At 71.3% G+C, this 57078-nt stretch carries 55 protein-coding genes, 1 tRNA gene and 2 pseudogenes (1 of these 58 running past the window's edge); 29 read left to right on the forward strand and 29 right to left on the reverse strand.

Going from position 1 to position 57078, the window contains the following annotated elements:
- Nucleotides 1–42: 42 nt before the first annotated feature.
- From IE257_RS22095 to rsmI, 6 genes are all read right to left on the reverse strand, one after another.
- Nucleotides 43–954 carry a 4-(cytidine 5'-diphospho)-2-C-methyl-D-erythritol kinase gene (locus IE257_RS22095; RefSeq protein ID WP_189971225.1) on the reverse strand — a complete coding sequence of 304 codons (912 nt, stop codon included), beginning with the start codon at nt 952–954 and terminating at the stop codon, nt 43–45.
- Entirely contained in the window at nt 951–1871 is a 921-nt protein-coding gene (gene rsmA / locus IE257_RS22100) for a 16S rRNA (adenine(1518)-N(6)/adenine(1519)-N(6))-dimethyltransferase RsmA (protein WP_189971227.1), read from the reverse strand. The genes IE257_RS22095 and rsmA overlap by 4 nt, the downstream gene beginning before the upstream one ends.
- Nucleotides 1872–1933: 62 nt before the next feature.
- Nucleotides 1934–3235 (reverse strand): resuscitation-promoting factor, encoded by a 1302-nt coding sequence (locus IE257_RS22105; RefSeq protein ID WP_189971556.1) that lies wholly within the window; start codon nt 3233–3235, stop codon nt 1934–1936.
- A 334-nt stretch (nt 3236–3569) separates the two neighbouring features.
- Complete coding sequence (locus IE257_RS22110; RefSeq protein ID WP_189971229.1) at nt 3570–4460, reverse strand: TatD family hydrolase; 891 nt, start codon at nt 4458–4460, stop codon at nt 3570–3572.
- Between the two features lie 10 nt (nt 4461–4470).
- Nucleotides 4471–4971: a hypothetical protein gene (locus tag IE257_RS22115; RefSeq protein WP_372453084.1), complete on the reverse strand. Its 501-nt coding sequence runs from the start codon at nt 4969–4971 to the stop codon at nt 4471–4473.
- A gap of 160 nt (nt 4972–5131) precedes the next feature.
- Complete coding sequence (gene rsmI / locus IE257_RS22120; protein ID WP_209468399.1) at nt 5132–6028, reverse strand: 16S rRNA (cytidine(1402)-2'-O)-methyltransferase; 897 nt, start codon at nt 6026–6028, stop codon at nt 5132–5134.
- A gap of 79 nt (nt 6029–6107) precedes the next feature.
- Here rsmI and IE257_RS22125 point away from each other — a divergent pair, with 79 nt between their 5' ends.
- Together IE257_RS22125 and IE257_RS22130 are read left to right on the forward strand one after the other, a co-directional pair.
- Nucleotides 6108–7877 (forward strand): dolichyl-phosphate-mannose--protein mannosyltransferase, encoded by a 1770-nt coding sequence (locus IE257_RS22125; protein ID WP_189971231.1) that lies wholly within the window; start codon nt 6108–6110, stop codon nt 7875–7877.
- A gap of 209 nt (nt 7878–8086) precedes the next feature.
- Nucleotides 8087–8779: a pentapeptide repeat-containing protein gene (locus IE257_RS22130; RefSeq protein WP_209468400.1), complete on the forward strand. Its 693-nt coding sequence runs from the start codon at nt 8087–8089 to the stop codon at nt 8777–8779.
- A gap of 178 nt (nt 8780–8957) precedes the next feature.
- Here the strand turns inward: IE257_RS22130 and IE257_RS22135 are convergent, their stop codons facing one another.
- The 3 genes from IE257_RS22135 to IE257_RS22145 form a co-directional block, all read right to left on the reverse strand.
- Nucleotides 8958–9173: a DUF6243 family protein gene (locus IE257_RS22135; RefSeq protein WP_189971233.1), complete on the reverse strand. Its 216-nt coding sequence runs from the start codon at nt 9171–9173 to the stop codon at nt 8958–8960.
- 180 nt (nt 9174–9353) lie between these two features.
- Nucleotides 9354–9617 (reverse strand): hypothetical protein, encoded by a 264-nt coding sequence (locus IE257_RS22140; protein ID WP_189971235.1) that lies wholly within the window; start codon nt 9615–9617, stop codon nt 9354–9356.
- A gap of 172 nt (nt 9618–9789) precedes the next feature.
- A complete protein-coding gene (locus IE257_RS22145; RefSeq protein ID WP_189971237.1) occupies nt 9790–10344 on the reverse strand; it encodes a GNAT family N-acetyltransferase in 555 nt (184 codons plus the stop codon).
- Nucleotides 10345–10489: 145 nt separating this feature from the next.
- Here IE257_RS22145 and IE257_RS22150 point away from each other — a divergent pair, with 145 nt between their 5' ends.
- Both IE257_RS22150 and IE257_RS22155 read left to right on the forward strand, forming a co-directional pair.
- Nucleotides 10490–12142, forward strand: coding sequence for a penicillin-binding transpeptidase domain-containing protein (locus IE257_RS22150; RefSeq protein ID WP_189971239.1), 1653 nt, complete (start codon nt 10490–10492; stop codon nt 12140–12142).
- 75 nt (nt 12143–12217) lie between these two features.
- Nucleotides 12218–12712: a YbaK/EbsC family protein gene (locus IE257_RS22155; RefSeq protein ID WP_189971241.1), complete on the forward strand. Its 495-nt coding sequence runs from the start codon at nt 12218–12220 to the stop codon at nt 12710–12712.
- Here IE257_RS22155 and IE257_RS22160 read toward each other — a convergent pair.
- The 4 genes from IE257_RS22160 to IE257_RS22175 form a co-directional block, all read right to left on the reverse strand.
- Entirely contained in the window at nt 12701–13858 is a 1158-nt protein-coding gene (locus IE257_RS22160; protein ID WP_189971243.1) for a serine hydrolase domain-containing protein, read from the reverse strand. The two genes, IE257_RS22155 and IE257_RS22160, sit on opposite strands and share 12 nt — an antisense overlap.
- Before the next feature lie 137 nt (nt 13859–13995).
- On the reverse strand, nt 13996–14769 hold the full coding sequence (locus IE257_RS22165; RefSeq protein ID WP_189971245.1) for an energy-coupling factor ABC transporter ATP-binding protein: 774 nt from the start codon (nt 14767–14769) through the stop codon (nt 13996–13998).
- Nucleotides 14757–15518, reverse strand: coding sequence for a cobalt ECF transporter T component CbiQ (cbiQ, locus tag IE257_RS22170; RefSeq protein ID WP_189971247.1), 762 nt, complete (start codon nt 15516–15518; stop codon nt 14757–14759). The genes IE257_RS22165 and cbiQ overlap by 13 nt, the downstream gene beginning before the upstream one ends.
- Before the next feature lies 1 nt (nt 15519).
- Nucleotides 15520–16584: an energy-coupling factor ABC transporter permease gene (locus IE257_RS22175; RefSeq protein ID WP_189971249.1), complete on the reverse strand. Its 1065-nt coding sequence runs from the start codon at nt 16582–16584 to the stop codon at nt 15520–15522.
- Between the two features lie 170 nt (nt 16585–16754).
- On the opposite strand from IE257_RS22175, the gene IE257_RS22180 reads away from it, so the two are divergent.
- Nucleotides 16755–17156, forward strand: a complete 402-nt coding sequence (locus IE257_RS22180; RefSeq protein ID WP_189971251.1) for an SsgA family sporulation/cell division regulator — start codon at nt 16755–16757, stop codon at nt 17154–17156.
- A gap of 96 nt (nt 17157–17252) precedes the next feature.
- On the opposite strand, the gene IE257_RS22185 is transcribed toward IE257_RS22180, so the two are convergent.
- Nucleotides 17253–19451, reverse strand: coding sequence for an MMPL family transporter (locus IE257_RS22185; protein WP_189971253.1), 2199 nt, complete (start codon nt 19449–19451; stop codon nt 17253–17255).
- 131 nt (nt 19452–19582) lie between these two features.
- A complete protein-coding gene (locus tag IE257_RS22190; protein WP_189971255.1) occupies nt 19583–20173 on the reverse strand; it encodes a TetR/AcrR family transcriptional regulator in 591 nt (196 codons plus the stop codon).
- Between the two features lie 150 nt (nt 20174–20323).
- Between IE257_RS22190 and IE257_RS22195 the strand changes: the two genes are divergently transcribed.
- Nucleotides 20324–23605 (forward strand): S41 family peptidase, encoded by a 3282-nt coding sequence (locus IE257_RS22195; protein WP_189971257.1) that lies wholly within the window; start codon nt 20324–20326, stop codon nt 23603–23605.
- Between the two features lie 144 nt (nt 23606–23749).
- Here the strand turns inward: IE257_RS22195 and IE257_RS22200 are convergent, their stop codons facing one another.
- The 4 genes from IE257_RS22200 to IE257_RS22215 form a co-directional block, all read right to left on the reverse strand.
- The gene (locus IE257_RS22200; RefSeq protein ID WP_189971260.1) at nt 23750–23926 is read right to left on the reverse strand and encodes a hypothetical protein; all 177 of its coding nucleotides are present in this window, start codon (nt 23924–23926) and stop codon (nt 23750–23752) included.
- 89 nt (nt 23927–24015) lie between these two features.
- Nucleotides 24016–24900: an SDR family oxidoreductase gene (locus IE257_RS22205; RefSeq protein WP_189971262.1), complete on the reverse strand. Its 885-nt coding sequence runs from the start codon at nt 24898–24900 to the stop codon at nt 24016–24018.
- A complete protein-coding gene (locus tag IE257_RS22210) occupies nt 24897–25823 on the reverse strand; it encodes an alpha/beta fold hydrolase (protein WP_189971264.1) in 927 nt (308 codons plus the stop codon). Before IE257_RS22210 ends, IE257_RS22205 begins: the two co-directional genes overlap by 4 nt.
- A complete protein-coding gene (locus tag IE257_RS22215) occupies nt 25820–27463 on the reverse strand; it encodes a flavin-containing monooxygenase (RefSeq protein WP_189971564.1) in 1644 nt (547 codons plus the stop codon). The genes IE257_RS22210 and IE257_RS22215 overlap by 4 nt, the downstream gene beginning before the upstream one ends.
- Nucleotides 27464–27643: 180 nt before the next feature.
- On the opposite strand from IE257_RS22215, the gene IE257_RS22220 reads away from it, so the two are divergent.
- Nucleotides 27644–28339 (forward strand): MerR family transcriptional regulator, encoded by a 696-nt coding sequence (locus IE257_RS22220; protein ID WP_189971266.1) that lies wholly within the window; start codon nt 27644–27646, stop codon nt 28337–28339.
- Here IE257_RS22220 and IE257_RS22225 read toward each other — a convergent pair.
- Nucleotides 28321–29124, reverse strand: a complete 804-nt coding sequence (locus IE257_RS22225; protein WP_189971268.1) for an exodeoxyribonuclease III — start codon at nt 29122–29124, stop codon at nt 28321–28323. The two genes, IE257_RS22220 and IE257_RS22225, sit on opposite strands and share 19 nt — an antisense overlap.
- 38 nt (nt 29125–29162) lie before the next feature.
- Here IE257_RS22225 and IE257_RS22230 point away from each other — a divergent pair, with 38 nt between their 5' ends.
- Nucleotides 29163–29705, forward strand: a complete 543-nt coding sequence (locus tag IE257_RS22230; protein WP_189971270.1) for a GNAT family N-acetyltransferase — start codon at nt 29163–29165, stop codon at nt 29703–29705.
- Between the two features lie 80 nt (nt 29706–29785).
- On the opposite strand, the gene IE257_RS22235 is transcribed toward IE257_RS22230, so the two are convergent.
- Nucleotides 29786–31162 (reverse strand): CoA transferase, encoded by a 1377-nt coding sequence (locus IE257_RS22235; RefSeq protein WP_189971271.1) that lies wholly within the window; start codon nt 31160–31162, stop codon nt 29786–29788.
- Between the two features lie 134 nt (nt 31163–31296).
- Here IE257_RS22235 and IE257_RS22240 point away from each other — a divergent pair, with 134 nt between their 5' ends.
- From IE257_RS22240 to IE257_RS22295, 13 genes and pseudogenes are all read left to right on the forward strand, one after another.
- Complete coding sequence (locus IE257_RS22240) at nt 31297–32301, forward strand: helix-turn-helix domain-containing protein (RefSeq protein ID WP_189971273.1); 1005 nt, start codon at nt 31297–31299, stop codon at nt 32299–32301.
- A gap of 102 nt (nt 32302–32403) precedes the next feature.
- Nucleotides 32404–32877: a linear amide C-N hydrolase gene (locus IE257_RS22245; protein ID WP_308278774.1), complete on the forward strand. Its 474-nt coding sequence runs from the start codon at nt 32404–32406 to the stop codon at nt 32875–32877.
- 316 nt (nt 32878–33193) lie between these two features.
- Nucleotides 33194–33754 carry a DUF6461 domain-containing protein gene (locus tag IE257_RS39625; RefSeq protein ID WP_443728825.1) on the forward strand — a complete coding sequence of 187 codons (561 nt, stop codon included), beginning with the start codon at nt 33194–33196 and terminating at the stop codon, nt 33752–33754.
- Nucleotides 33751–34239, forward strand: coding sequence for a DUF4265 domain-containing protein (locus IE257_RS22255; RefSeq protein ID WP_229920573.1), 489 nt, complete (start codon nt 33751–33753; stop codon nt 34237–34239). The genes IE257_RS39625 and IE257_RS22255 overlap by 4 nt, the downstream gene beginning before the upstream one ends.
- Nucleotides 34240–34362: 123 nt before the next feature.
- On the forward strand, nt 34363–34818 hold the full coding sequence (locus IE257_RS22260; protein WP_229920574.1) for a DUF5958 family protein: 456 nt from the start codon (nt 34363–34365) through the stop codon (nt 34816–34818).
- 181 nt (nt 34819–34999) lie between these two features.
- Nucleotides 35000–35407: a hypothetical protein gene (locus IE257_RS22265; protein WP_189971275.1), complete on the forward strand. Its 408-nt coding sequence runs from the start codon at nt 35000–35002 to the stop codon at nt 35405–35407.
- 167 nt (nt 35408–35574) lie between these two features.
- Nucleotides 35575–36273, forward strand: a complete 699-nt coding sequence (locus IE257_RS22270; RefSeq protein WP_189971277.1) for a polymorphic toxin type 44 domain-containing protein — start codon at nt 35575–35577, stop codon at nt 36271–36273.
- A complete protein-coding gene (locus tag IE257_RS22275; protein WP_189971278.1) occupies nt 36270–36581 on the forward strand; it encodes a hypothetical protein in 312 nt (103 codons plus the stop codon). The genes IE257_RS22270 and IE257_RS22275 overlap by 4 nt, the downstream gene beginning before the upstream one ends.
- Before the next feature lie 51 nt (nt 36582–36632).
- Nucleotides 36633–36914 (forward strand): annotated as a pseudogene (locus tag IE257_RS22280) (DUF4265 domain-containing protein); the annotation flags it as partial.
- A gap of 66 nt (nt 36915–36980) precedes the next feature.
- Nucleotides 36981–37181, forward strand: a pseudogene (locus IE257_RS39490) (YwqG family protein); the annotation flags it as partial.
- Between the two features lie 107 nt (nt 37182–37288).
- The gene (locus IE257_RS39495; RefSeq protein WP_372453085.1) at nt 37289–37846 is read left to right on the forward strand and encodes a DUF1963 domain-containing protein; all 558 of its coding nucleotides are present in this window, start codon (nt 37289–37291) and stop codon (nt 37844–37846) included.
- A gap of 173 nt (nt 37847–38019) precedes the next feature.
- The gene (locus IE257_RS22290; protein ID WP_229920576.1) at nt 38020–39069 is read left to right on the forward strand and encodes a hypothetical protein; all 1050 of its coding nucleotides are present in this window, start codon (nt 38020–38022) and stop codon (nt 39067–39069) included.
- A gap of 816 nt (nt 39070–39885) precedes the next feature.
- Nucleotides 39886–41316, forward strand: coding sequence for a hypothetical protein (locus IE257_RS22295; RefSeq protein WP_229920577.1), 1431 nt, complete (start codon nt 39886–39888; stop codon nt 41314–41316).
- A gap of 235 nt (nt 41317–41551) precedes the next feature.
- Here IE257_RS22295 and IE257_RS22300 read toward each other — a convergent pair.
- The 7 genes from IE257_RS22300 to galU form a co-directional block, all read right to left on the reverse strand.
- Nucleotides 41552–41625 (reverse strand) — tRNA-Ala (locus IE257_RS22300).
- Between the two features lie 78 nt (nt 41626–41703).
- Entirely contained in the window at nt 41704–42735 is a 1032-nt protein-coding gene (gene sepX, locus IE257_RS22305; RefSeq protein WP_189971280.1) for a divisome protein SepX/GlpR, read from the reverse strand.
- Nucleotides 42736–42914: 179 nt separating this feature from the next.
- Nucleotides 42915–43535, reverse strand: coding sequence for a GNAT family N-acetyltransferase (locus IE257_RS22310; RefSeq protein ID WP_189971282.1), 621 nt, complete (start codon nt 43533–43535; stop codon nt 42915–42917).
- A gap of 17 nt (nt 43536–43552) precedes the next feature.
- Nucleotides 43553–44065, reverse strand: coding sequence for a MogA/MoaB family molybdenum cofactor biosynthesis protein (locus IE257_RS22315; protein ID WP_189971574.1), 513 nt, complete (start codon nt 44063–44065; stop codon nt 43553–43555).
- Nucleotides 44066–44148: 83 nt separating this feature from the next.
- Nucleotides 44149–44628, reverse strand: a complete 480-nt coding sequence (gene moaC, locus IE257_RS22320) for a cyclic pyranopterin monophosphate synthase MoaC (RefSeq protein ID WP_030012065.1) — start codon at nt 44626–44628, stop codon at nt 44149–44151.
- A 73-nt stretch (nt 44629–44701) separates the two neighbouring features.
- Nucleotides 44702–46045: a molybdotransferase-like divisome protein Glp gene (glp, locus tag IE257_RS22325; RefSeq protein WP_189971284.1), complete on the reverse strand. Its 1344-nt coding sequence runs from the start codon at nt 46043–46045 to the stop codon at nt 44702–44704.
- Nucleotides 46046–46049: 4 nt separating this feature from the next.
- Entirely contained in the window at nt 46050–46952 is a 903-nt protein-coding gene (gene galU / locus IE257_RS22330) for a UTP--glucose-1-phosphate uridylyltransferase GalU (protein ID WP_189971286.1), read from the reverse strand.
- A 94-nt stretch (nt 46953–47046) separates the two neighbouring features.
- On the opposite strand from galU, the gene IE257_RS22335 reads away from it, so the two are divergent.
- Nucleotides 47047–47664, forward strand: coding sequence for a 5-formyltetrahydrofolate cyclo-ligase (locus IE257_RS22335; protein WP_229920579.1), 618 nt, complete (start codon nt 47047–47049; stop codon nt 47662–47664).
- Here IE257_RS22335 and IE257_RS22340 read toward each other — a convergent pair.
- Complete coding sequence (locus IE257_RS22340) at nt 47661–50531, reverse strand: penicillin acylase family protein (RefSeq protein WP_189971289.1); 2871 nt, start codon at nt 50529–50531, stop codon at nt 47661–47663. The genes IE257_RS22335 and IE257_RS22340 overlap by 4 nt on opposite strands.
- Before the next feature lie 279 nt (nt 50532–50810).
- Between IE257_RS22340 and IE257_RS22345 the strand changes: the two genes are divergently transcribed.
- The 7 genes from IE257_RS22345 to pyrF form a co-directional block, all read left to right on the forward strand.
- A complete protein-coding gene (locus tag IE257_RS22345; protein WP_372453086.1) occupies nt 50811–52271 on the forward strand; it encodes a potassium/proton antiporter in 1461 nt (486 codons plus the stop codon).
- A 357-nt stretch (nt 52272–52628) separates the two neighbouring features.
- A complete protein-coding gene (locus tag IE257_RS22350; RefSeq protein WP_189971291.1) occupies nt 52629–54035 on the forward strand; it encodes an MFS transporter in 1407 nt (468 codons plus the stop codon).
- 68 nt (nt 54036–54103) lie between these two features.
- Entirely contained in the window at nt 54104–54424 is a 321-nt protein-coding gene (locus IE257_RS22355; RefSeq protein ID WP_189735399.1) for an FmdB family zinc ribbon protein, read from the forward strand.
- An 81-nt stretch (nt 54425–54505) separates the two neighbouring features.
- Nucleotides 54506–55339, forward strand: coding sequence for an S-methyl-5'-thioadenosine phosphorylase (locus IE257_RS22360; protein ID WP_189971293.1), 834 nt, complete (start codon nt 54506–54508; stop codon nt 55337–55339).
- Between the two features lie 35 nt (nt 55340–55374).
- The gene (locus IE257_RS22365) at nt 55375–55860 is read left to right on the forward strand and encodes a hypothetical protein (protein WP_189971295.1); all 486 of its coding nucleotides are present in this window, start codon (nt 55375–55377) and stop codon (nt 55858–55860) included.
- Nucleotides 55861–55987: 127 nt separating this feature from the next.
- Nucleotides 55988–56545: a carboxymuconolactone decarboxylase family protein gene (locus IE257_RS22370; protein ID WP_189971297.1), complete on the forward strand. Its 558-nt coding sequence runs from the start codon at nt 55988–55990 to the stop codon at nt 56543–56545.
- A gap of 16 nt (nt 56546–56561) precedes the next feature.
- Nucleotides 56562–57078, forward strand: the 5' portion of a protein-coding gene (gene pyrF, locus IE257_RS22375) for an orotidine-5'-phosphate decarboxylase (RefSeq protein ID WP_229920580.1). 317 nt of this gene lie beyond the right edge of the window; only the first 517 of its 834 coding nucleotides appear in the window; it begins with the start codon at nt 56562–56564; its stop codon lies off the right edge, out of view.

Genomic DNA, 57078 nt, shown 5'->3' on the forward strand with positions numbered 1-57078 from the left:
GGCGCGGGGTCTGGGGCGGAGCCCCAGCAGCGGCCCGCGGGGTCAGGACAGCAGGACAGTGGCGCCCTGGGCCGGGCTGGAGGCGATCCGGGTAGCGCGGCACGTGCCGGACGCTTCCAGGGCCGCCGCCACCTTCTCGGCCGACTCCTGGTCCGCGACGAGGAACGCCGTCGTCGGCCCGGAGCCGGAGACCAGTGCGGCGAGGGCGCCACCCTCCACGCCCGCGGCCAGCGTCCGCGCCAGTTGCGGCCGGAGCGAAAGCGCCGCCGCCTGGAGGTCGTTGGCCAGCTCGGCGCCCAGCGCGTCCGCGTCGCCCGAGGCCAGGGCCGCCAGGAGCGCCGGGGAGGCCTCGGGCTCGGGAATCCGCCGGCCCTCGGCGAGGCGGTCGAACTCGCGGAACACCGCCGGGGTGGACAGGCCCCCGTCGGCCACCGCGAAGACCCAGTGGAACGTCCCGGCTTCCACCGGGGTCAGCAGCTCACCGCGGCCGGTGCCGAGCGCGGCCCCGCCGACCAGGCTGAAGGGGACGTCGCTGCCGAGCTCCGCGCAGATGTCGAGCAGTTCGGCGCGCGGGGTGTTCAGGCCCCACAGGGCGTCGCAGGCCAGCAGGGCCGCCGCGCCGTCCGCGCTGCCGCCCGCCATGCCGCCGGCCACCGGGATGTTCTTCGCGATGTGGAGGTGGACGGCGGGCTCGATGCCGGCCCGGGCCGCGAGGATCTCGGCGGCGCGCGCCGCGAGGTTGGTGCGGTCCAGCGGGACCTGGTCGGCGTCGGGGCCGGTGCAGGTGATGGTCAGGGTGTCGGCCGCGGTGGCGGTGACCTCGTCGTGGAGGGAGACGGCGAGGAAGACGTTGGCCAGGTCGTGGAATCCGTCGGGGCGGGCCGCGCCCACCGCCAGCTGCACGTTGACCTTCGCGGGGACCCGTACGGTCACGGCCGCCGGCTGCGCGCTCACAGTGCAGGCCTCTGCGCGGCGGGCTTGTGCTCGGCGATCGCCGCGAACTCCTCGACCGTCAGGGATTCCCCGCGGGCCTGCGGGGAGACACCGGCGGCGACCAGCGCGGCCTCCGCGCCCGCCGCCGATCCGGCCCATCCGGCCAGCGCGGCGCGCAGCGTCTTGCGGCGCTGGGCGAAGGCGGCGTCCACGACCGCGAAGACCTCCGCCTTGGTGGCGCTGGTCTTGATCGGCTCGGTGCGGCGCACCAGGGAGACGAGACCGGAGTCGACGTTCGGGGCGGGCCAGAAGACCTTGCGGCCGATGGAACCGGCGCGCTTGACGTGCGCGTACCAGTTGGCCTTGACCGAGGGCACCCCGTAGACCTTGTTGCCCGGCTCGGCGGCCAGCCGGTCGGCCACCTCGGCCTGCACCATCACCAGGGTGCGCTCGATCGTCGGGAAGCGGTCGAGCATCGTCAGCAGGACGGGCACGGCGACGTTGTAGGGCAGGTTCGCGACGAGCGCGGTCGGCGGCGGGCCGGGCAGTTCGGTCACGAGCATCGCGTCGGAGTGGACCAGCGCGAAGCGGTCCTTCTTCGCGGGCATCCGGGCCTCGATGGTGGCGGGCAGCGCCGCGGCCAGAATGTCGTCGATCTCGACGGCGACGACCCGGTCCGCGGCCTCCAGCAGCGCGAGCGTCAGCGAGCCGAGCCCCGGGCCGACCTCGACGACGACGTCGTCCGGGCGGACCTCGGCGGTGCGCACGATCCGGCGCACCGTGTTGGCGTCGATGACGAAGTTCTGGCCCTTCTGCTTCGTCGGGCGTACGCCGAGGGCGGCGGCCAGCTCCCTGATGTCGGCCGGCCCGAGGAGGGCGTCGGAGGTGCCGGGGGAGGTCTTCTCGGGGTTCTCGGGCTGCTGCTCTGCGGTGCTCACCGGTAAAGCGTCTCAGATCGGCCGGGCGATCCCGAGCCGGACCGGCGCTCCGGTTCCCGGATCTACGACGTGAGCCTGCGGCCGCAGTGCGGCCATGGGCTCGCCCCCCGCTGCATGTAGAGCTTCTTCGCCCGGTACGTCTGCTCCGTGCCCGAGGCGTCCTGGGGGCGGCCGCTGCCGCCGAGGCCCTGCCAGGTGCGGACGTCGAACTGGTACAGGCCGCCGTAGGTGCCCGAGGCGTCGGTGGCGGAGGGGCGTCCGCCGGACTCGCACTGGGCGAGGGCCGCCCAGTTGAGGCCGTCGGCGCCGGCGACCGAGCTCGGCAGGGCCCTGGTGCCGACCCGCACGAGCTGGGCGACGGGTTCGCGGACGACCTCGTCGGCGATGGGCCGCGGCTTCTGCCGGACCCCGTTGACGGTGCGCATGCTGTACGTGACCCTGCGCGCCCCGGGGCGGCCGACGCGCTCGACGACCTCGGTGCCGGCGAACAGCTCGGCGTCCTTGACCTTCTCGGTCTCGAACGGGATGCGTTCCTCGCGGACCTCGCGGGTGCCGGTGATGCGCAGCACGGTGACGGTCTGGCCGTCGCGCGGGAAGTCGGTGGGGGGTACGGAGGTGGTGTCCTGACCCTGGAGGGTGATGCCCGCCTGGTCGAGGGCCTCCTGGACGGTGGCGGCGTTGGTGCGGATGGTGCGTTCGCGGCCGTCGGCCATGAAGGTGACGCTGCGTTCGGTGCGGACGCCGAGGGTGAGCCCGGAGCGCGGGACGGGGGCGGTGCGGGGGGCGGAGAGGTAGGCCCCCTCGGCGCGGATGCCGAACTGGCGCAGCGCGCCCTCGACGGTGCGGGCGGTGGTCCACACCTGGCGCTGCTGCCCGTCGAGGGTCAGGCGCAGGGGGCGGCCGTAGCGGACGACGATCTCCTCGCCGTCTTCGAGAGGTTCGCCGGCGGCGGGGGCAACGAGGTCGTGGGGGCCGACGCCGAGGCCTTCGGCGGCGAGCAGTTCGCCGATGTCGTCGGCGAAGGTATGCAGGTTGCGCGGGACTCCGTCCACGGTGAGCCGGACCGCCTTGTCGGCGGCCACGAAGGCCGTGGTGCCGCCCGCGAGGAAGGCGACGACGAGGGCCTGCGGAACGATTCGCCGCCAGTTCGTGCCGGGGGGCCGGTCGGGGGTGCCGCGGCCCCGGGCGCGGCGGCGGCCGGGGCCGGCGGCCTGGCCCGGTACCGCGGGGGCCAGGGGCAGGGCGGGTGCGGTGGCGGGGCCCGGCACGGCGCCCGCCGGGGTGGCGGCCCGGCGGCGGCCCGGGCCGGGTGCCGGCGGCACGGCGGCCAGGGTGTCGGCCAAGGCGAGCTCGGCCGGTGACATGGTGGGCCGGCGGCGGCGCCCGCCGCGCGGGGCGGGCACCGCGGGCTCGAGGTCCCGCACCTCTGGCTCGCGGTCCCGCACGGCGGGCTCGGGGTCCCGCACGGCGGGGCCGGGATCGCCCGTACCGACCGGCCAGGCCATGGGCTGGGCCTCGTACGCCTCGGGGACGGGACCGCCACGGCGGTGACTGCCCTGCGTATCGCTCACGACGCTCGCTCCACTGGTGATCCGGCACCCTCTGAGTGCGGGCACGGCACCCTAGCGGAGGAGCCGTCACGCTCCAAAGCGGGACGGCTACTCAGCGTGTCGGAGCGGGCGGGGTGTCAGGGGCGGGTCAGTAGCCGAAGGCACGGGCGGTGTTGGCCGCCAGCGCGGTGGCCATCGCGTCCTCGTCGATGCCGCGGACCGCGGCCATCGCCCGGACCGTCAGCGGAATGAGGTACGGCGCGTTGGGCCGTCCGCGGTACGGCGCGGGGGTCAGGTACGGCGCGTCCGTCTCGACGAGCACCAGTTCCAGCGGGGCCACGGCCAGCGCCTCGCGCAGCGGGGCCGCGTTCTTGAAGGTGACGGTCCCGGCGAAGGACAGGTAGTAGCCGGCGGCGGCGCACTCGCGGGCCATGTCGGCGTCTCCGGAGTAGCAGTGGAAGACGGTCCGTTCGGGGGCGCCCTCCTCGCGCAGGACGCGCAGCACGTCCGCGTGGGCCTCCCGGTCGTGGATGACCAGCGCCTTGCCCTGCCGCTTGGCGATCTCGATGTGCGCGCGGAAGGAACGCTCCTGCGCGGCCATGCCCTCCGGCCCGGTGCGGAAGTAGTCCAGCCCGGTCTCGCCGACCGCCTTGACGTGGTCGAGCGCGGCCAGCGCCTCGATCTCGGCCAGGGCCTCGTCCAGCGCGGCCTCGCCGCCACCGGCCCGGGCACCCTGCCGCGACCATCCGTCCGGATCACCGTGGACGATGCGCGGGGCTTCGTTCGGGTGGAGGGCCACGGCCGCGTGGACGTTCTCGTACGCGGCCGCGGTCTCGGCGGCCCACCGGGAGCCCTTCACGTCGCAGCCCACCTGGACGACGGTGGTGACGCCCACCGAGGCGGCCTTCGCGAGGCCCTCCTCGACGGTGCCCGACTGCATGTCCAGGTGGGTGTGCGAGTCGGCGACCGCCACCCGGAGCGGCTCGGGCAGCGGCGGCGGTGCGTCCTTGGGCTGCGTCTTCTCCACGCGTGTGCTCATACGGCCGATCTTATGACCGGCGGAAGAGGCCCTTCAGACGGGAGAGCAGGCCACGGCTCTCCCCGGCCGACCCGACGGCCACGGGCCCCGGGGCGGCGTGCGAGCGGGGCGCCCCGGGCTGCCTCGCCGGCCGGGGGACGTTCACACCGGCCGGCACCGGTCCGGCGGTCCCGGGCGCTGTCCGGTGGGGGTGGAGGTGGTCGATCATGCCCAGCACCGAGGAGACCTGCCCGGCCCGCATGATCCGTACGACGTGTCCGCCGCAGTTCAGGCAGGTCGGGTTGGACAGCGGGGAGGGCACCCGCTCGCCGTCGACCTTGTACATGATGAACGGCTCGCCCTTGGCGTCGACGTGGTGCTCGATCGCGTACGCCTGCTCCCAGCCGTACCCGCACCTCATGCACGCGAAGGAGTAGGCCTCGTGCACGGTGTGCACGTCGGAGGCGGTCACAGCGACAGGGACTGCGACGGGGGCGGATGCGGGTACCGGGGTGTCTGCGATCTCACTCATGCCAGCTCCTCTTGTTCCACTGGTGCCATTGCCAGTGGACGCCTCAACGGGCGGGAGCGCATCAGGCCCTGTCTACTGTTGGACGGTCCTTGGGCGACTCATTCCGAAAGTGCCCGGTGCGCGGTCTGAGCTTTGCCTTTCAGGTTAGCTCTTTACCTGCTCACGGCATCTTTTGTGCCGCGTTCTTTGCCGCGACCACCGCGTCGAACACCTCGCGCTTGGGTACGCCGGCCTCGGCCGCGACCGCCGCGATGGCCTCCTTGCGCCGCTCACCGGCCTCCTCGCGCACCCGCACCCGGCGCACCAGCTCCTCGGCGTCCACATCGCCGGGCGCGGCCGCCGGAGCGCCCTCGACCACGACCGTGATCTCCCCGCGCACGCCCTCGGCGGCCCAGGCCGCGAGTTCGCCGAGCCCGCCGCGCTTGACCTCCTCGTACGTCTTGGTCAGCTCACGGCACACCGCGGCCCGCCGGTCGGCCCCGAAGACCTCGGCCATCGCGGCCAGGGTGTCGTCGAGCCGGTGCGGGGCCTCGAAGTAGACGAGCGTGCGCCGCTCACCCTCGACCTCGCGAAGCCGGCCCAGGCGCTCCCCCGCCTTGCGGGGCAGGAACCCCTCGAAGCAGAACCGGTCCACCGGCAGCCCGGACATGGCGAGCGCGGTGAGCACCGCGGACGGCCCGGGAACGGCGGTGACCTTGATGTCCTTCTCCACGGCGGCGGCGACCAGCCGGTAGCCGGGGTCCGACACCGAGGGCATGCCCGCGTCCGTCACCAGCAGTACGCGCGCGCCGCCGGCCAGGGCCTCGACCAGCTCCGGGGTGCGCGCCGACTCGTTGCCCTCGAAGTACGACAGGACGCGCCCGGTGGTGTGGACGCCCAGCCCCTGGGTCAGCCGGCGCAGCCGCCGGGTGTCCTCGGCGGCGATCACGTCGGCCCGCTCCAGCTCGGCCGCCAGACGCGGCGGGGCGTCCGCGAGATCGCCGATGGGGGTGCCGGCGAGCACAAGGACGCCGTCGGTCGTGGTGGGCTCGGTACCGCGGGGCTGGTCAGTTGTCACCCGCCCATCCTCTCAGCCTCGTACCCCGCCTCCCCCCGCCACTGGTGGCGCACACAGATCTCTTCCCTACGATGTGCCGGTGACCAGTACCGCGACGCCGCCGCCCAGCCCCGCGGGGGCCCCGCCCGCCTCACCGGTGGGACGCGAAGACGATCCGAGCACCTGGCTGCGCCGGCTGCGCGGCTTCGGCTACGTGCCGCCCGCCGGGCCGTCCGCGCGCGCGGACGTCCGTACCCGGCTGGTGCCCCCGTACGCCAGGCCGTCCAAGCAGCTGTGGATGACCTTCGGGCTGGCGCACGAGGTGTGGGGGACCTGGCAGCGGATCGTCTCGTGGGCCGGGCCGGTGCTGGTGGCGCTGGTCGCCGGGGTGCTGCGGTTCGTGCACCTGGGCAGCCCGAAGGCGGTGATATTCGACGAGACGTACTACGCCAAGGACGCCTGGGCCACGATCAAGCAGGGCTACGAGGCGAGCTGGCCCAAGGACATCGACAAGTCGATCCTCGCCAACCCGTCCGGGGTCGCCCTCCCGACGGATCCGGGCTATGTCGTGCACCCGCCCGTCGGCAAATGGGTGATCGGGCTCGGCGAGTGGATGTTCGGCTTCACGCCCTTCGGCTGGCGGTTCATGACCGCCGTGCTCGGCACGTTGTCGGTGCTGATGCTGTGCCGGATCGGGCGGCGCCTGTTCCGCTCGACCTTCCTCGGCTGCCTGGCGGGCGCGCTGCTGGCGGTGGACGGCCTGCACCTGGTGATGAGCCGCACGGCGCTGCTGGACCTGGTGCTGATGTTCTTCGTCCTCGCCGCCTTCGGGGCACTGCTCATCGACCGCGACCGGGCCAGAGCCCGGCTCGCGGACGCGCTGCCGGTGGACGAGGAGGGACGGACCCGGCCCGACGCGAAGATCGCCGAGACGCTGCGGCTGGGCTGGCGGCCGTACCGGATCCTGGCCGGCGTCTGCCTGGGCCTGGCCGCGGGCACCAAGTGGAACGGCTTCGTCATCCTGGCCTTCTTCGGCATCCTGACCGTCCTGTGGGACGCGGCCGCGCGCCGCACCGCGGGCGCGGGAGCCCCGTACGTCTCGATGCTGCGGCGCGACGCGCTGCCCGCCTTCGTCTCCACCGTCCCGGTGGCGATCGTGACGTACCTGGCCTCGTGGTCGGGCTGGATCCTCAGCCCGGACAACGGCAAGGGCGGCTATCTGCGCGACTGGGCGGCCAAGTACGACCGGGACAGCTCGCTGGGGTTCCTGCCGGAGTGGCTGCGCAGCCTGTGGCACTACGAGACCGAGGTGTACAAGTTCCACGTCGGCCTGACCTCGGGGCACACCTACGAGTCCAATCCGTGGAGCTGGCTGGTCCTGGGCCGGCCCGTCTCCTACTTCTACGAGTCCCCGGAACCGGGCACCGACGGCTGCCCGGCGACGGCGGCGGGCAAGTGCGCCCGCGAGGTGCTGGCCCTCGGAACCCCGCTGCTGTGGTGGGCGGGCTGCTTCGCGCTGCTGTACGTGCTGTGGCGGTGGTTCTTCCGCCGTGACTGGCGGGCGGGCGCGATCGTGTGCGCGCTGGCGGCGGGCCTGTTGCCCTGGTTCAACTACCAGGAGCGGACGATCTTCTACTTCTACGCGGTGGTCTTCGTCCCGTACCTGTGCCTGGCGGTGGCGATGATGATCGGCGCCCTGCTGGGCCCGGCCGGCTCCAGCGAACGCAGGCGGGCGCTGGGCGCGATCGGCGCGGGAGTCCTGGTCCTGCTGATCGCCTGGAACTTCATCTACTTCTGGCCGATCTACACGGGCCAGACTTTGCCGATGGACTCCTGGCGCGGCCGCATGTGGCTGGACACCTGGGTCTAGCAGCGCAAACGACGGGCCCGGCACCTGATGGTGCCGGGCCCGTCGTGGTTGTTGCCGGTGGGCCGGCCGTCGTGGGCCGCCCCGCGACGGCCCACGGACGCGGTCATGCCGGATCTTCACCTGACGCGGCGTTTGCGATCACATGGGGGCAGGCGTAGAGAGGAAGTGAGGCAATTTCTACCCGAACCGCGCATATTGGGGATGACCCCATGCCCAACAAAGGGTGGATTCTGCTCGGGGTTTTGATTGTGCTCGGTATCCTCGGAGCGATGGGTGCAGTCTTCGCATGGTGGATGGCCACCAAAGAGCCGGAGCGTGAGCCGAAGATTGAAGTACTGGCCGGAATCGGGGGCGGGTTGATCACCGGTATCGCCGTAGGAGTGTCGGCCCTATTTCTGGAACAGGCACTCTCGGAATCCCAGAAATATGCGGCGTGGCGCGCGAATGTTGAAATCGCCGAAAGCATTCCGGGGTTCTCACCCGGCGATCGCGACATCGCAGGGATCAACTTCAGCGGCAAGTCCCTCCACAACGCGGACCTCAGAGGAGCCGATCTGCGGGGGGCTCAGCTTCGGGACACCGACCTGACAGGGGCGAACCTCAGCGGGGCCAAGTTGCAGGGTGCGCACCTGATCGGGGCCAACTTCTACGAAGCAGACCTGAGTGGCGCTCACCTCGACGGGGCCGAGCTGCAGAGTGCGAACCTCACGCACGCGCAGATCAACGTTGAAGCCACCACCTTCCACGGAGCGATGGTCGACTCGCACACCTGCTGGCCGGAAGGCGCTCAACAGGAGAAAGTCGACTCGACCATCCCCAACAACGAGGGGCCCGATGGATTTACCGGGGGCGAGAAGGTTCCCCATTGCATGCTGTGGAAGGACGGGGAGCGAACCAGGTGAATTGACGCAAGCGACCTCCTGGCTCAATCCCATTGATCAGAAAGCTCCCGGGGCAAAAGCCCGCCCTCACGGTTGCGGCTTTCCGGTGCCCGGCCCGCCCGGTACGGCAGCAGGGCCCGGACCGCGCGTCGCGGTCCGGGCCCTGCCCCGTGCGGCGCCGCCCTGCGGCGGCGGTGCGTCAGCTCTGTGCGGTGTCGTCGCCGGCCTGCCCGGCGCCCTCGGTGGCGCTGGCCTTCTCGCGCATCTTGCGCACCAGCTCCGCCTTCTGGTCGGCTGCGCCCTTGCGGTCGAGGTTGCGGTGCGGACCGTTGTTCTGCCGCTCGGCGCGGGACAGCCTCTTGCGCTGGCCGCCACCCTGGCCCACAGGGTTGTTGATGTTCTTGCTCACGGTCACGCGTTCTCCCGGCAATGAAAGTTTGAAGTGATTTACGGATTCATCGGTGGGGGACGGGCGGCGACGTCGAAGGACGTCGGCCCGTCACGCTCTCACTCGTAAATCGGCGTCTGGAAGAACATGACAACGACGGTACCCGCTTCCGTCGCCCCCGCACACCAACTTTTCGCCGTCGCGCTGCTAGCGGGACGCCTCGCAGGCCGAGGCCGCGACGTCCTTGCTCGCACCGGCCGCGACGAGGCTGGCGTCACAGCTGGTCTGGTTGCCGATCTGTCCCTGGTAGCACGCCTCCGCGACGCCCTCGGTCACCTTCGCGGCGTGCTTGGCGACGTACTGCTCGCAGGCCTTCACGTCCGCCTGGGCGGACGGGGCGGCGATGACGGCGCCGCCCAGGGCGAGGGCCAGTCCTGCGAGGATGCTGGGGATACGAGCCGACGGACGCATGCGGATGCACCTGCTCTCTCGGTCGGTCACGCGATCCTCGGATGCGCCGGACCGCGGGCGGGGGCGGCGGCGCGGAGCAGGCGCTCCGGGGGGCGACGGGCTCTGCCCGTCGGACACCCCCGCCCTTCCGACGCTAGAACACGGCACCGGCGCACGCACTTTCGGACCGGCGTCAGCGGGCCGGCGGGTACTCGTCGTTCCAGGCGGGGGGCGTCGTCGTGCCGCTGGCCCAGTCCCGGCGCAGGATCGCGTACCCGACGGCGTCGTGGACCGTGCCGTCGTCCGAGGGCCACGCCTCCCGGTAGTGCGCCTCCTTGACGTACCCGCACCGCAGGAAGGTGCGGCGCATCGCCCCGTTGTCCTGGCGCGTCGTGCCCTCGATCCGCCGGATCAGCGGGAGCTCGGTGAACAGGTACCGGGTCAGCCAGGTCAGCGCCCGGGGGCCGATCCCCCGCCCGCGGTACCGGGACCGGATCCGCAGGTCGAAGACGGGCGTGCCGTCGCCCAGGTCCATCAGCCGGACCAGGCCGAGGGTCTCGCCTGCGCCTGCGCCTGCGATCCAGAACGACCTGGTCTCCTCGTTGTCGAACCGGCCGTCCGCGGCCCACTGCCGGGCGCGGTCCGGGTCGACCACGGCCGAGCCGTGGAACGGCCAGGTGTCCCCGGTGAGGAAGGCGACCAGGTCATCGACCTCCGAGGGGACGTAACGGCGGTAGGCGAGATCCACGGCGGCACTCCAGGGGCGGGGGCGACCGGCCCCGAACGCCTTTCGTTCGGAGGTTCCGGTCCGGTAACAACGACATACGAGAGCTCAACACAGCGTAATGTCCGCACCAAGGGTTCTTTGAACATGTTCAGAGAACCGTCGGTTCATGGGGGAAGGTACGCAGGTGAACGGGGCGACGAAGGGTGCCATCGTCGGCGGGGTGTTCCTCGCGATGCTCGGCGGCGCAGGGTACGGGGTGTACACGCTCGTCGGGGACGACGGCGGAGACGGCAAGGGCGGAGAGACCACCACCCAGGCCGGGACGGGCACCGGGCCGGTCGGCGAGAAGGACGCGGCCAAGACCGCCAAGGCCTTCCTGACCGCGTGGGCGGCCGGGGACGAGCGGGGGGCGGCCGACCTGACGAACAACGCCGCGGCCGCACAGGCCGCGGTCGGGGGCTTCAGGACGAAGGCGTACGTGTCCAAGGCGGTGATCACCCCCGGCACTCCCAACGGCGCCACCGTGCCCTTCAAGGTCGAGGCGGAGATCACCTACGAGGGCACCACCAAGCCGCTGGTCTACGACTCGCAGCTGACCGTGGTCCGCGGGCTCACCAGCGGGAAGCCGCTCGTGGACTGGCAGCCCTCGGTGATCCACCCGCAGCTCCAGAAGGACGAGGCGCTGCGCGCCGGCGCCCCGGCGAGCCCGCCGGTCAAGGCCGTGGACCGCAACGGCGAGGAGCTGACCGCGGAGAAGTACCCCTCGCTGCGCCAGGTCCTGGACGAGCTGCGCCAGACCTACGGCGGCAAGGCGGGCGGCAGGGCGGGGGCGGAGGTCTGGATCGAGCCCGCCGCCAAGGAGGCTCCCAGGCGGACCCTGCTGACCCTGGTCGAGGGCGAGCCGAGCACCCTCAAGACGTACCTGGACGCGAAGGCGCAGGCCGCGGCCGAGCAGGCGGTCACCAAGTTCCCGGAGGCCTCGGTGGTCGCCGTCCAGCCCAGCAGCGGACACATCCTGGCCGTCGCGAACAACCGCAAGGACGGCTTCAACGCGGCGATGCGGGGCACCCGCGCACCCGGATCCACGATGAAGATCGTGACGGCCGCGATGCTGCTGGACCGCGGCCTGGTCGCCGCGGACAGGCCGGCGGAGTGCGCGAAGACGGTGACCTGGGGCCGTGAGTTCCACAACCTGAAGAACTTCGAACTGCCGCCCGGGACCAGCTTCGCGACCTCGTTCGCCCGCTCCTGCAACACCGCCTTCATCAAGCAGATCAAGCCGGTCGACGACGACTCCGCGCTGCCGAAGGAGGCCACGGAGGTCTTCGGCATCGACCTGGACTGGAAGACCGGCATCAAGTCCACCGACGGCAAGGTCCCGCCGGCCACCGGCGCGGCGGCCGCCGCCGAGTACATCGGGCAGGGCCAGATCACGATGAACCCGCTGAACGTCGCGTCCATCACCGCGACGGCCCGCACCGGCGTGTTCCGCCAGCCGCTGCTGGTCTCGCCGGAGCTCGACGGCCGGACGATCGCGAAGGCCGAGCGCCGGATGAAGTCCTCGGTGCAGCAGCAGCTGGTCTCCATGATGAAGCTGACGGCCTCCAGCGGCACGGCAAAGGAAGCAATGGCCCCGGTCCGCGGCTCGGACAAGGGCGCGAAGACCGGCTCGGCGGAGGTCGGCGGCGCCGGGGACAGCCCGGACAGCTGGTTCACCGGCTTCAGCGGCGACGTGGCCGCGGCGGCCATGGTCGAGGGCGGCGGCCACGGCGGCGAGGCGGCGGGCCCGATCGTCGCCCAGGTACTGAACGCGGGCTGACCGGGTGGCGGCGGCGCGACCGGCCCGGGCCGAAATCGGTCGTGCCGCCGCAGCGGGCGGCGTTAACGTCGCGGCATGACGACGTCCACGCACCCTCTGTTCGCCGAGGCCCTTGCCGAGCTGGGCCTCGACCTCACCGTCCGGAGCTTTCCCGAAGGGACCCGAACGGCTGCCGACGCCGCGGCCGCCATCGGCTGCGAGCTCGGCCAGATCGTGAAGTCGCTGGTCTTCGCGGCGGACGGGGTCCCCGTCCTGGTCCTGATGGACGGGGCCTCCCGCGTCGACGTCGCGGCGGTCGGGCGCGAGCTGGGGGCGGACCGGGTGACCCGGGCGGACGCGGCCGTCGTCCGGGAGACCACGGGCTACGCCATCGGCGGGGTGCCGCCCTTCGGGCACCGTACGCGCACCCGGGTGCTGGCCGACCGGTCGCTGCTGGCCCACGACACGATCTGGGCGGCGGCCGGTACCCCGCACACGGTGTTCCCGATGGCTCCCGGCGAGCTCGTCACGTACGCCGGGGCCACCCTGGCCGACGTGCGCGAACAGCCGCCGGAGCCGTCACAGGGCTGAGCGCAGTGCCCGTACCAGGGCCTGGGCCCGGGGGTCCGCGGTGACCGACTTGGCCAGGGCGTTGGTCACGTAGCCGAAGCCGATGCCCGCCTCCGGGTCCGCGAAGCCCAGGGATCCGCCGCGGCCCGGGTGGCCGAAGGAGGCCGGCGAGAGCAGCGGTGAGGCCGGGCCGTGCAGCATGTAGCCGGCGCCGAAGCGGGTGTTCACGACCAGCACCCGGTCCGGCCCGGCGGAGTGCTCCCGGGCGGCCAGCGCAGTGGTGGCCGGGGTGAAGATCCGCGCGCCGTCCTCGACCACGCCGATCGTGGCCCCGTAGAAACGGGCCAGGGCGCGGGCCGTTCCGATGCCGTTCGAGGCGGGGAGTTCGGCGGCCCGGTAGGCGGGGGCGTTCTCGTCGGGCAGCGGGTCGATGGCGGCGAAGGCACGGCGGGTGAGGGAGTCAGGGTCGGCGTAGGCCTCGGAGACGTTGCGCCGCGGCCGGGTCCGCAGCATGCCCGCGCTCTCGGGCGGCTCGACCGCAGCCACCCGGCCCACCCGGTGGGCCTCGGCCTCCGGCAGGCCGATCCAGAACTCCAGCCCCAGCGGCTCGGCGATCTCCTCCGCCAGGACACAGCCCACTGTGCGGCCGGTCGCCCGCAGCACCAGCTCGGACAGCAGCCAGCTGTAGGTCTGCGCGTGGTAGCCGTGCCCGGTGCCCGGTTCCCAGAAGGGCTGCTGCGCGGCGACCGCGCGCGCTCCGGACACCCCGTCGGCGGCCTCGGCGGCGGTCAGCCCGCGGTCCAGCGCCGGTATGCCCGCGCGGTGCGCGAGCACGTCCCGGACCAGGATCCGCTCCTTGCCGCCCGACTTGAACTCCGGCCAGTACGAGCCCACGGGCGCGTCCAGGTCCAGCAGTCCGCGCTGGTGCAGCAGCAACGGCACGGCGGCCGCCACGCCCTTGGTCGCGGACCGGACGATCTGCGCGGTGTCCTCGGTCCACGGCTCGGTGCCCTCGGCGTCCCGGGTACCGGCCCACAGGTCGACGACCTTGCGGCCGTCCCGGTGGACGGCGACGGCCGCGCCCCGGTCCCCGAGCACCTCGAAGTTGCGTACGAACGCGTCTCTGACGGGCTCGAAGCCCTCCGCCACCGTCCCGTGGACTTCCACGTCTACTCCCAGCACCTGCCGCGACGCCCGGACGGCGCCTACATCTGTCGCGTACGCCTACCTCACACTGCAACGCCCGCCGGGCGGCTCTGCTTCCCGGTGTCTCGAAGCCCGGGAGGCTCGCGCACCGGCGCCGATCAGTGCGCGGGGCGCGTCAGAAGGGGCGTGCGCGGGTCGAAGCCGAACGGGAGCTCCAGCCGGTGGGCCCGCATCAGCTCGTCGTCGCACAGCAGCTCCCGTGTGCGGCCGTCCGCCGCGATGGCCCCCTCGCTGAGGACCACCGAGCGCGGGCACAGTTCCAGCGCGTACGGCAGGTCGTGCGTCACCATCAGCACGGTCACGTCGAGCGAGCGCAGGATGTCCGCGAGCTCGCGGCGCGAGGCCGGGTCCAGATTGGACGAGGGCTCGTCCAGGACCAGGATCTCGGGCCGCATGGCCAGGACGGTTGCCACCGCGACGCGGCGGCGCTGCCCGAAGGACAGGTGGTGCGGCGGCCGGTCGGCGAAGTCCGCCATGCCGACCTGGTCCAGGGCGGTGCGGACCCGTTCCTCCAGTTCCGCGCCCCGCATCCCGGCCGCGGCCGGGCCGAAGGCCACGTCCTCCCGCACGGTCGGCATGAACAGCTGGTCGTCGGGGTCCTGGAAGACGATCCCGACCCGGCGGCGGATCTCGGCGAGGTTCCGCTTCTCCACCGGCAGGCCGGCCACGGACACCGAGCCGACCCCGCCGGTGAGGATCCCGTTGAGGTGCAGCACCAGGGTGGTCTTGCCGGCGCCGTTGGGTCCGAGCAGGGCGACCCGCTCACCCTGCCCGACGGTCAGGTCCACCCCGAAGAGGGCCTGGTGGCCGTCGGGGTAGGCGTAGGCGAGGCCGGCGACTTCGAGGGAGGGGGTACTGGTCACAGGGTCCATCCCATCAGACAGACGGCGAGGGCCGTCACCGGGAGCACGGACGCGTACGCCCACTGGGCGCGGGTGGCCGCGACCTCGTCGATCACCGGCATGGAGCCGGCGTAGCCGCGGCTGACCATCGCGAGGTAGACCCGCTCGCCGCGTTCGTAGGAGCGGATGAACAGTGCGCCCGCGGTCTTGGCCAGCACTCCCCAGTGCCGGATCCCGCTCGCCTCGAATCCGCGCGAGCGGCGGGCGATGGACATCCGGCGCATCTCGTCGCTGATCACATCGCCGTAGCGGATCATGAAGGAGGCGATCTGGACGAGCAGCGGCGGCAGCTTCAGCCGCTGCAGGCCCAGCAGCAGGGCCCGCAGCTCGGTGGTCGAGGCGAGCAGGACGGAGGCGGCCACGCCGAGGGTGCCCTTGGCGAGGACGTTCCAGGCGCCCCAGAGGCCCGAGACGCTGAGCGACATGCCGAGCACCTGCACGCGCTCGCCCTCGGCCACGAAGGGCATCAGCACGGCGAAGGCGACGAAGGGGACCTCGATCAGCAGCCGCCGCAGCAGGAAGCCGGCCGGGATCCGGGCGACGGCCGCGACTGCGGCGAGGAGGGCGGCGTACAGGCCGAAGGCCCACACCGCCTCGCGCGGTGTGGACACGACGACCACGACGAAGGCCAGGGTCGCGGCGAGCTTGCAGTGCGGCGGCAGGCCGTGGACCGGCGAGTGGCCGTGGCGGTAGAGCTTGTGGGCGTGGCCGGCCCCCATGTCAGCCCGCCGAGACGGAGGTGGCGGTGGCGGTGAGGTCTTCCGTCCGGCGGCGGCGCACGGCCCAGAAGATCCCGGTGCCGGCGACGACGGTCACGCCGACGCCGATGACCCCGGCGAGGCCGCCGGACAGGCGGGCGTCGTCGACGTCCTTGACGCCGTAGTCGGCGAGCGGGGAGTCCGCGGCGGCGTGCTCCTCGACCTTCTCGTCGATGCCCTTGTCCGCGGCGACCTTCTCCAGGCCGTCGGGGTCGGCGGAGGCGTAGAAGGAGACGAATCCTGCGAGCACGAGGGCGGTGACCAGGCCGGTCGCCCACACCTTCTTCGTCGATCCGGCGCCGGCACCGGCCGCCGCGGGCGCTCCGGCCGCGGCCGGTGCGTCGACGAGCGCGCCGTCGACGCGCAGCTTCAGCGGCGCGGTCAGCCCGCGGGCCCCGTGCACCAGGTCGGGGCGGACGGCGATCACGGCGCCTACGGTCGCCGCGGTGATGGCGGCCTCGCCGATGCCGATGAGCACGTGGACGCCGACCATGGCGGTGATCACCTTGCCGATGGGCACGTCGGTGGTGCCACCGACGGCGTAGACGGCGGTGAAGGCGGCGGCCGCGGCGGGCACCGAGAGCAGGGCGCCGACGAAGGCGGCCACGGTCACGGAGCGGCGGGTGGGCGGCAGGATCCCGAGCAGCCCGCGGAAGATCGCGTACGCGACGACGACGGTGACGACACCCATGACGGTGACGTTCACACCGAGGGCGGTCAGCCCGCCGTCGGCGAAGAGGATGCCCTGCATGAGCAGGACGACGGACACGCAGAGCACACCGGTGTAGGGGCCGACGAGTATCGCGGCGAGCGCCCCGCCCAGGAGGTGGCCGCTGGTGCCCGCGGCGACGGGGAAGTTCAGCATCTGGACGGCGAAGATGAACGCGGCGACGAGACCGGCGAGCGGGGCGGTCCGTTCGTCGAGCTCGCGGCGGGCGCCGCGGAGGCTGACGGCCACCGCGGCGGCGGCCACCGCTCCGGCGGCCACCGAGACGGGTGCGTTGATGAATCCGTCGGGCACATGCATGGAACGGCTCCGCTTCTTAACCAGTCTTTAGCTGTTCAACCATAGTGCCCAGTTGCAAACCGTTGGCAAGAGCGGGCGCGTCACAAAGAGAGCCGTGCGCTTTCGTGGGAATGTGCGAGGCTGGACAGGACAAACGGACGCAAATGTTCCGATATCGAGGAGTCTTGTCGATGTCAGCCACCGCCGAGAATCCACCAGCGACCGCCGCCCCGACCGCCGTCGAGGAGCGGGTCCGTGCCCGCGTCATCACGGACGACCCCCTCTACCGGACCATCCCGGTCGCCCTGCGGTTCGCCGTCGCCGAGCCGCTGGCCGTACGGATCGTCTTCCCGGCGGGCCTCTCCCCCGAGGGCACCGACAACGAGTGGGTCTTCCCCCGCGCGCTCCTTGAGGCGGGTCTCCAGTCCCCGACCGGGACCGGGGACGTGCGGGTCTGGCCGTGCGGCCGCGTGCAGGCGGTCGTCGAGTTCCACTCCCCCGAGGGCGTCGCCGTGGTGCAGTTCGACATCGCCGCCCTGCGCCGGTTCCTGCGGCGTACGTACGCCCCCATGGCGGCCGCCGCCACCCGTTAGGCGCAACCGGGCCCGGCCCCGTACCACCCGGTGATCGGGTGGTACGGGGCCGGGCCGTCCTGTCGGCAGGTGCGGGGCCGACGGGGTTTCGCGGGGTCAGGCGCTGACCAGCTCGCGGTCCTTGTCCGGGCCCTCCGGGGACTGCGCGGACTCCAGGTGCTTGCGCAGGCTCTCCCCCTCCACGTCCACGTTCGGCAGCAGCCGGTCCAGCCACTTCGGCAGCCACCAGGCCTTGTGCCCGAGCAGTGCGAGCACCGCCGGGACGATGGCCATGCGGACCACGAAGGCGTCGAAGAAGACGGCGACGGCCAGACCGAAACCGATCATCTTGACCATCTGCTCGCTGGCCCCGATGAAGCCCGCGAACACCGCGATCATGATGACGGCGGCAGCCACGACGACCCGCGCGCTGTACTGGAAGCCGGTGACCACGGCCTGGCCCGGGCGCTCACCGTGGACGTACGCCTCACGCATCCGGGTGACGAGGAAGACCTCGTAGTCCATGGCCAGGCCGAAGACGACACCCACCATGAAGATCGGCATCATCGACATGATCGGACCGGTCTGCTCCACTCCGAAGACCGAGCCGAGCCAGCCCCACTGGAAGACCGCGACGACGGCGCCGAGGGCGGCGACGACCGAGAGCAGGAAGCCGAGGGCCGCCTTGAGCGGGACCAGGATCGAGCGGAAGACGAGCATCAGCAGCAGGAAGGCGAGGCCGACGACGAGCGCCAGGTAGGGCAGCAGCGCGTCGTTCATCTTCTGCGAGAAGTCGATGTTCATCGCGGTGGCACCGGTGACGAGGACGTCGTCCCCGCTGCCGTCGCGGATCTCGTGGACCAGTTCCTCGGTGTGCGTGGAGGACGGGCGGTCCTTCGGGATGACGGTGATCACCGCGGCGTCGCCGGCCTCGTTGAGGGTCGGCGGGGTGACCGCGACGACCCCGTCCAGGCCCTTGATCCGGTCGGCCGTCTTGTCGGCCAGCGCCTTGTCGCCGTCCACGACCACCATCAGCGGGCCGTTGAAGCCCGGGCCGAAGCCGTCGGACAGCAGGTCGTACGCCTGGCGCTGGGTGGTGGAGACCGGCTGGGCGCCGTCGTCCGGCAGACCCATCTCCAGCTTGCTCGCCGGGATGGCGATGACGCCGAGACCGATCACACCGGCCAGCAGCACCATGACCGGGCGGCGCAGGACGAAGCGGGCCCAGCGGGTGCCGCCGTTGGCCTTCTTCTCGGCGCCGGCCGGCTTGCCCTTGCCGAACAGGCGGCTCTTCCTGCCCGCCGGGAGCACCTTCTTGCCCGCGAAGGCGAGGATGGCCGGGACCAGGGTCAGCGCGACGAGCACGGCGATGACCACGGTGCCCGCGGCCGCGAAGCCCATCTTGGTCAGCATCGGGATGTTGACGACGGCCAGGCCCACCAGGGCGATGACCACGGTCAGACCGGCGAAGACGACGGCGGAGCCGGCGGTACCGACGGCGCGGCCCGCGGCCTCGTCGCGCTCGCGGCCCTCGGCGAGCTCCGCGCGGTAGCGGGAGACGATGAAGAGGGCGTAGTCGATGCCGACCGCGAGGCCGATCATCGTCGCGAGGGTGGCGGTGGTGTTGCCGAGGTCCAGCACGTTGGCGAGCGCGGTGATGGAGGAGACGCCGATGCCCACGCCGATCAGCGCGGTCAGCAGCGGCAGACCGGCCGCGATCAGCGAGCCGAAGGTGATGACGAGGACGATCGCTGCGACCGCGATGCCGATGATCTCGCCGGATCCGGTCTCGGGGGCGGCCATCAGCGCGTCACCGCCGATCTGGACGTTCAGCCCGGCGGCCTTGGCGCCCTCGCCCGAGTCCTTGAGCGCGTCGCGGGTGGCGTCCTTCAGCTCCATGCCGCTGACGTTGTACTTGGCGCTGATGTAGGCGGTGGAACCGTCCTGGCTCACGGCCTTGGCCTCGTACGGGTCCGCGACGGAGGAGATCTCGGCCGCGCCCGGTCCGGTCTTCAGACCCGAGACGATCTTCTGGACCTCGGCCTTGGGGCCGGGGTCGGTGACCTTGGCGCCCTCGGGGGCCTGGATGACGATGCGGGCGGTGGCGCCGTCGGCGGCCATGCCCGGGAAGCGCTTGTCCAGCAGGTCGAAGGCCTTCTGGGCCTCCGTACCGGGTATCGAGAACGAGCCGGAGGTGGGCGCTGCCGCCGAGGCGGCGCCGAAGCCGGCGGCGAACAGCAGCGCCACCCAGAGGAGGGCGACGAGGCCGCGGCGCCGGAAGGCGCCCCTGCCGAGTCGGTAGAGGAAGGTAGCCACGTCGGTGGTTCTCCCGTTCAGGTCGTGGGATGGATCCGGATCGGATCAGGGCGTCGAAAGCCGGCCCGACGACGAGAGCGGCGTGTCAGGAGCAGCGGGGAGGCGGTGCCGGGGACGGGGTGGAGCGAGGATCAGACGCCGAGGGCGGGGAAGACCACGGCGTCGATGAAGTCACCGAGGAAGGCCCGGTCCACCGGGCGGTCCTCGATCAGCGGGAGCGCGATGAACGCCCCGATGAGCATGTGCGGTACGAAGTCGAGCGCGGGACAGTCCGGGCGGATCTCGCCCCGGTCCACCGCGCGCCGCAGCATCGCCTGGAGACCGTTGATCTCCGGGTCGACCAGCAGGTCGCGCAGGGCCTTGTGCAGCTCCGGGCTCTCGTGGACGGCATGGGCCAGACCCCGCATCAGCGCGGTGTCCTTGGCCATCTGCGCGTCGTCGGAGTGCTCGACCATGCACGCGAAGTCCCCGCGCAGGCTGCCCGTGTCGATCTCGCGCAGCGAGACCGGCTGGGTGCACCGCAGGGCCTTGGCGACCAGTTCCGGCTTGCTCCCCCACTGGCGGTAGAGGGTGGCCTTGCTGGACTTCGTACGGGCGGCGACCGCGTCCATGGTCAGCGCCTCGTAGCCGACGTCACGCAGGAGGTCGAGGACCGCCTCGTGCAGTTCGGCCTGTCGTTCGGGGGTGATCCGGCTGCGCCGAGCCGCCATCGCCTCGGTCATCTCCGTCTCCCGCCCGATCGAAACTATTCCGTACGCTTAAGACCATACCCCTACCCCAAGCGAAACGAAACCGTTCCGTTTCGCTTACGGGGGTGGCATGGATCACCTGTACGAGTTGCCATGGCCTCCCTGCGCGGAAAGCATTGGGGGGTGAGTCACGACGTCGCGTACCTCCGGTTCCCGCACCTGCACGACGACCTCCTCTGCTTCGCCGCCGAGGACGACCTCTGGGTCGCCCCGCTGGTCCCCGACGGAGGGACCCCCGGGCGGGCCTGGCGCATCACCGTCGACCGGACCCGGGTCGGCCACCCGCGCTTCTCCCCCGACGGGGGGCACATCGCCTTCACCAGCTGGCGCAGCCTCGACCCCGAGATCCACCTCGCCCCGGTCGACGGCGGCCCCGCCCGCCGGCTCAGCTACTGGGGCGCCCTCGACACCCGCGTCTGCGGCTGGACCCCGCCCGACGAGGACGGCCGCAGCGACATCCTGGCCGTGTCCTCGCACAGCCAGCCCTTCTCCTACTTCGCCTGGGCCTACACCCTCCCGACCGACGGCAGCCCCGGCGGCCGGCTGCCCTGGGGGCCCGTCTCCGACATCCAGGTGCAGGCCACCGAGGAGGGCGAGCGGCACTCCCTCCTCCTCACCGGCAAACCCCCGCACGAGCCCGCCGCCTGGAAGCGCTACCGCGGCGGCGCCACCGGCCGGCTGTGGCTGCACGGTCAGCGGCTGCTGGAGGACGTCGAGGGACACCTCGACTCCCCGATGTTCGTGGGCGGCCGGATCGCCTTCCTCTCCGACCACGAGGGCATCGGCAACCTGTACTCCTGCCTGCCCGACGGCACCGATCTGCGCCGCCACACCGATCACGAGGAGTTCTACGCCCGGCACGCCTCCAGCGACGGCTCCCGCGTCGTCTACCAGTGCGCCGGCGACCTCTGGCTCGTCGAGTCCCTGGACCGGGACGCCGTCCCGCGCAGGCTCGACGTCCGCCTCGGCGGCCCGCGCGCGGGCCGGCGTACGTACCAGGTGCCCGCCGCCAGCCATGTCGACTCGCTCTCCGTGGACACCACCGGGCGCGCCAGCGCCGTCGTGGTGCGCGGCAGCCTCTACTGGCTGACCCACCGCGACGGCCCGGCCCGGACCATCGCCGACACCCCGGGCGTACGGGTGCGGCTGCCGGAGATGCTCGGCAGCGGCGGACAGGTCGCCTACATCACCGACGCCGAGGGCGAGGACGCGATCGAGATCGCCTACCTGCCGCGGGCCTCCGGCGAGCGGGAGCCCCGCCGGCTGGCCTCGGGCCAGCTGGGGCGGGTCACCGAACTGCTCTCGGACCCGGACGGCGAGCGGCTCGCCATCGCCTCCAACGACGGCCGGCTGCTCCTCATCGACGCCACCGAGGAGTCCAACGGCGAGGTCACCGAGCTGATCGCATCCATCAACGGCCCCGTCACCGACCTGGCCTTCTCCCCCGACGGAGCCTGGCTGACCTGGTCGCACCCGGGCATCGGCCGGTCGCTGCGGCAGATCAAGATGGCCCGGATCTCCGGACCCGGCGCCCGCGTCATCGTGGACGTCACCAACGGCCGCTTCGAGGACGAGAACCCGGTCTTCACCCGGGACGGGCGCTACCTCGCCTTCCTGTCGTGGCGCGGCTTCGACCCGGTCTACGACGTGCACACCGGCGACCTCTCCTTCCCGCTGGGCTGCCGCCCGTACCTGGTGCCGCTGTCCTCCGCGACCCCCTCCCCCTTCGCGCTCTCCGCCGAGGGTCGACCCGCGGCCGGCGGACTCGAACTGGCGGAGGGCGACTCGGGCGAGGCCGACGGCGCCGTCACCGTGGAGGTGGAGGGGCTGGAGAGCCGGGTCACGCCGTTCCCGGTGACCGCGTCCAAGTACTCGGCCCTGTACCCGGTGCACGGCGGCGGGCTGGTGTGGCTGCGCTGGCCGATCTCGGGCGCGCTCGGCGAGACCTTCGCCAACCCGGCCGACATCAGCGGCAAGCCGACGCTGGAGCACTTCGACCTCACCAAGGCCCGCAAGACCGAACTGGCTTCGGGGCTGGACTGGTTCGCGGTCAGCGGCGACGGCACCCGGCTCGTGATCAACGACGACGGCGACCTGCGCGCGGTCCCGGCGACCGAGTCGGGCGACAGCGACTCGACCGTCTACCTGGACCTGCGGCGCATCCTGCACGAGGTGGACCCGGCGGCCGAGTGGCGCCAGGCCTACGAGGAGGCCGGGCGGATCATCCGCGCGTACTTCTGGGAGCCGAAGATGTGCGGCATCGACTGGGACGGGGTGCTGAGCCAGTACCGGTCCCTGGTCGAACGGGTCGCCTCGCCGGACGAGTTCGCCGACCTGCTGCGCGAGGTCCTCGGCGAACTCGGCACCTCGCACGCCTACGTCTCCCCCGCGCGCCGCAATGAAGGCCCGCCGCACTACCAGCGGGCGATCGGCCTGCTCGGCGCCAATCTCTTTCCCCGGGACGGGGAATGGGTGGTCAGCCGGATCCTGCCCGGTGAGTCCTCGGACTCCAAGGCCCGCTCCCCGCTGGCCGGCACCGGCATCCGGGAGGGCGCGGTGCTCACCCATGTCGACGGGCGGCCGGTGGACCCGGTCGCCGGGCCCTACCCGCTGCTCGCCGCGGCGGGCGGGACCACCGTGGAGCTGACCTTCCAGCCCGCGGCGGGCGAGGGCCGGGCCCGCCGGGTCGCCATCGTGCCGCTGATCGACGAGCGGCCGCTGCGCTACCAGGACTGGGTGTCCAAGCGGCGCGAGGCGGTCCGGGAGATCAGCGGCGGCCGCTGCGGCTACCTCCACATCCCCGACATGGGCGGCTCGGGCTGGGCGCAGTTCAACCGCGACCTGCGGATGGAGATGTCCCGGCCCGCGCTGATCGTGGACGTGCGCGGCAACGCGGGCGGGCACATCAGCGAGTTGGTGGTGGAGAAGCTGACCCGCTCCATCCTCGGCTGGGACCTGACGCGCAACGCCCAGCCGGTCTCGTACGCCTCCAACGCGCCCCGCGGTCCGATCGTGGCGCTGGCCGACGAGGCGACCTCCTCGGACGGGGACATGATCACCGCGGCCTTCAAACTGCTGGGCCTGGGCCCGGTGGTGGGCCTGCGCACCTGGGGCGGGGTGGTCGGCATGACCGGCCGCCACACCCTGGGGGACGGCACGGTGATCACGGTGCCGATGAATGCAGCCTGGTTCCCGGAGTACGGCTGGTCGGTGGAGAACCACGGCGTGGAGCCGGACCTGGAGATCCAGCGCACTCCCCTCGACTGGGCGGAGGGGCGGCACGCCCAGCTCGACGACGCCGTGCACCTGGCACTGGAACTGCTGGAACAGGACCCGGCCGCGGTGCCGCCCGGGTACACGGATGTACCGGACCGGCGCCGGCCGAAGCTGCCGCCGAGGAACTGAGCGGTTCCCGCGAGGAACTGAGCGGTTCCCGCGAGGAAGTGGGCGGTTCCCGCCTGCGGCGAGCGGGGTGCGCATGCGCAAGGGGCGCGATCCCCGGGACAGCGGGGATCGCGCCCCTCGGCGCGCGGTATCCGGTTCCGGCCGTCAGGTCCGGTCGTCGAGCCCGTCCTGGATGTCGTCGAACGACCGCTGCGGCGAGTCCTTCGGCTGCGGAGCGCGCGCGGACCTCTGGTCCTGCGGGCCCTTGCCGGGCTTCTGCGCCTGCCGCGCCTTCTCCTCGATCTGCTGCGCCTTGTCCTGGAACTGGTCCTTGATACCCATGCTGTTCACTCCATGAGGGGTGTCGGTGGTGGGGCCCGGTGGTGAGGCCTCGACCAGACTTGCACGGGCGAACAAAGCACGCATTTCGATCAGTGACTCTGTGTGCGCTCCTTCTCGTCGGCGGCCCCGCCGGCCCCCACGAGCCCCTTGGACACCTGGCCCAGACGCGGCTCGAAGTGCCGCATCTCGCGCTGCCCGACCGTCGCGATCATGCCGGGCAGGTAGCCGCGGATCCCCTGCATGCCGCGCAGCCACCACTGCGCGTACACGTGCGCCGAGCGCCGCTCGATTCCCGCGACGATCCGGTCGACCGCCGGGCCCAGCGGGTACGTGCGGTTCGACGGCCACGGCAGCCGCTGCCGCAACTCCCGCATGACCTCGTCCTGATCGGCGCCGCGCACCATGTCCGTGTCGGTCCAGGAGAGGTATCCGACCCCGACCTTCACCCCCTTGTGGCCGACCTCCGCGCGCAGGCAGTGCGCGAAGGCCTCGACCCCGGACTTGGAGGCGCAGTAGGCGGTCATCATCGGCGCCGGGGTGATCGCGGCGAGCGAGGCGATCTGGAGGAAGTAGCCGCGGCTCTCCATCAGTACGGGCAGGAAGGCGCGGGCGGTGACGGCCCCGCCGATCAGGTTGACCTCGATCACCCGGCGCCAGGCGTCCGGGTCCGAGTCGGCGAACGGCCCGCCCGCGGCCACGCCGGCGTTGGCGACGACGAGGTCCACCTTGCCGAAGCGCTGCTTGACCTCCTCGGCGACCCGGGCCATGGCCTCGTGGTCGGTGACGTCGGCGTACCAGTGGTCGCTGTCGGTGTGCAGCCGCTCGGAGACCTCCTTGAGGGCCTCCGGCTCCAGACCGACGAGGGCGACCTTCGCGCCGCGGGCCGACAGCTTGCGCGCCAGCAGCTCGCCGACCCCCCGGGCGGCACCGGTGACGACGGCGACCTGGCCTTCCAGACTCCTGCGAGCGCTCACGGCGTCTTCTCCTTCTCGGTGGTGTCGAGGTACAGCTCGGTCAGCTCGCGCAGGGCGCCGGTGACGACCTCGGGGGCCTCCACCGGGGTCATGTGCCCCATTCCGGTGAGCTCGGTCAGGCCCACGCAGTTCGGCAGTGCGGCGGCCAGCCCGCGGGCGTGCACGATCGGGGTGAGCCGGTCGGCGGTGCCGCCGATGACGGCGGTGGGCACGGCGAGGCGGGCCACGTCCGCGTCGAGATCCAGCCCTTCCAGCACCCGGGACCACGCGTGACGCACCCCGGTGGGGCAGGCGTGGACGATACGGGCGCACGCCTCGACCTTGTCCGGCGCCGAACCGGGGCCCATGGTGGCGTACTTCAGGATCTTCCGGGCGACGGGCGTGACCGGCCCGAGGGGGGCGCGGGAGCCGAGGACCGCGCCGGTCAGCCGGGTACGGGCGCGCCCCGCGCGCACCGGCAGCACCTGCGCCTCTGCAACCAGCCGGGAGCTGCCGGTGCTGCACAGCAGCGCGGCCGCGGCGTGCTCGGCGAACTCCGGCCGGGCCGCTGCCGCCATGATCGTCATGCCGCCCATGGAGTGGCCCGCGACGACCGCGCGCTCCCCGGGGGCGAGGGCCGCCTCCAGGACCGCCACCAGGTCGTCGGCGAGGGCGGTGGTGGTGTGCGTCCGGGCGGCGGGGCTGCGGCCGTGCCCGCGCTGGTCGTAGGCGACGACCCGGTGGGTGGCCGCCAGGGCCCGGATCTGCGCGGCCCAGAAGGCGGTGGAACAGGTCCAGCCGTGGGCCAGCACCACGGCCGGCGCACCCTGCTCCCCGTGGACCTCGACGTGCAGCCGGGCCCCGTCCGCGGAGACGGCGACGAGCTCGCGCCGTGCGACGGGCGGTGCATAGGGACCGGAGAGGACGTGCCGCGGGCGGCTCACGCGACGCCCTCCGCCGCCCGGGCCCCGTCCTCACCGGCAGTGGGCTCGCCCACACCGGCCCCGCCGGCGATCGAGGCGCGGGGGCCCGGGGGCAGCGCCCCCGGCAACGGCGCCGCAGCAGAGGCAGCCGCGACGACCACCGGCACCCGCTCCCTCACCCGCACGACCTCGTACTCCGCCAGATCGACGCTGCGCGTCTCGCGGCGGAACTCGCCCGTCGTACCGGGCCAGACGGTGGTGTTGCGGCCGTTCGCGTCCAGGTACCAGCTGGTGCAGCCGCCGGTGTTCCACACCGTCCGCTCCATCCGGGCCTGTACCTGGCGATTCCACTTGTTCACGGCGGAGGGGCGCGCGGCGAGCGCGACCGTCCCGCCCAGCATGCCCAGCTGCCGCAGGTAGTCGGCCATGTAGTTCAGCTGCGACTCGATCATGAGGATCATCGAACTGTTCCCCAGCCCGGTGTTCGGGCCGATGATCGTCATCCAGTTGGGGAAGCCGGCCGCCGTCGCCCCGCGCAGCGACTGCATCCCGTCCTTCCACTCGTCCGCGAGGGTCCGGCCGTCCGCGCCCACCACCCGGTCGGCGATCGGCATGTCCGTGACGTGGAAGCCCGTACCGAAGATGATCGCGTCGACCTCTGCCTCGGTCCCGTCGGCCGCGACCAGGACCGAGCCCCGGATCTCCTTCAGCCCGGAGGCGACCAGGTCCACATCGGGCCGCGCCAGCGCCGGGTAGTACTCGCTGGAGAGCAGGATCCGCTTGCAGCCGATCCGGTAGGAGGGCGTCAGCCTGGCCCGCAGGTCCGGGTCCTTGATCGACCGGGCCATGTTGGCCTTGGCGAGCGCTTCGACGAGTCCGAGCTGGTTCGGCCGCTTGGTGAAGGCGCTGACCTGGAGCTCCCGGAGGCCCCACAGCAGCCCCCGGCGCGCGGCGCGGGTGAAGGGCAGCTGCCGGTGAAGCCAGCGTTCCACCGCGGAGATCGCCCGGTCGGTGCGCGGCATCACCCACGGCGGGGTCCGCTGGAAGAGCGTCAGGCGCTCCACGTCGGGGGCGATGGCCGGCACGATCTGGATCGCGGAGGCCCCCGTACCGATCATGGCGACGCGCTTGCCGCCGAGGTCGTAGTCGTGGTCCCAGCGCGCGGAGTGGAACACCTTGCCGGGGAACCCGGCGAGTCCCGGCACCTCCGGCAGCTTCGGCTCGGACAATGGGCCGGTCGCCGAGACCACCACGTCGGCGGTCAGCTCGCCCTGCGCGGTCTCGATCTCCCAGCGCAGTTCGTCCGCGTCCCAGCGCATCATCAGGACCTCGGATTCGAGCCGGATGTGCGGGCGCAGACCGAAGGTGTCCGCGACGTGCTCCAGGTACGCCCGGATGGCGGGCTGCCCGGAGAAGGTCCGCGGCCAGTCCGGATTCGGCGCGAAGGAGAAGGAGTACAGGTGCGACGGGACGTCGCAGGCGCATCCCGGATAGCTGTTGTCCCGCCAGGTTCCCCCGACCGAGTCGGCGCGCTCCAGGACGACGAAGTCCGTGATCCCCTCGCGCCGCAGCCGCACGGCCGCCCCGAGTCCGCCGAATCCGGACCCGATCACCGCCACTCGTACGTGCTCGCGCCCCTCGCGTCCGCCCCTGCCGCCCATGCCGCCCATGCCCGCCGCCTTCCGCTCATCCGCAGTTCCAGCCACGCAACGCCGCAACGCACCACACCATCGAAACACTGCCAGCAATCACTGGCACAATCGGGAGGGTAGAGCAGCCCCGTACTCATGGGTAGGGGGCGGACCCGGAAAGTTACTGCCGGTACGCCATAGGGTGCGTCTGTGGCGAAGGAAGAGACGCAAGCGAAGACGGTGCGCGAGTACCGCACGGAGGAACTGGCCGAGGCGGCCGGCATCCCGGTCCGCACCCTGCGCTTCTACCGCGAGCGCAAACTGCTCCCACCGCCCCGCCGCGAGGGGCGCATCGCCTGGTACGACGACCACCACCTGGCCCGGCTGCGCACCATCGCCGCCCTGCTGGAGCGCGGCCACACCCTCGGCGGCATCGCCGAGCTCACCGCCGCCTTCGAGAGCGGCCGCGACGTGAGCCAGCTCGGCGAGCTGCTCGGCATCGGCTGGTCCGAGGAGACCCCGGTCCGGCTCACCCCGGAGGCCCTCGCCGACTACTTCGAGGGCGAGGTCACCCCGGAGAACCTGGCGGCCTCCCTGGACCTCGGCTACCTCGCCGTCGACGGCGACGCGATCGTGCACGTCAGCCGCCGCCTGCTGGACGTCTCCTCGGCCCTGGTCCGCGAGGGCGTTCCGCTGGCGGCGGTCCTGGAGACCGGCCGCCGCGTCCGCGAGCACGCGGACGCGATGGCCCTGCTCTTCACCGAGCTCATATCGACCCACATCTCACCGGACGCGCTCACCCGGCTGCGCCCACTGGCGAAGAGCGTGGTCGAGGCCGAGCTGACGATGGCGATGGACCGGCTGCTGGCCTCGGGCACGGACTCCGGTCAGACACCCAGCTCGTAGACGACGGTCACGGGCGCGTGGTCGGACCAGCGCTCGGGGTGCGTCTCGGCCCGCTCCACGAAGGCCTTCACGGCCTTCGCCGCCAGCCCCGGGGTCGCGACCTGGAGGTCGATCCGCCAGCCGGCGTCATTGTCGAAGGCCCGCCCGCGGTAGGACCACCACGAGTAGGGCCCCTCGGTGTCCGGGTGCAGCTCCCGCACCACGTCGACGTAGCCCGCCTCCGAGTACACCTTCCCGAGCCACTCCCGCTCCTCGGGGAGGAAGCCCGCGTTCTTGCGGTTCGTCTTCCAGTTCTTGAGGTCGGCCTCCTGGTGGCAGATGTTCCAGTCACCGCACACCACGACCTCGCGGCCGTCGGCGGCGGCCCGCTCCTTCAGCGCCGCCAGGTACGTCAGGAACTCCCCCATGAACCGGTACTTCTCCTCCTGCTTCTCCGTCCCGGCCTCGCCCGAGGGCAGGTAGAGGCTGGCCACGGTCACACCGGGCAGATCGATCTCCAGGTACCGCCCGCTGCCGTCGAACTCCGCACTGCCGAATCCGACCTGCACCCGCTCGGGCGCCCGCCGCGTGTAGAGCGCGACCCCGGCCCGCCCCTTGACGGCGGCCGGCGCGAACACGGTGTGCCAGCCCGCAGGGGTCCGGACCTCCTCCGGAATCTGCCCCTCCTCGGCCCGCACCTCCTGGAGGCAGACCACATCGGCGTCGGATCCGTCGAGCCACGCCCCGAAGCCCTTCTTGGCGGCGGCGCGGATCCCATTCACATTCACGGAGGTCACAGTGAGCATCCCAGCACCATAGCGGGATGGTTCCGTACGATATTCGAATGTCTCACCGGATAGACCTTCGCACCGTGCCCTACGACCACCCGGACGCGGTCGAACTCAACGACCAGGTCCAGCTGGAGTACCAGGAGCGGTACGCCGGTGAGGGCGACGCCACCTTCCTGGACCCGGCGATGTTCGCCCCGCCGCAGGGCCGCTACCTGCTGGCCTACGACGCCACGGGCGCCCCGGTCGCCAGCGGCGGCTGGCGCAGCCAGGACGAGAACGACGAGGGCTACGCGGACGGCGACGCGGAGCTCAAGCGCATGTACGTCGTCCCCGAGGCCCGCGGCCTGGGCCTGGCCCGCCGCATCCTGGCCACCCTGGAGGACGACGCCCGCGCGGCGGGCCGCCAGCGCATGGTCCTCGAAACGGGCGACCAGCAGCCGGAGGCGATAGCCCTCTACCTCTCCTCGGGCTACACCCTGTCGGCGAAGTTCGGCCACTACCGCCACTACGACTCCAGCCGCTGCATGACGAAGCCCCTCCAGCCGGCCCCCGCCCCGTCCAGCCCGGCCGGCCGGTCCAGCCCCGCCGCCGTCTGAGGCGCTCTTTCAGCCCCGCCGGCGTTTGAGGCGCGGGGGTCCGGGGGCGGCGCCCCCAGCAGCGGCGCCGCGCCCGCCCACTACCGCGGCAGCCAGACGGCCCGGTCCGTCCCCCACCGGGACGGACCCGCCCCCCACTCCCCGAAGGGACTGGCGGCGTGCCGCACCACCCCGTACCCCGACGGGGTCTCGCGCAGCCACGGCTCCGCCGAATACCCCGCGCCGGCCACCGGGCCGGCCGCCGGCCCCGCCCCCAACAGCCCCCTCACCAGCCACGACCCCGTCCCCGCCAGCGAGAACCGCAGCCCCCGCCCTCCCCCCTCGGCCAGCGCCCGCATCACACCGGCCGCCACCAGATACCCCGTCCCGTGATCCAGTGCCTGCGCCGGCAACACCCCCGGCGCGCCATCGGACCTCCCGCACCGCGCGGCGATCCCGTACCCCGCCTGCACCAGCGAGTCGAACCCCCGCCGCCCGGCCCACGGCCCCCACTCCCGCCACCCCCACGCGCACAGCTCGGCCACCACCAGCCCCGGCCACCGCTCCAGCAGTTCCCGCGCCCCGAGCCCGTACCGCTCCAGCGCCCCCGGCCGGTACCCGGTCACCACCACGTCGGCCTCGGCGAGCAGCCCTTCGAGCACCGCCCGATCCCCGGCTCCCCCCGCTCCCGCCCCCGCCAGGTCCAGCAGTGCCGACCGCTTCCCGAAGCCCGTGTCCGCGTGCGCGTCGTCCGCCTCCGGCAGCCGCGGCGAGTCGATCCGCAGCACGTCCGCCCCCAGCGCCCCCAGCGTCCGCGTGGCGACGGGCCCGGCGATGACCCGGGTCAGATCCAGTACCCGCACCCCCGTGGCGGGCCGGCCGATCGGGGCATCGCCGAGTGTCCGTCCCCGCGCCCCTGATACCCGTACGGGCTCCATCAGCGGCTGCGGCTCCCCGTACTCCCGTGCCACGGCGACGGCGAGTCCGCCCTCCCCGTACACGAGCTCCTGCACCTCGACGGCCGTGCGCCCCGCGACCGCAGCGCGTACCGCCTCCGGCGTCGCCGATGACAGTCGCAACGCCCGTACCAACGCGGCTTCGTGATGCGGATAGTTGGCGTGCGTACGCACCCATCCGTCGCAGGTCCGCCAGAAGCCGGACAGCGGCGCGAAGGTCACCGGAGCGCGCCCCTCGACCCGCAGGTGCCGCTCGCTGACGAACGCCGTCGCCACCGCGCCCTCGTCCACCACCAACGGGGCCACGTCCGCCACCTCACCACCGGCCCGTACCGCGGCCAGCTCCGCCGCGGCAAGTCCGCACACCCCGACGGTCGCGCGGGCCAGTTCACGTACGGGCAGCGGGCCGTCCCCCAGGTCACCGGCTCCGCGGTAGCGGACCCGCCCGGCGAGATCGGGTGCCCCGCCGAGAGCCTCCCAGGCCTGGGCCGTCCCTGGGTCGCGTTCCTCACTGGTCGTCATGAAGCCATCATTCCCACCCCCCTGCCGCAGGAGCCGAGATGTCCTCCTGTCGAGATCATGCGTCCCCGCGGACCTGAAGTCAGCGGGGAGCAGGCAGGATGATCGTGCAATGCGAGATCCAGCAGGGTGGAAAAATGTGCAAGGGAACGGACATAGGCGAAACGGACCCGACCACGAAGGGCTGCGAGAACGAGATCTGCCCCCAAGGACTCCAGTACTACGCGGACTCCCTGCAGGGTCGGACCCCCTCCGGACCGTGCCCGCCGTGCCTGCTCGACCTGGGCCTCGTACGGCAGTTGCCCGACGGCGCCTTCGCCGCCATCCCGCCCCGGCTCGCGGCCGGCGGGCGCATGGACCGCCTGGAGCAGGCCATCGAGGAGAAGCGCAAGGCCCTGGCGGCCGTCCGCACCTCGATCGCCCGCGCCCAGGAGGTCTACCTGGACAGCTACCACCGCGGTGACACGCACGCGGTACGCAGCGTGCACGGCGCGGGCACCATCAACGCGACGATCTCCGCGGCCGTCCGCTCCTGCCAGGAGGAACTGCTGACCGCCCAGCCGGACGGCGCCCGCCCGCAGGCGGTGCTCGACGCGGCGCTGCCGAACGACCTCGCCGCACTCCACCGCGGTGTCCGCCAGCGGACCGTCTACCAGCACACCGTCCGCTCCCACCCGCCCACGCTCGCGTACGTGGAGCAGATCTCCCGGGCGGGCGGCGAGATCCGCACCCTGGACGAGGTCTTCGACCGGCTGATCGTGTGCGACCGCAGGATCGCCTTCGTCCCCGACCCGGGGGCACAGCGCAGCGAGTTGGCCCTGGCCATCGAGCATCCCGGGGTCGTGCGCTACCTCGTCGGCATCTTCGACCACGCCTGGCAGCGGGCCGCACCGCTGCGGGACGTCTCCGGGGGCCGGCTGCCGGCCGCGCTCACCGACGACATCCGCCGCACGATCCTGCGGCACATGGTCAACGGCCACACCGACGAGGCCATCGCCGCCCGCGTCGGCATGAGCACGCGCAGCGTCTCCCACCACATGCGCTGGGCCGCCGATCTCTTCGGCAGCCGCAGCCGCGCACAGCTCGCCTACCTCATCGCCCGGAGCGGGTTCCTCGACGACGAGCCCCCAACCGGCGCCTGACAAAGCCTTCTTCGAGCCGGTGGGCCGACATGTACGTTCCTCCCGAGCCTGCACTCTCCGGACGGCAACCAGGGTCTGGTCGGCGGGGACCTGCTCAGTTACGTGCGGGTCAACCCGTCGCTGACGCAGGTCTCGTACTCCCCGCTGATCGCCGGCGCGTACGTCCGCGAGGACAGCGCCGACCCCGGCCCGCGCGACCCCGGCAGGCCGGGCCTCCAGATCGCCCTGTGGATCCAGTACCTGCTCGACGGTGCGGCCACCGTGCCGCAGGCCCTGGACCTGCTCGACACCTGCCAGCTGGTGCCGGTCGAGATGCACGGCTTCCGGGCCACGGTGCACGTGGCCCTGGAGGACGCCTCGGGGGATTCCGCGATCATCGAGTACATCGCGGGCGAGCGCCGGGTGCACCACGACCGCAGCTACACGATCATGACGAACGAGCCCGCCTACGACGAGCAACTGCGCCTGCTGCGGGAACAGGTGCGCACGGTGCAGGAGCTCGGCCACGACCGGCCGAGCAGCGAAGTCCCCCTCCCCCGCACCGTTCTGAGCCGGGCGGCCCGCCCGAACCCGTAAACGCCGAGATCCCGCCCGGTCTTTCGACCGGGCGGGATCTCGTGACGTTCACGAGAGCTACTCGCGAACTGTCGTCTGTGGGCTGTTCACGAGTACCCCTGACCAGGCACTCCGGAGGCGAATAAAGATCGCTTCCCAGACTGACGAAGATCGCTTCCCGCCCCAGCGACAGGTGTCCTCCGCTGTCAGAGGCAGAGGCGAGGATGTGCGGCATGACGAAGACCGGAGCGGACTACGCGTGGTTCGAAGACGACTTTCCAGACATCGCCGAGGCATACTGCTTCACCTTGCGCGGGACCTCTCGCCTGCTGAGCTAGTGTCCCGGCTTGCGGGACGACCGGAAGCGCCCCTGCAGGGCATCGCCGCAGTCGTCGACGCCGCCTTCGCCCAGTACGACCTGGAGGATGGCGACCGTCAGATGGTCGCCATGACGACTGTGGGCGCCTGGACGCTGATGATCGAACCCAACGGGTACATCGGAGTCACCGAAGATCGAGCCTTGCCGGCCTCGGCCGGGGCGAGCTGGGTCTCTCACTTCGTCAACATCAATGCCGTCGGCACGTTCCTCTGGGCGGAGGACCAGGTCCTGCGACTCTGCTTCGACCCCATGTTCCCGGAGGATCGGTGGGGCACCGCACCGGACGAGCTGCTGGACGTCATGGTGCGGATCGGCTTCCACCTCGAGGACGAGACTCCGGAAACGGATCTGCCCTCCAGCGGCCTTCGCTCTGGCAGAGCACCTGACCGGCGTGGCCATCAGTCCGGCGCTGCTCCAGGACACGACCTTCACCTGCGCCACTGTCCAGGTCCGATGACATCGCGCGACCACCCTCCCCGGGTCTGCCCTGTGAATGCGGTGTGGATGATGGCGCGGTGACGAACATCAGTGACGCCCACGTGAAGGTCCACTTCCGGATGGACGTAGATGAGGATGGCTGGCCGCCGGCAAGCGTCGAGAGCCTGTGGGCGGTGAACCTCGGCGACGGCACGGTGCGGCTGGACAACACGCCCTGGTTCGTACGCGGAGTCGCCAGCGGCGACATCATCAAGGTGGAGTGCGATGGCGACGGTGTTCTCTGGGCCGGGGAGACGGTCCGACCATCTCAGAACTGCACGATCCGGCTGATCGTACTGAAGGACGACGGCTCAGCCGCCGCCCGGCAAAGCGTGCTGGAGGTCTTCCACCGCCTCGGCACGACCGGCGAGGGAATCGAGCAGTTCCGGATGGTGGCCCTGGATGTCCCACCTGAGGCGGACCTGCCGCGGATCCGCACGCTCTTGGAACACGGTGAAGCGAAGGAGTGGTGGCACTGGGAGGAAGGCTGTGTCACCGCTGCGTGGGAAGCCGCTGCTCCTGCCTGAGGGCAGCTGAGTTCCATCCCCAGCACGTGGCGGCCACGGGGCTGCACCCATGCCGCTTGTAATGAGTTGGTTCTCGAGCGGCTGCGCACGGCACGCTGTGGGCACGCGTCCTGACGAGGGCGGATGTGGATCCGCGCCGACGCGGCGGCCGAATGCCGCCTGATCTCCCGGGGGGCAGTGGTGAACGAACGGGACGTCCGGCTCAATGAACTCGCGCAGGGGCTGCGCCCCATGTCTGAAGGCATCAAGTGGTTCGACGAACTCGTCCCGGATGACCAGTCCGAGGTGCTGCTGTTCCTACGTCATCACTGTGCCCAGGCGCGCGCTGTCGCCCAGGATGCGCCAGAGAGCATCCGCCGTGCTGGGCTGCGCCAGACACATACGCCCGCGGTATTGATCTCACGCGGCCGGATCGACGATCAACTGGGAAAGATCGCCGGTCTCACGCCTATCGACGAACGTCGAAAGGCGTTCCGGCTGCTGATCGCAGTCCTGGCGGTTGCCGACGAGCGGCGCCGCGAGCGCTTCTGCTCCCGCGGCTGCGGTCATTGGTGGCACAGACTACCCGTCGACGGCTGATTGGATCCGACCGCTCGGACGTGTTGCCACGACCGCGGGCTCCTGAACAACGTACGGTGCTACATCCACTTTGAGGGCTCCGGGGCGCCCGACGGCTGCTTTGGGACACCCCTGACCGCACCTCTCGCTGTGGGGCGGGGGCCGCCTATGATCCAAACCAGGGGAACAGGGGAGGATGGGCATGTCAGGAGACGCGAACAGCACCGGAACAAGGCTGAACGGCGTGGATGGTGTACCGGCTGGCCCCTTGGCTCCGGGAGGCGGGAGCGTATTCGGCTCGACGCCGGCGGAGAAGAAGGCAGCGGCAAACACCATCGAGACCGAGCTGGAAACCAACACCAAGAAGGCTGCGGACGGCGCGAAGGACAACACGAGCGCGGCGGCAAGGAGCCTTGATGGCTGGGAGACAGCCTCCGGCCTGAAGAAGGTGACGGAGACCTGGGACCAACAAGCGAAGATGCTGATGGGACGCCTGAGCGCCGAAAAGGCCTCCCTGCGAGGGGCCTCGAGCCTATTCATGCAGAACGACGTGCGGACGGGTGACCAACTCGGCGCAGTGGGCCCGAAATCCAAGCTCGAGGGACTGTAGGGGGATCGGGCACGTGTTGACATACCAGGAAGTCATGACGCCCGATCCCCACCTTCGACTTCACACGGGTCCAGGACCCGGCGCAGGCGCGGACCCTGCGACGCGACCCGGACTTGAAAAGCGTCGAGGAGTCCTGGACCGCGCACATCGCCGCAGCGGTGCGGGCAGTGGACGAGCTCGATAAGGCGGTCAAACAGGCGCTCGAAGCCGTGGTCGTGGACGGAAACATCCTCGACGGCACCATCGGGGGGTTCAACGCCTCGGCCACTCCCGTCATCCCGCCGACGGGGTCGGCGCGGAGCGAGCAGAAGTTCACCGACGCCGAAAAGTGGATCTTCGATGAGATGAAGCGAAACGCAAAGTCGGACACGGTCGGGCAGATGCGGTCCCTGCTGAACAAACCCGAGTGGTACGAATTCGGGCGCAACTACGGCTCCGACATCAACGCAGCACTGACGATGTGGGGCGTGAAGGTGGCCCCGGGACAGGACTGGGACCACAAGCCGCAGCTCCAGGAACGGTACGACCTCCAAACGCTTGACGACTACTACTTCAAGCAGCCCGGAACGAACCGCGAAGTCTTCTACGACATCTACTCCAACGTCCACTACGGATACGTCGGCCGGGCAGCCGGCATCGACGCGGACACCTTGATCAAGGGCGCCTCCCTTGGAGAAACGCTGCTCACCGGAGACGACGACCAAGGCGATCAGATCACGATGCGCATCGGCATCGACCTCTACGACAAGTACGGCGACAACCTGACCGAGGAACAGCTCCGGCAGGGAATCAACGACGCGATGGACCAGATGGAACAAGCGCAGCGCAACGGCGAGAACGTCCCGCAGGTCAGGAACCGGAAGTGACGCGGGGACAGTGGGGCTGTGCGGTCGCCCCCGTTGCCGGTCTGGCCACCGGTGTGCTCGGGGCGGTGCTGCTGGCAGCCGCCTGGCGTGCGTGCGACGTAGGAGTGAACGGCGCGGCCAATGGGCTTGCGCTGATCTTCTACGGAGCCTTGCTCGCGATCATGGCGGCTGTGTGGTGGGGGGTGTTCATCGGGTACGTCGGACGCTGGAACCTCGCGGCCGCCCTCCTGGGCGGCACGGCCGGCGCGGCGGTCATGGTTTGGATCTTCGTGGCTCTCCTCCAGGTTCCCAACGGCTACCGCTGCTGACGAGTTCGCCCCCGACGCGGTGACGCGCCGAGCACGGCCACATCTACGGGTTCCGGAGAGACGGTCCGATCCTCGGAGAACTGCACGATCCGGCTGATCGTGTTGAAGGACGGCGGCTCGGCTGCCGCCCGGCAGAGCGTTCTGGAGATCTTCCACAAGCTCGGCACGACAGGCGAGGGCATCGAGCGGTACCGGATGGCGGCGCTGGATGTCCCACCGGAGGCGGACCTGCCGCGGATCCGCAAGCTCCTGGAACACGGTGCGGCGGAGGGCTGGTGGCACTGGGAGGAAGGGTGCGTCACCGCTGCCTGGAGGTCCATGGCCACGGACTGAGCGGCTGCGCGTGCTGGTGGAGGGCTGCCCATGCCTCCGTCAGTGGCGCCGTGCATGATCGGGCACATGACACATGGTTCCCGGGACGCCCTTCGCTCCCTTGCCTTGCAGCATCTGTCCCCCGAGGATGCTGAGACGTGGATCGGTCTGCTTCGCCCTGGCGTGCGTCTTGAGGTAGCGACTGGCTGTGACGACGTGGTAGGTCGGCTCGGTGGCCTTCCAGCCGTGCCGGCTGCCTCGGAGTGGCCGGTGTGGGATGGGCATGGTCCGCTTTCCTTCATCGCCTCGATCGATTGTGCCAAGCTGCCGTCGGCTGCGCTGGACATCGACCTGCCCGAGGCGGAACGCTGCTGTTCTTCTATTTCGACCGCCAGATGGACGACGGCGAAGCCCTCGTTCTTGCTGAGGACCGGGAGAGCTGGGCGGGCGCCCGTGTGCTCTATGTGGCAGCGGGTGAGGAGGTCGTGGAACATGGGACGCCCGCCGGAGTCGAGTCGTACCCGGTGGTGCCGCTGACCGCGCGCCTGGAGATGACGGCGGCCGAGCCCTGCCATTTCCGGATTCGGGACACATTCGCTCCAGGTGCCCCGCTCGGGAACCGGTACGACCACCCCGTCTGCTCTCAGGAGTTCCTCGACGCCCTGTGGGAGTTCGACGGCGAGGTCGGGCACCAGATCGGCGGCCATGCTCACTCCGTGCAGAACCCGGTGGAGATCGAGGTCGCGGAGGCAGTCCTGGACGGCGAGGTGTCCTGGGACGACCCGCGGCTCTCCGAAGAGGCGGGCGGTTGGGTGCTTCTGGCCCAGTTCGACAGCGAGGACGCTGCGGACATGATGTGGGGCGATGCCGGAGCGCTGTACTGGCTGATCCGTCCGGAGGACCTGGCAGAGCGGCGCTTTGAGCGGGCGATGTTCACCTGGCAGTGCAGCTGATGACCGCCAAACCTCCCGCCTGGGGAGTCCAGTACACGCTGAGCCTGCCGAGTGAGGACGCTGCCCGCACCGCTGCAACCGAGCTTTCCAGGATGGGGCACCGTCTGACGGCAGTGCGCGTCCACGATCACTTCCGGTCTGTTCCATCGAGCTTCTGGTACGGAAGACCGTCGATGGACCCGGAGCTGGAGGGGTGGTGGCAGGTCTTCTCTCTGGCCGTCTACAGCGGGTACGAGCGCATGGCTCTCGAGCCGTTCTTGCGCAGTGAACGAACTCGGGTGGCCCATGTGGCCTGTGCCCATGGCGGTTTCCAGCAGGGGTGCAGCGAGGGGCATGCGGTGACCCTCGAAGGCGTCTTCACGCGGGACGGTCTGGTTCATGACCAGACCGGCGCCGAGGTGGCCCTGCCCGCCCCTTTGCCTGAGGAACCCGTCAGGCCTCCGGCTGGTCCGTCGTGGAACCACGGCGGCCTCGGTGAACCCACGGCGGTGGTCCAGGCCGTGGTGGCGGCTGCGGAGCGGATCTACGGCGGGGCCGAGAACGCTCCGGAAGTCGCGACATGGCTGCTCGACGAAGAGTTCGCCTTCGGTGAGCCGTACGAGACGACGGGCGAGTTTCTCGGCGATCTCTCGGACGCGGTGGCCCATCAGGGGACATGCACCGACGCTACCGTCGAGGCGGTCCCGTTCCTTGCCGAGCTGGTCTGTGACGACAGCATCGCCGTCGGCAGCCGGTTGATGCTTCTCGACGACTTGTTGCGACTCGCAGTTTCGGGGCCATCTGCAGCCGTCTCACTGACCGACCGTACAGCTGCTCTCGGCGATGTGTGGCAGGAGTCTGCCGCCGAGTACCTGACACGGCGGGCCATCAGCAAGGAGCTACCCCAGCTGCTGTCCCGGTGGGGAGATGAGAGCGACGCCGTCCGGTTCGCTCTCGCTGCCCTCGTAGCCGTGTGCGATGGGCATGACCAGCGCCTACCTGCGCGGCTGGCCGAGCTGCCGGCCCCAGAGGGCACGGGCCGCGCCGATGTCGTGGCGCTCATCGCGGCTCTCCTCAGTGGGGAGCGAGAGCATCTGAAGTCGGCCCTGGACCGGCTGTGCTCCTGGATGCCTCGCATCGCGGAAAAGGCCGCCAGCCCACACGTCGAGTCTCGGAGTCTTGCACTGTCCGTCCTCCCTGATCTCGTCATGGGAGACGTGGCCTTGGTGCAGGATGCGGCCTGATGCCGGGCGAGGTACCGCGGATTCGCGGCAAGCACGTTCGGGTCACCTCTGGTGGGGTTGCTGTGCTGGAGGAAGAGCTGCTCAGTCGGCTCGTGGCCTGTCATTCCGACTGGGAAGGCACACTCGCTGAGCTGGCAGAGACCTCCGGACCCGGATTCCTCTTCCGGCCGGGGCGGAAGGTCGCGGCAGCCAAGAACCTCGTCTCGTCCTGGCCCGCACGCCATCGACCCCATGCGGGCCTGCCCCCGCTCTCTGCTCGCGCTTGCGGTCGACGTGGATCGTCGGCCGGCTTTCCGAGGGCATCAACCCGGAGGCCGTCGCTTCCGCCGCGGGCATGGCCTCCCCTGCCGGCTTGGCGGGCTACCACCACTGGGTGCCCCCACTCCCCAGGGAGGAGGTGATCCGCTTGCTGCGTGGCCGCTGCTCGTGAGGGCGCGACCTGAAGCCGACCAACTGGCCGCCCGGCATGCACGGCCCCGGCTGCGTCCTGGACGGCTCACCGAGATCCCTGATTCCAAGGTCGGTCAGCTGCTGACCCTTCTCGACCGCTCCGGCCTGCCCCAACAGCTGGAGGACATGCTGCGAGGCCGTCCCGGGCCACAAGGGGTGCCGCCCAGGACGGTGCTGGCCGGCCTGATGCTCGCCGTGTACTACACGGGCCGAGCCACGGTCTCCGACGCCTGGCGAATCTTGCACTTCCGCCTCCAGCCCGCTGCCCGCGCCTGGCTCGGCATCCCCGAGTCGCCTCCGTCCACGGCACGGGCATGCATAGCTGCCAGTCGTCGTCTCTACCGAGGGCTGGACCGGATCACTACTGTGCTCGACCCGGCGCGCTGCGACCGGCGTCGGCGCTTGGGCCAGGCGGAGGCGGACATCCACTCCGCAGTCTGGGATGGAGCCACTGGCCGGCAGGCCGCGAACCGGCTTCAACGGCTGGCGAACGATCTCGTCCTGGTGCCCGTCCGCCTGGCCCAGCAGCGCGGGTACCTGCGCCACTGGAGCGGCGATGTGGGAGTGGACGCAACCTCGATCCCGGTCCTGGCCCGCCCGGACAGCGATCGCTCGGGGACCGCCTCGGTCGAGATCACCGCAGGCTGGCACTACCGTGGCGGTTCCAACGAAGGGATCTTCGGCTACAGCGCAACCCTGCTGGTCGCCGCCCATTCCCGCACGAGCGAGCAGGCGGCCAAGGGACGCAGGGCACCGTCCTACCCGCAGCTCTGCCTCGGCCTCACCTTGGACACCCCCACCGTCCGTACAGGTGAGAACGCAGTCGCCGTCTTGGCACAGCTCGCTGAGCTCCGGACGCCCACTGGAACCTGCGCAGCCGACCGCGCCTACACCGGGTGCTCGCCGGAGAAGTTCCAGGTCCCCACACGCCGGCTCGGTTTCCGCCTCGCACTGGACTACAAGGCAGCCGACCGCGGTATCCAGGGCAGCTGGCAGGGAGCCGTGCTGATCGACGGCTCCCTCGCATGCCCGCAGATCCCCAACGTGTTGGCCCAGGCCACCCACGGCATGGACGACAAGACCTTTCGCCAGCGGCTCGATGAACTGAAACCGGTGATCGCTGAGAGGCTGCCCTACTTCCTCAAGCTCAAGCAGAACGCCGATGCCCGAGGCACCGTACGCCTGCAGTGCCCCGCCGCCGGCCCGTCCCCCTCGGTGAACTGTCCTCGCCGAGAACGCCTCCGGCCCGCAGGGCCGAGCACTTCCGGCCCCCCACAGACCGTGGTCCGGCTCGCGGATCGACGGTCCCGCGCCAGCCACCCGGCTGCCCGCCCGACCGTCCAACTCCCTGACCGCGAGTGGATCGACCCTCCGCGAAAGGACGAACTGCCCGCTGTCTGCGGCGCATCCGCGATCAGCGTGCCCGCAGACGCCGCCGAAGATCTGAAGACCGCCAAGTTCCGGCAGGACAGCCACTACCTCAGCCTGGCCTGGGAACGGATCTACAAGCCGATCCGCTCGCACAACGAGGGCCTGACCGGACGGCTCAAGGGCGCCGAGCTGAACATCGGAGAGCCCCTGCATCGCCGGGCTCCAGGGCAGGTCGCCCAGACGCTCCTGGTCGCCATCATGGTGACTGTCGGCAACCTCGACATCTTGGAGACCTGGCTCTACGAACGGACGGGCAGCCGGCTCTCCGACACCGAGTTCGAGTCCGTGCCAGCCCCGCCAGGTCTTGACCCACGCCACGTCCTGGCTCCGCTGGGCACTGGCCGACATCCGCCGGGCAACCTCTGATCGGTCAGCGACACAGCCAGACATCCTGATCACCGGCCCCGGGCAACCGGGGCCCCTTCGCATGCCCCCAGAACAGCCAGAAGCCTGCCGGAGGGGATGTGATCCGGTGCACGCCGCCATCCATCACCCCGAACAGGCATCGAACGACCCCGTAAACGACGAAGATCCCGCCCGATCTTGCGATCGGACGGGATCTCGTGAACGTTCCTGAGAGCTACTCAAAAACAGTCGTCTGTGGACCTGTGGGGATTTGAACCCCAGACCCCCTCGATGCGAACGAGGTGCGCTACCAGACTGCGCCACAGGCCCTTGCGACGTGTGAAACATTAGCATCCCCGCGCGGGTGCTCCAAAACCGATATCCCGGAGCGTCCGCGCAGGTCACCGATCACTCGTTCGCGGCGCGCGGGCGGTCCTCGCCCTCGTACTGGTCGAACAGCGGGGTGCGGCCCTTGCCCTGTCCGCGGGGGCGCGGCGTGGTGGTCTGGGGCTTCGGGTCCGGCTTCGGGGGGCCGGGCTGGGCGCGCAGGCGGGGTTCCGTCGGCTCGGCCGTGCTGGAGCGGGTCGCGCTCCAGGCGTCCGGGGCCGCGGGGCCCGTGGCCCGGGGTGCCACCGGGGCCGTCACGTACGTCGGCAGCGGGACCGGAACCGGCTCCCAGCTCTCACCGCGGGCGGGGCCGCGTTCGCGCTCGCGCTGCTGGTCCACCCACTCGGCGTGGTCGGTCTGCTCGACCAGGGCGCGCCGTCCGGCCTCCTGCGGGGACACCGGTGGTGCAGGGTCCGGTTCGCCGCCGGACGCCGCCTCGGGCTCGCGGCGGCTCGGGCGGTTCTCCCGCAGCTGCCGCGCGGCGGCCTCGGCGCGCCGCCGGTCCATCGTGAACTCGTAGCGCCGCCGCTCCTGTACCCGCAGGTGCACGATGTACGTGCTCAGCAGGAGGGCGGGCACGGCGGGCGCCCACAGGAAGCGCAGCCCCCCGACCGCGGCAACGACGGCGCCGAGGGTGAAGACCAGGAAGAGGAGCGCGGTCGTGCGCCGGCGGCGCGCGAGGACCTGGAGGCGCTGTTCGCGCCGGGCCCGCTCCGCACGCTGCTCACGTTCGGCGGCGGCCGGTCTCGGCTCCGCCCTGGTCGGGGGCACGACAAAGGCCCGGGCGTCGGCGTCGACGGAATCAACCTTTTCCGTCGCGGCGTCCGGGTCCGCGTGGGGCTGGGGCTCCGCCTGCTCGTCACCGCGCTCACGCAGCCCCTTGGCGTAACGGCGCTCCATTCCCGCCCGGCCGGAAAGCAGCCGAATGGCAGTGGAGAAGCGTTCCGTCGGACGGGCTTCGTTCAGCTCGTCCTGCCTCCGGAGCCACATGGGCACCAAGTAGGCGGCCCAGGCCCCGACAATGACTGCGTAGATGAGGCCGCTGCTGCTCACACCTCACACCGTAGAGGGGCGCGACCGAGGGGATCGGCCAATTGGGCCGGTGTGTCGCGCGATCTCGCTGATATCACGGACTTTTTTTGTGATTCTTCGGATCAGGTTATGGGCGAATCGGTTACCCGAGGCCATTAATTCGAACAGATATTCGCTTATCGCGTCTCGACACGGCCCCGCTATTTCGGCGGAGACTGCGGCGGGGACTGCGAGTGCCGCACCCGGTGCCAGCGGCGCAGCAGCCCCTCCGGGACCTCCTCCACCGTGACCGCGTAGACGAGGTGGTCACGCCAGGCGCCGTCGATGTGCAGGTACCGCGGGCGCAGACCCTCCTCGCGCAGGCCCAGCTTCTCCACGACGCGCCGGCTCGGCGTGTTCTCGGGGCGGATGCACACCTCGATCCGGTGCAGGCCGACCTTCCCGAAGCAGTGGTCCACCGCCAGCGCGACCGCCGTCGGCATCACGCCGCGGCCCGCCACCTCGCGGTCCACCCAGTAGCCGATGTGGCCCGCGCACATCGAGCCCCAGGTGATCCCGGCGACCGTCAGCTGGCCCACCAGGCGGCCCTGGTACTCGATGACGAAGGGCAGCATCCGGCCCGCGTTCGCCTCCGCCCGCAGATGGCGGACCATCTGGCGGTACGTGGGCCGCTGGATCACCGGCCCCCACGGCGCGGGCGGCGGAATCGTGGCCTCCCACGGCCGGAGCCAGTCGCGATTGCGCCGGTTGACCTCGCGCCAGGCCTTCTGGTCCCGCAGCTTTATCGGCCGGAGCGTGACATCGCCGTCCGCCAGCACCACCGGCCAGGTCGGGCCGTTCAGCTCGTGCTCCCGGAGGGCGCCGCCGGTCTGGGGTGGTCGCCGCCCCGCAGCTGGTCGACCGCGTGCGGCAGGACGCGGGACAGGACGGCGAGCCCGTCGCGCACCCCGCCCGTCGAGCCGGGGAGGTTGACGACGATGGTGCGCCCGGCCACGCCCGCGAGGCCCCGGGACAGGGCCGCGGTCGGCACCTTCGCCAGGCCTTCGGCGCGGATGGCCTGCGGGATGCCCGGGATCTCGTAGTCCAGCACGCGCGCGGTGGCGTCCGGGGTGCGGTCGGTCGGCGAGATTCCGGTCCCGCCGGTGGTCAGGATGACGTCGTACCCGGCGGCCACGCCCTCGCGCAGCGCCTGCTCCACGGGATCGCCGTCCGGGACGACCCGCGGGCCGTCCACCGTGAAACCGAGCTGCTCCAGCGCCTCCGCGAGCAGGGGGCCGCCCTTGTCCGCGTACACGCCCTGCGAGGCCCGGTTGGAGGCCGTCACGACCAGGGCCCGGCCGAGCGGCTGCACCGGCGCCGCCGCCGCAGCCTCGCCGGGAGCGGCATGGCTGTGGCTGTGGCTGTGGCTGTGCACTTCACCGCCGCGCGGGGCGTTCACGAGCGCGCCCAGTCGCCGGACTTGCCGCCGGTCTTCTCCTCCACCCGGACGTCCGTGATGACGGCGCCCTTGTCGACCGCCTTCACCATGTCGATCACGGTGAGGCCGGCGACCGCGACGGCGGTCAGCGCCTCCATCTCGACGCCCGTGCGGTCGGTGGTCTTCACGGTGGCGAGGATCTCGACCGCGTCGTCGGCGACCCGCAGGTCGACCTTGACGCCGGAGACCGCCAGCGGGTGGCACAGCGGGATCAGGTCGGGCGTCTTCTTCGCGCCCATGATCCCGGCGATCCGCGCGGTGGCGAGGGCGTCGCCCTTGGGCACACCCTCGCCGCGCAGCAGCTCGATCACCCGCGGGGCGACGAGTACGCGTCCGCTGGCCCGCGCCGTCCGGGTGGTGACGTCCTTCCCGGACACGTCGACCATCCGGGCCGCGCCGGCCTCGTCGATGTGGGTGAGCCTGCTCTCGGTACTCATTGCTGCGCCGCTCCGCTCTGGGCTCCCGAGGAGCCTGTGTGGTGCGACACACGCTACCCGCACCGGCAGTGCTTCAGCCGAGCAGGATCACTTCCAGCTCGCTCCCGGGCTCCACCGAGGTGACGTCCTCCGGTACGACCATCAGGGAGTCGGCGTGCGCCAGCGCGGCGATCAGGTGGGAGCCCGATCCGCCGACCGGGCTGACCGTCCCGCTCTGCGCGTCGTACTTGCCGCGCAGGAACTGGCGGCGGCCAGCCGGGGAGCCCAGCGCCTTGTCGGCCGACAGCACCGCCCGCACGCTCGGCCGCCGCACCTCGGACTCCGGCAGCCCCATGAGGGCGCGGATCGCGGGGCGCACGAACAGCTCGAAGGAGACGTACGAGGACACCGGGTTGCCGGGCAGCGCCAGCAGCGGGGTGTGGTCCGGGCCGATCGAGCCGAAGCCCTGCGGCTTGCCGGGCTGCATGGCGAGCTTGCGGAAGTCGATCCCGCCGCCGTCGATGTCCTCACCCTCGTCGGACTGCCCGACGGAGGACAGCGCCTCCTTGACCACGTCGTACGCGCCGACGCTCACGCCGCCCGTGGTGACCAGCAGGTCGGCCCGGATCAGCTGGTCCTCGATGGTGGAGCGCAGGGTGTCGGCGTCGTCCGCGACGGCGCCGACCCGGTAGGCGATGGCTCCGGCGTCCCGCGCGGCCGCGGCCAGCGCGAAGCTGTTGGAGTCGTAGATGGTGCCCGCGGTGAGCGCCTCGCCGGGCTGGACCAGCTCGCTGCCGGTGGACAGGACCACCACGCGGGGGCGCGGCCGTACCCGTACGGTGCCGCGCCCGATGGCGGCCAGCAGGGCGATCTGCGGCGGCCCGAGGACCGTACCGGCCGCGAGGGCCAGGTCGCCGGCCTGTACGTCGCTGCCGCGCGCCCGGACGTGCTCGCGCGCCTCGGCGGCGCGGTGCACCCGTACCTCGCCGCTCGCGTGCTCGGGGGCGGCGCTGGCCGGGACCATCCCGGCGGCCGCGCCGCCGCCCGTACCGCCGTCGGTCCACTCGACCGGTACGACGGCTTCCGCGCCGGGCGGCAGCGGGGCGCCGGTCATGATCCGGGCAGCCTCGCCGGGGCCCACGGTGGGCAGCTCACCGCTGCCCGCCGCGACGTCCCCGACGACCGTCAGCACCGCGGGGAACTCCTCGCTCGCACCCTGGACATCGGCCGTGCGGACGGCATAGCCGTCCATGGAGCTGTTGTCGAAGGGCGGGAGGGCGACGGGCACGGTCACGTCCTCGACCAGGACACAGCCCTGGGCGTCCAGCAGTTGGAGCTCGATGGGCTCCAACGGCCGGACGGCCGAGAGGACGTCCGCGAGGTGCTCGTCCACGGACCACAGACGGTGGCCGGTGTCCTGCGGTGCGGAACTGCTCAAGGTGCTACATCTCCTCCGTGACGTAACGGTGAAGCCAGGTGCGGAACTCGGGGCCCAGGTCGTCGCGCTCGCACGCGAGGCGGACGATGGCCCGCAGGTAGTCGCCGCGGTCCCCGGTGTCGTAGCGACGGCCCCGGAAGACCACGCCGTGCACCGGACCACCGACGGTCTCGTCGGCGGCCAGCTTCTGCAGGGCGTCGGTGAGCTGGATCTCCCCACCGCGGCCCGGCTCGGTCTCCCGCAGTATGTCGAAGATCGCGGGGTTGAGGACGTAGCGGCCGATAACTGCGTAATTGCTGGGGGCGTCCTGGGGGTCCGGCTTCTCGACGAGGCCGGTGATGCGGACCACGTCGTCCTCGTCCGTGGCCTCGACGGCGGCGCAGCCGTAGAGGTGGACGTTGGCCGGGTCGACCTCCATGAGTGCGATGACGGTGCCGCCGGTGCGGGCGTAGATGTCGGCCATCTGACGCAGCAGCGGGTCACGCGGGTCGATGAGGTCGTCGCCGAGCAGAACGGCGAAGGGCTCGCGGCCGACGTGCGGCTCGGCGCACAGCACCGCGTGGCCAAGACCCCGCGGGTCGCCCTGGCGGACGTAGTGCATGGTGGCCAGGTCGCTGGATTCCTGGACCTTCTTCAGGCGGTCGTCGTCGCCCTTGGCGATGAGGGCCGACTCCAGCTCGTAATTCCGGTCGAAGTGGTCTTCCAGCGCACGCTTGTTACGCCCAGTGATCATGAGCACGTCGTCGAGCCCGGCGCCGACGGCCTCCTCCACCACGTACTGGATGGCCGGCTTGTCCACAACCGGGAGCATTTCCTTCGGGGTCGCCTTGGTCGCCGGGAGGAAGCGAGTACCGAGGCCAGCGGCCGGAATCACGGCCTTCTTGATCACGGGGTGCAACATAGTCATGCCCCGAACGATAGTGGCTTCTGTCGAACGCCAGACGAGATCGCGGCAGGTAGATGCTGATATGGACCCATTCGGAAGGATATTTGATTTCCTCGTGGCCGAGAACCCGCACACCGTCTCCGCCAAGGCCGGGCTGCGCCGAGAACTGCTCGCCGCACGCCGCGCCCTGTCCCCCGAGAACTGTCGTACGGCGGCCACCGCACTCGCCGTCCGGGCCTTCGAACTGCCCGAACTGGCCGATGCCCGCGCGGTGGCGGCGTACGTCTCGATCGGCACCGAGCCCGGCACCCGCGAGCTCCTCGACGCCCTGCGCGCGGCCGGCAAGCGGGTACTGCTCCCGCTGCTGCTGCCCGACAACGACCTCGACTGGGCGGCGTACGAAGGCCCCGACAACCTCGCCGAGGCCGCCCACCCGGGGAAGATGCGGCTGCTGGAGCCGACCGGCCCCGCGCTCGGACCGGACGCGGTCACCGGGGCCGACGCCGTACTGCTGCCCGGACTCGCGGTGGACGGCCGCGGCATGCGGCTGGGCCGCGGCGGGGGCAGTTACGACCGGGTGCTGGAGCGGCTGGAGCGCGCCGGGGCGCATCCCGCGCTCGTCGTGCTCCTCTACGACGACGAGGTGGTCGCGCGGGTCCCGGAGGAACCGCACGACCACCCCGTGCAGGCGGTGGCGACCCCGTCAGGGGTGCGCCGCTTCAGCCGGACCTAGGAACCCCCGGGCGTGAGGGTCAGGGTGTCGACCGTGGCCTTCTCGACGGCGTCCTTGCCGAAGGGCCACTCCAGCAGCTCGCCCTTGGCCCACATCGTCGTCTGGTCCGTGTAGTGCGCGTTGTACGCGTGCCCCGAGGCGCCCGTCAGGTTGATCCAGCGCGACTTGTCGAGCTCGTTGAGGTTCACGACCATCCGCATCGAGGGCACCCACGTGACCCCGTACCCGCTGGAGGCGTTCCAGCCGGTCGCGTTGACCGTGGCCTCGCCGCCGCCCAGGTTCCACGGGCCGCGGTTGAGGAGCCACTGCATGAAGCCGGGGCCCTCGGTGCCGATGGTCTGGTTCTTCAGCGTCAGCTGGTGCAGGCGGCCCCAGCTCCAGGTGGACTGGTCCTTGCCGAGCTTGGCGGTCAGCTCCCAGCGGGCGTCCGCCATGGCCCGCGCGAACAGCTCGTCGCGGGTGGTGGTGGCCGGCTTGTTCAGGCCCTTGGCGGGTGCGCTCCACCACGGCGACTTCTCGTCCTTGACCAGGCGGCGGACCACCTCGAACCAGCGGTCGCCGCCGTCGGGCTGCGCCGAGTCCGCGTCGCGGGTACCGCACTCGCGGACCGTCTTGGCGAGGTCGTCGGCCGGGCCGGTGCCGTTGCCGAGGACGTTCATGCAGCTGCCCTCGAGCCGCAGCTCCTTGGGCATCTTGTCGCCGAAGGACAGCTTCAGGATGTTGCGCCAGACCGCGTTGAAGTAGGCCGCGGCGGCCGAGTCGGACTCCTGGGTGTAGTTCCAGCCGTCCAGCAGCTTCTGCGCGGCGCGCACGCCCGGGTCCGAGATCTCGATCTTCGAGAGCATCGGGGTCAGCAGCGCGGCGATCTCGCTGCTGTTGTCCATCTGCATGGTGCGCATGTCGTCGGTCGAGATCCGGCCGCCGTCCTTGATCTTCGCCTCGATGAGGTCGTTGATCCGCTGGCTGCGGGCGCCGTAGCCCCAGTCGGTGGTCAGCAGGTACGGGTACTTGCCCGCGCCGGTCCCGGTCTCCACGACGGCCTGGTTGGCGGTGACGATGTAGCCGCGGGACGGGTTGTAGTCCCAGGGCATCTCGTTCTGCGGGATGTAGCCGTCCTTGCCGTCCTTGCCGCCCTTCCAGGCGTACTTGGAGTCCCAGCCCGGGGTGGGCATCCGGCCGTCGCCCTGGCCGCGCACCGGGATGCGACCCGGAGCCTGGTAGCCGATGTTGCCCGCGGCGCCCTTGTTGTCGGCGTAGATCAGGTTCTGGGACGGCACGTCGAACTCGGCGGCGGCCGCCCGGAAGGCCGCGAAGTCCTTGGCCCGGTTGAGCTTGAAGACCGCGTCCATCGTCCTGCCCGGGTCCAGCGCCGTCCAGCGCAGGGCGACGGCGTACCCGTCACCGCGGTCGGGGGCGGCACTGGCGACGGGGGCGCGGGTGCCGACCGTGGCGAGCTCCTCGCTGCGGTCGGAGACGAGCGGGCCGTTGTTGGTGGTGCGGACGGTGATCTTCTTGCTGGCGCCGCCCGCGACCTTGATGACCTCTTCACGGGTGGTGAAGGGCAGCACCCGGTTGTCGTAGACGTAGCCCTCGGGCTTGACCTGCTCCAGGTAGAGGTCGGTGACGTCGGCGCCGAGGTTGGTCATGCCCCAGGCGATGTCGGCGTTGTGGCCGATGACCACGCCGGGCATGCCGGAGAAGGTGTAGCCGGCCACGTCGTACTGGCACTGGGCCGAGACCGTGCGGCAGTGCAGGCCCATCTGGTACCAGACCGAGGGCAGCTGCGGGGACAGGTGCGGGTCGTTCGCGAGCAGCGGCTTGCCGGTGGTCGTGTACTTGCCGGAGACGACCCAGGAGTTCGAGCCGATGCCGCTGCCGTTGGGGCCGAGGGTCGCCGGGACCTTGTCCAGGGTGTCGGCCAGTGCGGTCAGCTGGGTGCGCAGGCCCACGGTCGCGCCCTGGGCGGTGGCGTTGTCGGCGAGGCCGGTGCCGTTGCCGGTGGGGGTCACGGTCTGGGTCCCGACGGCGTTGCCGCTGCCGGATCCGGTCCCGGTGCCCGAGCCGCTGCCGGTCCCGGTGCCCGAGCCGCTGCCCGCGGCGCCGCCCTGCGGGGTGTACTTGCCGCCGTCGACCTTGCCGCCCTCGACGATCGGCTTGTTCCGGTCGAAGGGGTACGGCGGGTAGAGCTCGTCGATCTGCGCCTGCGAGAGCTTGGTCGCCATCAGGGCGCGGTCGATCTCGTCCTGCATGTTGCCGCGCAGGTCCCACGCCATCGCCTTGAGCCAGGCCACCGAGTCCACCGGCGACCACTGCTCGGGCCGGTAGTCGTCGCTGAGCTTCAGGGCAGCGTGCTCGACGGAGAGGTCCTTGCCGGACTTCCCCTTCAGGTACGCGTTGACCCCGTCGGCGTAGGCCTGCAGATACTTCTTGGTCTCGGTCGACAGCTTGGTGTCGTACTCGGCCTGGGCGACCTGGCGCCAGCCCAGCGTGCGCAGGAAGGCGTCCGTCTCGACCTGGCCGGAGCCGAACATCTCGGAGAGCCGCCCGGACGTCATGTGACGTCGTACGTCCATCTCCCAGAAGCGGTCCTGCGCGTGCACGAAGCCCTGCGCACGGAAGAGGTCGTCGTCACTGTCCGCGTAGAGCTGGGGAATGCCTCGGGCGTCGCGCTTGACCTCGACGGTCCCGGTCAGGCCCGGCACCTTGAGGGAGCCGGTCGTCTGGGGGAAGGAGGCGCGCACGCCGTCCACGCTCCAGTACGCCCCGTAGCCGAGGCCCGCGACGAGAGCCAGGACCAGGACGAGCACGATCAGACGGGCGCGTCGTCCCTTCTTCTTGACGGGAGGAGCGGTTTCGTTGGCGGGCATCGCTGTCCTTAGAGGGGCAGGGTGGTCCTGGGAGTGCTGGGAGCAACCATAGGCGCAGGACCGACTTCGTTGATCCGCCAGGGGTGGAGCTGACGAGGACAGGGGCGAACAGGCGTTTCACAATGTGGTTATCGCGTAAAGGGCGCGTCAAAGATTAGGTAAGGTAACGAACTACTTGCCGAACTTGTCGCCCGGGAGGATGGGTCCACCGGGCGCATTGAGGAGGGCCGCCCGCTGACTGTCCACACGCTCAATGAGCTGCTGCTGGTCTGCTCGCTCGTGCTGCTCGTCGCGGTCGCGGCGGTACGCATCTCTTCGCGCAGCGGCCTCCCCAGCCTGCTCATCTACCTCGGCATAGGCGTCGCGATAGGACAGGACGGCATCGGCAACGTCGTATTCGACAATGCCGAGCTGACCCAGGTCATTGGCTACGCCGCGCTGGTCGTGATCCTCGCCGAGGGCGGTCTGGGCACGAAGTGGAAAGAGATCAAGCCGGCCCTGCCGGCCGCAGTCGTGCTTTCCCTGGTGGGCGTTGCGATCAGCGTGGGCGTGACGGCGGCGGGGGCGCACTACCTCGTCGGGCTGGAATGGCGGCAGGCCCTGCTGATCGGTGCGGTCGTCTCCTCGACCGACGCCGCGGCCGTCTTCTCGGTGCTCCGCAAGGTCCCGCTGCCCACCCGGATCACCGGTGTCCTGGAGGCCGAGTCCGGCTTCAACGACGCACCCGTCGTCATCCTGGTCGTGGCCTTCTCGACCGTCGGCCCGGTGGACGAGTGGTACGTCCTGATCGGCAAGATCGCCCTCGAACTGGCGATCGGCATCGCGATCGGCCTGACCGTGGGCTTCCTGGGCGCCTACGGCCTGCGGCACGTGGCCCTGCCCGCCTCCGGCCTCTACCCGATCGCCGTGATGGCCATCGCCATCGTGGCGTACGCGGCCGGCGCGATCGCGCACGGCTCCGGCTTCCTCGCGGTGTACCTGGCGGCGATGGTGCTCGGGAACGCGAAGCTCCCGCACTGGCCGGCCACCCGGGGGTTCGCCGACGGGCTCGGCTGGATCGCCCAGATCGGCATGTTCGTACTGCTGGGCCTGCTGGTCACCCCGCACGAGCTGGTCCGCGACTTCTGGCCCGCGGTGGTCATCGGGCTGGTGCTCACGATGGTGGCGCGGCCCCTGGAGGTCTTCATCAGCCTGCTGCCCTTCCGGATCTCCTGGCAGGAACAGGTATTGATGTCGTGGGCGGGCCTGCGCGGCGCTGTACCCATCATCCTGGCGACGATCCCGATGGTCTCGGGGATCCAGGGCAGCGACCGCGTCTTCAACATCGTCTTCGTGCTGGTCGTCGTCTACACCCTGGTGCAGGGCCCGACCCTGCCCTGGCTCGCGCGCAAGCTGAACCTCGGCAACGGGGACGAGGGCGCGTCCGACCTCGGGATCGAGTCGGCGCCGCTGGAGAAGCTGCGCGGACACCTGCTCTCCTTCTCCATCCCGCCGGCCTCGCGGATGCACGGGGTGGAGGTGAGCGAGCTGCGACTGCCGCCGGGTGCCTCGGTCACGCTCGTGGTCCGGGACGCGAAGAGCTTCGTACCGGCGCCGTCGACCGTGCTGCGGCGCGGGGACGAGCTGCTGGTGGTGGCCACGGATCCGGTCCGGGACGCGGCGGAGACGCGGCTGCGGGCGGTGGCCCGGGGCGGCAAGCTCGCGGGGTGGCTGGGCACGGGCGGGCCCGTCCCGCATTAGAGCGTCGTTCTAATTCGGCCAGATATGCCCGCTTTTGTCTGCTTTTCCGGGCTCTTTACATGCGAAGCTGCCGTTAATCCCAGGTGAAGACACCCCTTGTCACCGAATTCACAGGGCGTGGTAGTGGGTTTCCCTGTACGATGAAGGCACACCAGATCGAACCAACTCTGCCTGACGCAGAGCTGGCGCGACCGCAAAGCGGCCGTGGCACCACCCGCAGTGGGGCGCCCAGGTATCACTCGGTTCTGCGCAAGAGGACAGCTCTCGGGGCTCCCACATGTACGGGTGCGACCGCTCACAAGGCGAAGCACCGTCCGCAGACGGGGAAGCTCTACCAGGCAGCGGAAAGGCAAGGCCGTGACATCCGCGGTCACGACCGACACGTCCGCCCGCCCCGGCTACGGGCAGCTCCTGCGCACTCCCGGCGCCCTCGGCTTCGTACTCCCCGGCTTCGCAGCGCGGCTCCCCTTCGGAATGCTGACCATCAGCATCCTGCTGCTGGTCCAGCACACCACCGGTTCCTACGGCAGCGCCGGCATCGTCGCCGCCGTCACCGGTATCTCCATGGCGCTGTCCGCGCCGCTGATGGGCATCTTCACCGACCGCTTCGGCCAGACCGCCGTCCTGCTGCCCGTGGTCCTCGCGCACTCCGCCGCCGTCACCGGCCTGGCCGCGCTCGCGCTGCTGGACGCGCCGGTCTGGGCACTGGCGCTGGCCGCCGTACCCACCGGTGCCTCGGTGCCGCAGGTCGGACCCATGGTCCGGGCGCGCTGGGCCGCCAAGCTGGAGGGCTCGCCGCTGCTGCCGACGGCCGCCGCCTTCGAGTCCGTCACCGACGAGTTCACCTTCGTCGTCGGCCCGGTCCTCGCGACCGCGCTGTGCACCGGCGTCCACCCGGCGGCCGGCCTGGTCACCGAGGCCACGCTGAGCCTGCTCGGCGGCCTGCTCTTCGCGGCCCAGCGGGCCACCCAGCCCAAGACCCACGCCCCGTCCGCCACCGGTGAGAAGCGCGCCTTCGCGCTGTCCTTCCCCGGCCTGCGCGTCCTGATCTTCGCCTTCCTCGGGATCGGCGCCGTCTTCGGCGGCATGCAGGTCTCCCTCGCCGCCTTCTCCAACGAGATCGGCAACCCCGGCGCCAACGGCCTGCTCTACGGAGTCTTCGCCGCGGGCAACATGATCGCCGGCATCGCGATGGGCGCCATCGCCTGGAAGATCGGCCCGCGCCGCCGGCTGATCCTGGGCTACATCGGCCTCACCGCCGCCGCGTCCGTCCTGTGGGCGGCGAACTCGATGATCCTGCTGGGCGCGCTCGGCCTGGTCGTCGGCCTGTTCATCGCCCCGGCGCTGATCACCGGCTACACGATGGTCGAGCAGCTGGTCCCCGCGGGCGCCCGGACCGAGGCCTTCACCTGGCTGACCGGCTCGATCGCCTTCGGTCAGGCCGTCGCCGTCATCCTGGCCGGCCGCCTGACGGACGCGCACGGATCCTCGTTCGGCTTCCTGGTGCCCATGGGTGCCACCGCGCTCGCACTCGCCGCCCTGCTGGCGCTGCGGGCGAAGCTGGCCCCGAAGGCCCCGAGCCGGATCGTGAACGCATCCGCACAGGAGGCCGCGCCCGCGACCCGTACGGAGACCCCGGCGAAGGGCCGGGCAAATGCCCCGGCCACCACCCCGGCCACCGCCCCCGCCACCGCCCCGTCGGCCTCCCGTAACCGGGTGAACGAGCGTGGGATGGGTCACCGCGTGCCGGTGACGGTGGACTGATCCGCCGGAATACGTCACCATGGAGCCGTCGTTAGCACTCATTGAGTCAGAGTGCCAGGAGGAAATTCGTGCCGACCTACCAGTACCAGTGCACCGAGTGCGGTGAGGGCCTTGAGGCCGTGCAGAAGTTCACCGATGACGCACTGACCGTGTGCCCGAGCTGCGACGGACGCCTGAAGAAGGTGTTCTCCGCGGTCGGCATCGTCTTCAAGGGCTCCGGTTTCTACCGGAACGACAGCCGTGGCGCGTCGTCGAGCAGCACCCCTGCCTCGAAGCCGTCGTCCAGCTCCTCGTCGTCCTCGACGTCGACCGCTGCCGCCGCTCCGGCCGCCTCGTCCTCCTCGACGTCGTCGAGCTCGTCGAGCAGCAGCTCCACGTCGGCCGCCTGATCGCTTCCCCCCGAGGCCCCGCCCGCCGTACCGGCAGCGGGGCCTTCGGCATGCCCACGGCAGGGCCTTAGGGTGGACCGCATGGTGAACGCAGAGATCGGTGTCATCGGCGGTTCGGGCTTCTACTCCTTCCTGGAGGACGTCTCCGAAATACAGGTGGAGACCCCTTACGGACCCCCGAGCGACTCCCTGTACATGGGCGAGCTGGGCGGGCGCCGGGTGGCCTTCCTCCCCCGGCACGGCCGCAGTCACACCGTCCCGCCGCACAAGATCAACTACCGGGCCAACCTGTGGGCGCTGCGCTCCGTCGGGGTGCGCCAGGTGCTGGGCCCGTGTGCGGTCGGCGGCCTGCGAGCCGAGTACGGGCCGGGCACGCTGCTCGTTCCCGACCAGCTGGTCGACCGTACGAAGGCCCGCGCCCAGACCTTCTTCGACGGCGAGCCGCTGCCGGACGGCTCCGTTCCGAACGTCGTGCACACCACGTTCGCCGACCCGTACTGCCCGGTGGGCCGGTCCGTGGCACTGGCCGCGGCACGGGGACGCGGCTGGGAGCCGGTGGACGGCGGCACCATGGTCGTCATCGAGGGACCTCGCTTCTCCACGCGCGCCGAATCGCGCTGGCACGCGGCGGCGGGCTGGTCGGTGGTCGGCATGACCGGTCACCCGGAGGCGGTCCTCGCCCGTGAGCTGGGGCTCTGCTACACCTCGATGGCCCTGGTCACCGACCTGGACGCGGGCGCCGAGACCGGCGAGGGGGTGTCCCACACGGAGGTCCTGAAGGTGTTCGGCGAGAACGTCGGGCGGCTGCGCGAGGTCCTCTTCGACGCGGTGGCGGCCCTGCCGGCCACGGAGACCCGGGACTGCCTGTGCACGCACGCCCACGACGGCTGGGACCTGGGCATCGAGCTCCCGTAGGGACCGCTGTCAGTGGCGGCTCCTACCCTGCGTGCATGGGAAATTCAGGGGGGATGGCCGTGGCGCGTGCCACGGTGGAGGAGCTGCGGGAATTCGCGGCGGAGGCGGGGTGCGCGGGCCTCGACGCCGATGCCGACCTGGGCGGCGGCTGGGCGGCGGTGTACTGCGCCGACCAGCCGGGCGGCCTCGCCCCGGCACTGGCGCGGCGGACCGGCGCACCGGTGTTCACGGTGGACCACCTCGACAGTGACGTCGGCTTCGTCGACGCCGCCACCTTCTCCGGGGGCCGCTGGAAGGCGCTGCTGAACCGGGACACCGCGGAGGACTACGAGATACCCGTCGACCGCTTCCCGGTCGAGCCGGCCCTGGCGGGCGCGCTCGACTGGGCGGCCGACGCCGGGCTGACCGCCGACCGCGAGGGCATCCGGGCCGCTCTCACCGGTTCCGAGGCCTTCGCGGAGGACCTCGCGGACCGGCTGCTCGGCGCGCTCGGTCTGGCGCCCGCCGCGGAGAGCGCGTAGCGGAGAGCGGGTGGTGGAGAGCGGGTAGTGGAGAGCATGTAGCGGCCGGCTGTCACATCCGGCCGGGCTGTCCGGTCCTTCCTGGTGAAGGCGGAAAACGACCGCCCCTGCCCGGGAGATGACTGTCATGCCGCGTATCTCGCTCACCCCGCCCCGCACCCTCCTCATGCGCATCGGCTCCTGGTACTCGCGCCGCACCTACGGCAAGGTGCTCGACCCGGGCCGGGCGTACGGGCACCACTCGCAGGTGCTGCTGTCCTACGTCCGCCTGGAGCGGAGCGCGGCGAAGTGGAAGGCGCTCGACGCCGGCCTCAAGCACCTCGCGGTGATGGCGTCGGCGGCCCGCATCAACTGCTCGTGGTGCATGGACTTCGGCTACTGGGAGGGCCACGAGCTGGGCGTGCCGGCGGAGAAGATCGAACGGGTGCCGCGGTGGCGGGAGGCCCCGGAGGTGTTCACCGAGCTGGAACTGCTGGTCATGGAGTACGCGGAGGCCATGACGGAGACCGCGCCGACGGTCACGGACGAGCTCGCGCGGGAACTGATCGTGCGGCTCGGCGAGGAGGCGTTCGTCGAGCTGACCGCGACGGTCGCGCTGGAGAACTGGCGCTCGCGCGTCAACAGCGCCTTCGGTCTGACCAGTCAGGGCTTTTCGGAGGCCTGCCGGGTCCCGACCGGACGATGACCTCGACAATGACGGCGTGAACACGGACCCCGCCCCCGCCCCGGCCATCGCCGTCACCCCCGCCGTCGATCCTGCAGTTGCCGACCGCAGGGTCATCGTCGCCCTCGACTTCGACGACCGCCGGGCCGCCGAGACGCTCGTCGAGCGCCTCGGCGACGCCTGTGGCTCCTACAAGATCGGCCTGGAGCTGCTGGTCTCCGCCGGCCCCGGACTCGTACGGGACCTCGTCGAGCGGGGGCACGAGGTCTTCCTCGACCTGAAGCTCTTCGAGATCCCGAACTCCGTGGCCGGCGCCGTCCGGGCCGCCGGCGCGCTGGGCGCGTCCATGGTGACCGTGCACGCCATGGGCGGTACGGGGATCATGTCCGCGGCGGTGGAGGCGGCGCGGGAGTTCCCGCGGCTCCGGGTGCTCGCGCTGACGGTGGTCACGAGCATGACCGGGAGCGACCTGGCGGACATCGGCGTCGACGCGGGTACGGAGGAGCAGGTGCTGCGGCTGGCACGGCTGGCGGTGGGCGCGGGATGCGACGGGG

The sequence above is a fragment of the Streptomyces avidinii genome (assembly GCF_014650695.1).
GTDB classification, from domain to species: Bacteria; Actinomycetota; Actinomycetes; order Streptomycetales; family Streptomycetaceae; genus Streptomyces; species Streptomyces avidinii.

Bases quoted from the DNA above. Each gene is read 5' to 3' on its own strand.
- IE257_RS22370 (WP_189971297.1), top strand. From the start codon at position 55,988: ATGCCGCGTATCTCGCTCACCCCGCCCCGCACCCTCCTCATGCGCATC.
- IE257_RS22200 (WP_189971260.1), bottom strand. From the start codon at position 23,926: ATGGGTATCAAGGACCAGTTCCAGGACAAGGCGCAGCAGATCGAGGAG.
- IE257_RS22150 (WP_189971239.1), top strand. From the start codon at position 10,490: ATGGGGGAAGGTACGCAGGTGAACGGGGCGACGAAGGGTGCCATCGTC.
- IE257_RS22265 (WP_189971275.1), top strand. From the start codon at position 35,000: ATGTCAGGAGACGCGAACAGCACCGGAACAAGGCTGAACGGCGTGGAT.
- IE257_RS22115 (WP_372453084.1), bottom strand. From the start codon at position 4,971: ATGAGTGAGATCGCAGACACCCCGGTACCCGCATCCGCCCCCGTCGCA.
- IE257_RS22240 (WP_189971273.1), top strand. From the start codon at position 31,297: ATGTGCAAGGGAACGGACATAGGCGAAACGGACCCGACCACGAAGGGC.
- moaC (WP_030012065.1), bottom strand. From the start codon at position 44,628: ATGAGTACCGAGAGCAGGCTCACCCACATCGACGAGGCCGGCGCGGCC.
- IE257_RS22235 (WP_189971271.1), bottom strand. From the start codon at position 31,162: ATGACGACCAGTGAGGAACGCGACCCAGGGACGGCCCAGGCCTGGGAG.
- cbiQ (WP_189971247.1), bottom strand. From the start codon at position 15,518: ATGGGGGCCGGCCACGCCCACAAGCTCTACCGCCACGGCCACTCGCCG.
- IE257_RS22165 (WP_189971245.1), bottom strand. From the start codon at position 14,769: ATGGACCCTGTGACCAGTACCCCCTCCCTCGAAGTCGCCGGCCTCGCC.
- IE257_RS22180 (WP_189971251.1), top strand. From the start codon at position 16,755: ATGTCAGCCACCGCCGAGAATCCACCAGCGACCGCCGCCCCGACCGCC.
- IE257_RS22225 (WP_189971268.1), bottom strand. From the start codon at position 29,124: ATGCTCACTGTGACCTCCGTGAATGTGAATGGGATCCGCGCCGCCGCC.
- IE257_RS22340 (WP_189971289.1), bottom strand. From the start codon at position 50,531: ATGCCCGCCAACGAAACCGCTCCTCCCGTCAAGAAGAAGGGACGACGC.
- IE257_RS22140 (WP_189971235.1), bottom strand. From the start codon at position 9,617: ATGCGTCCGTCGGCTCGTATCCCCAGCATCCTCGCAGGACTGGCCCTC.
- IE257_RS22365 (WP_189971295.1), top strand. From the start codon at position 55,375: ATGGGAAATTCAGGGGGGATGGCCGTGGCGCGTGCCACGGTGGAGGAG.
- IE257_RS22215 (WP_189971564.1), bottom strand. From the start codon at position 27,463: ATGGGCGGCAGGGGCGGACGCGAGGGGCGCGAGCACGTACGAGTGGCG.
- IE257_RS22230 (WP_189971270.1), top strand. From the start codon at position 29,163: ATGTCTCACCGGATAGACCTTCGCACCGTGCCCTACGACCACCCGGAC.
- galU (WP_189971286.1), bottom strand. From the start codon at position 46,952: ATGACTATGTTGCACCCCGTGATCAAGAAGGCCGTGATTCCGGCCGCT.
- IE257_RS22155 (WP_189971241.1), top strand. From the start codon at position 12,218: ATGACGACGTCCACGCACCCTCTGTTCGCCGAGGCCCTTGCCGAGCTG.
- IE257_RS22190 (WP_189971255.1), bottom strand. From the start codon at position 20,173: ATGACCGAGGCGATGGCGGCTCGGCGCAGCCGGATCACCCCCGAACGA.
- IE257_RS22260 (WP_229920574.1), top strand. From the start codon at position 34,363: ATGTGGATCCGCGCCGACGCGGCGGCCGAATGCCGCCTGATCTCCCGG.
- IE257_RS22105 (WP_189971556.1), bottom strand. From the start codon at position 3,235: ATGTCACCGGCCGAGCTCGCCTTGGCCGACACCCTGGCCGCCGTGCCG.
- IE257_RS22175 (WP_189971249.1), bottom strand. From the start codon at position 16,584: ATGCATGTGCCCGACGGATTCATCAACGCACCCGTCTCGGTGGCCGCC.
- IE257_RS22130 (WP_209468400.1), top strand. From the start codon at position 8,087: ATGCCCAACAAAGGGTGGATTCTGCTCGGGGTTTTGATTGTGCTCGGT.
- IE257_RS22360 (WP_189971293.1), top strand. From the start codon at position 54,506: ATGGTGAACGCAGAGATCGGTGTCATCGGCGGTTCGGGCTTCTACTCC.
- IE257_RS22110 (WP_189971229.1), bottom strand. From the start codon at position 4,460: ATGAGCACACGCGTGGAGAAGACGCAGCCCAAGGACGCACCGCCGCCG.
- IE257_RS22290 (WP_229920576.1), top strand. From the start codon at position 38,020: ATGGACCCGGAGCTGGAGGGGTGGTGGCAGGTCTTCTCTCTGGCCGTC.
- IE257_RS39495 (WP_372453085.1), top strand. From the start codon at position 37,289: ATGGACGACGGCGAAGCCCTCGTTCTTGCTGAGGACCGGGAGAGCTGG.